The organism is Mesorhizobium intechi (assembly GCF_002879535.1).
In the GTDB taxonomy this organism is placed as follows: Bacteria; Pseudomonadota; Alphaproteobacteria; order Rhizobiales; family Rhizobiaceae; genus Mesorhizobium; species Mesorhizobium intechi.
In genome coordinates, this window is the sequence record NZ_PNOT02000388.1 from 1 (window position 1) to 49,917 (window position 49,917).

Genomic DNA, 49,917 nt, shown 5'->3' on the forward strand with positions numbered 1-49,917 from the left:
CCTACCAGCTGGTGCGCTCGCTGCAGCTGGTCCAGGACCGCATCGCCGCCGGCGATCACGCCGCCATGCCGATGCAGTCCAAGCTGCTCGAGATGATCGATACCCGGTTGCGCGAAGCGGATGCGGAGGACTTCAAGGACCCCAGGAATTTTCGAGCACTCCTGGTCTACGGCATGAGCGGCGGCAATCCGGTGACCGTCGAGGCGGCGGTTTCTCGCGCCAAGTCCGTGGATGCCCAAGATCTCTCAATCGCCAAGGGCGTCATAAACTATCTGGTTGGCCGGCCCGCCGGAGCGATCGAAGTCTTGAGGCCCATCGATCCTATGACGCTGCCCAGCGACCTCGGCGCTTTTCTTGCCTTGGTCAAAGGATCGCTGATGGCGACGGATGACCCGGTGATGGCGCTCACATTGCTCGATGAGGCAAAGCTGCTCAGCCCCGGCACGCTGGTCGAGGAAGCGGCCCTGCGGCGTTCGGTCGGCATCGCCGTGGCCAGGGGCGATGCCGCACGATTCGCGCGTGCTTCCACCCAATATGTCGAGCGCTATCTCTATTCGCCCTATGCCAGCCAGTTCGCCGATTCCTTCGTCTCCGGCGTCATCGCGCTGCATATGTCGATAAGCCACGACAAGCTCGCCGACATCACCTCGATGATGGATCCCGAGCGCGAGAAGGTAATCTATCTGCGCATCGCCCGCCGCGCCGCCATCGACGGCCTCAGCGAATTGTCGGCCTTCGCCTCCGCGCGGGCCGAGCAGGGCCGCGACGGCAACACCAATCAGGGCGATCCGCGCGCCGAGCTTTACTCGAGCCTGTCCACGGTGACTTCCGGTACGATTGAGGATGTCCGCATCAAGCTCGGCAAGATCGATCGCAGCAAACTGTCTGACGGTGACCGTGCCCTGCTCGACGCCGCTCAGGCGATCGCCGGTGAGGTGGTTGCCCCGCCTGCTTCCCTTCCGGCCGCGACTCCGGCCTCTGCACCACTTGCACCGCAGCCCAAGTCTAAGGCCGCCACGCAGACCGCCGACGAGTCCGGATTGCCGCCCGTCGAGGGTGCCGTCTCCGAACAGCCCGCCACCTCGCCATCCCAGCCATCGCCGCCATCCGGCGGGGCCGCGGCCGTAACGAGCGCGTCGCCGCCTTCAGCCGATTCGGCGACGGTCCTGCCGGCATCGGCGCCGGCGGCTTCTGCAACTCCCGACACCACCGATCCAACCGACGCCGCCATGATGAAAACCCGTCGACAGCTCGACCTGATAGACCAGATGCTTGGAGCCGCCCCGAAATGACAGCCCGCCTCGGCCCGGCCCTGCCAGGATTTACCGCCGCGCGCACGGCGGAGCAGCCGGCCGCCCCCGGCAAGAAGGATGATGCTGGCTTCGGCAAGATGGTGCATGGCGCCGCAGGCCATGCGGAAAAGCAGCCGACGACCGAGGTAGGCGGGCGCGATCCGCGCTGGAGCAAGCTTGCCGCCGGCTTGGCGGCACAGGTAGGGGAGGACGAGCCGACGCCGGCAGGCAGGGTGAGGACCACCTCCACCGGATCGACGGCAGCGAAATCCATGAAGGACGGCAAGGGCGTTGAGGCGGACAAGGACGCCGATACCGAAACGCCGGCGACCGACGCCGGTGCAACGCCGCTCGACGATCATCTGCCTTTGCTGATGGCGTTGCATGACCTGCGCCATTTCTCGACATCGGCCAAGTCAGCCGACGCAAGCGGGGCCGGACAGGAACCGGCGCTCGATGGGCAGCTCCTCTCGAAAGCCTATCGGGCGACATCCGTCGCCGGGCACGACGACCTAGAACCGATGCCGAAGCCCGAGCGGGTCTCACTCGTGCACGGGCCGTTGAAGAACCTCGACGGCCAATCGGGCCGCGACGCGAGCGCCGGCACCGGCGCGCCGCGGCGTGACAATGCAATCGCGGCTGGCCCCCTGCCCGAGACGACAACCGCCGATGTGCCGGGCGTCGAACAGAAGCAGGCGGCGCCGCAACTGAAGTCCATCGCCGCCGTCCAGTCCTCGTTGCGGTCGGAGCCGGGAAAACAGCTCCCGGGCCAGGCGCGCGTCGACGTGGTTTCCGAGCGCAGCTTCCCCGCCCCGCCGCAGGCGCCGATGAGCCAGGCAGCCCTCAACGTAATCAACGCCGTAGCGGCCGATGTTGGTCCGCAACATGCGTTTTCGACCGGCTCCGCGACCACCCAGATGGTCGGTTCTGTTGCCGTTCCGACACATGTGTTGAAGATCGAACTTCACCCGGCGGAGCTGGGCATGGTTACCGCCCATCTTCGCCTCTCGGGAGAACAACTCTCGATTGAATTGAAGCCCGAAACACACGACGCCTATCGCCGGCTTTCCAGCGACAGCGAGGCAATCGTAAAGTCGCTGCGCGGGCTGGGCTTCGAGGTTGATAAGGTCACCATCATGCAACCTTCAGTAGCAGTTCCAGCTGCGGTCCGGACGGATGCGACCGCCCCGCTCACCGCCACGCCTGGCCGCGACCAGTCCGCCTTTCAGACCGGAAACTCCAGTGGCGGCAACGGCGGAGCTGGCGGTCAGCAACCGGGCCAGCAGTCCGCAAGGGGTAATCATGATGACGCGCAAGCCCACGGCCGCGCCGCTTCGCCATCTCGCGAGCGCGCTGGCGGCGATATGTTTATCTAGCCTCGCAACCAGCGCCCTCGCCGCCACCAACCCCTGCGAGCCCGAGATCCTGCGCGCTGCCGATCGCTATGGCGTGCCTGCCGGCATCCTCTATGCCGTCGGCTTGACCGAGACGGGCAAGAAAGGCAGTCTTCAGCCTAATGCATTGAATGTAGAAGGAAAAGCGATCTTTCCAAGGAGCCGGGCCGAAGCGCTTGCCACCTTCGCCAATGCCCAGCGCGAGGGCAAGACGCTGATCGATCTCGGCTGCATGCAGATCAACCACCACTATCATTCCTCGCACTTCCGCAGCGTCGAGGATATGCTCGACCCGCGCCAGAACGTCGACTATGCCGCGCGTTTCCTGGCCAGTCTACATGCCCGCCACGAGACCTGGTCGATGGCCGTCGCCCGCTACCATGCAGGCCCCGACAACGACCCGGCGCAGAAGGTCTATGTCTGCAGGGTGATCGCCAATATGGTTGCCACCGGTTTCGGCAAATGGACAACCAACGCCCGCGCCTTCTGCAACCCTTAAGCGTATTTTCTGCTCCTGATGCACCTGTAGTGCTGCTCAGGGCTTGCCGTTTTGACTTACCCAGAGCTTCCCCCCGTAAGCATATCTGGCTGCTCGCTAATGCAACCGGCACGATCCGGACTCCCAAGAAACTAGTTACAAGAAATGACGGTTGTTCAGGATTCCCGCCAACGGTTAGGCCTTTCCCCACGGGGCAAATGTGCTGATTCGGAGGCGGGGCCGATGATCGTGATCGTTGACGAGCGAGAGCTCGTAACTGAGGGATACAATTCACTTTTTGATCGCGAGGGCGTCGCCTGCGCGGGCTTCGCTCCAGGCGAATTCGGCGAGTGGGTCAACTCGGCCGCCGACACCGACCTGCGATCGGTGCGGGCCTTCCTGATCGGCGACTGCCGCGAGGGCGCCATCTCTCCGCGCCAGATCCGCGACCGCACCGGCGCACCGGTCATTGCGCTGAGCGAGCAGCATTCACTGGAAAACACGCTGCGGTTGTTCGAGAGCGGCGTCGACGACGTCATCCGCAAGCCCGTCCATATCAGAGAGATCCTGGCCCGCATCACCGCCATCCGCCGGCGCGCCCATGAGGATGTCGCCTACACCGAGATCGGCGCGATGCGCATCTTCATGGACGGCCGAGACCCCGAGATCGACGGCCAGCCGCTGCCCCTGCCGCGCCGCGAACGCCGCATCCTCGAATATCTGGCGAGCAACCGCGGCCGACGCGTCACCAAGACCCAGGTCTTCAACGCCATCTACGGAATCTTCGACGAAGAGGTCGAGGAGAACGTGGTGGAGAGCCACATCAGCAAATTGCGCAAGAAGCTGCGCGAGAAGCTGGGCACCGACCCGATCGATTCCAAACGCTTCCTCGGCTACCGGCTTGTCTTCTGATGCCGCGCCGCGCCAGCCTCGCGCAAGACAGGACGCGTAGCCTCGCCGCCAGTGGCATGGATATTGCGGAGACATCTCGATGAGCCTCTACGGAATGATGCGGACCGGCGTTTCCGGCATGAACGCCCAGGCCAACCGCCTGTCGACAACCGCCGACAACATCGCGAATTCCGACACCACCGGCTACAAGCGGTCCTCGGCCGAATTCTCGACCCTGATCATGCCGTCGACGGGGGGCGCCTACAATTCCGGTGGCGTCACCACGACGATCCGGCAGGCGGTGAGCGATCCGGGCGTGCTGCAGTATACGACTTCCGTCTCCGACCTTGCCGTCAGCGGTGATGGTTTCTTCGTCGTCCAGGATCCGAGCGGCACGCCTTTCCTGACCCGCGCAGGCGCCTTCGTTCCCGACGCACAGGGCAGGCTGGTCAACGCGGCCGGCTTCCAGTTGATGGCTTACAGCTACGCCAATGGCACGCCGGCGGCGACTGTGAACGGCTTCGAAGGCTTGGAGCCGGTCGTCATCTCCGACCAGGGATTGACGGCAACGCCGAGCACCCTGGGCACTTTCAGCGGCAATCTGCCGGCAGGCGCGACACCGGTCGTCGCCGCCAACCTGCCCGGCGCCAACGCCACCACCGCGCAGTACACCAATAAATCGTCGATGGTCGCCTATGACAACCTCGGCAACAAGAAGCTGCTCGACGTCTATTTCACCAATACGGGTACCGGCACCTGGCAGGTCGCGGTTTTCGATCAGTCGACGGCGACGCCTGGAACATCGTTCCCCTACACTGGCGGCGCGCTCGGCACGGCCAACCTGACATTCGACACCACGACCGGCAAGCTCACCGGCACGCCCACCAGCGTTTCATTTACCGTGCCCAACGGCGCCAGCCTCAATCTCGACCTGTCCAAGCTTACGCAGCTCGGCACAGGCTTCACGGTTTCCGACGCCCAGGTCAACGGCAACGCGCCCAGCACCATCGACAAGGTCCAGATCAGCAAGGACGGCACCATCTACGCCCAGTACAAGGACGGTTCCACCAAGCCGCTCTACAAGATCCCACTGGCCGACGTGCAAAGCCCGGACCAACTCAAGGCCCTGCCCGGCAACGTTTATGCGCAAGGCACCGATTCCGGCGCGATCCGCGTCGGCTTTGCCAATGAAGGCAAGGCCGGTTCGATCATCTCCGGCGCGCTCGAGAATTCCAACGTCGATATCGCCGAGGAACTGACCGACATGATCGCGGCGCAGCGCAGCTACACGGCCAATTCGAAAGTCTTCCAGACCGGTTCCGACCTGATGGACGTCCTTGTCAACCTGAAGAGATAAACCGGGCACGGCCCGTGAAAGACCAGCATGTCGTTATCTTCCGCATTGAGCATCGCCCAATCGGCGCTTATGAGTACCGCGCGTCAGACCAGCGTTGTCACGCGCAACGTCTCGGACGCCTCCAATCCGGACTATGCGCGCCGCATCGCCGTCGTCACCAGCACGGCGCCCGGCGCGCGTTCGGTTGATATCCAGCGCGTCGCCAACGACCTGCTCTTCCGGCAGAATCTCAGTGCCTTGTCGGCTTATAGCGGCCAGAACGCTCTCTACAGCGGCATGGATCAGCTGAACGTTTCGGTCAATGGCGTCGACAATGCGTCCTCGCCCTCGACCGCCATCGCCAATCTGCAGCAGGCGCTGCAGCTCTACGCCACCTCGCCGTCCAACCAGAATCTCGGCTCCAGCGTCATCGACGCGGCCAAGCAGGTCGTGCGCTCCCTGAATGAAGGCTCCAAGGCCATTCAGGATTTCCGCACCCAGACCGACGGCCAGATCGACACGGCGGTCAAGGACCTCAACTCGCTGCTCGGCCAGTTCCAGGACGCCAACCAGGCGGTCATATCCGGAACCCGTTCCGGCACCGATGTTTCCGATGCGCTCGACCAGCGCGACGCGCTGCTGAAGAAGATCGCGGACTATGTTCCGATATCGACCTTCACGCGCGGCGACAACGACATGGTCATCACCACGGGTGACGGCACCACGCTGTTCGAGACGATACCGCGCACGGTGAGCTTCACGCCGGCCGCCGGCTATGCCGCCGGCGCCCCCGGGAACACCATCTACATCGACAATGTGCCGGTCTCGGCGGGAAGCGGCGGCAACACCACCGCCAGCGGCAAGCTCGCCGGCCTGCTGCAGTTGCGCGACGGCGTCGCCTCGACCATGCAGGGCCAGCTCGACGAGACCGCGCGCGGCCTGATCACGGCCTTTGCCGAAACCGCGCCGTCGATGCCCAACGCGGCCGGCCTGTTCACCTGGTCCGGCGCGCCGGCGGTGCCGGCCGCGGGCACGCTGGTCAATGGCCTGGCCGGCACGATCAGGATAAATGCGGCGATGGATCCGAGCGCCGGCGGCAGTCCGACATTGCTGCGCGACGGCGGCGCAAACGGTGCGGCCTATGTCGCCAACACCAGCGGCGGCGCTTCCTATTCCAGCCTCCTGGTTGCCTATGGCGACCGGCTCGACCAGCCGATGACGTTCGACCCCGCCGCGGGCATTTCGGCGACATCAAGCGTTTCCGACTACGCTGCCAATTCGATCGGCTGGCTGCAGGGCATGCGCCAGCAGGCTTCGACCGCAGCCGACGCGAAGGAAGCGCTGGCACAGCGCAGCTCCGAGGCGCTATCCAATGCGACGGGCGTCAATGTCGATCAGGAAATGTCGCTGATGCTCGACCTCGAACATACCTATCAGGCATCGGCCCGGATGATGAAGACCGTCGACGACATGATGACGGCCCTGTTGAACGCGGTGTGATAATCCATGACTTCAGTCTCTTCGGCTGCCCTCACCAATGCCATGCGCTATCAACAGATGCGCATGCAGGCCGACCTCGTCAAAGCCACGAAAGAATCCTCGACCGGCAGGGTCGCCGATGTCGGACTGGCATTGGGCGGACGCACCGCCCAGTCCGTCACCTTCTCGCGCGACCTCGACCGGCTGAACGTGATCGTTGATTCCAACGGGCTGGTCACCGCGAGGCTTGCGTCGACGCAGACGTCGCTCGGCCAGCTCTCCGGGGTGGCGCAGACCTTCCTGTCCGCCCTGACCACCGCGTCGTCGGGCGACAACTCCAACAGCCTGACCCAGTCGACCGGCCAGACGACACTCCAGCAGCTGACCTCGATCCTCAACACCAGCGTCAACGGCGAATATTTGTTTGCCGGCACCAACACGGACGTGAAACCGATCAACGATTTCACGGCCACCGGCTCGGCGGCCAAGGCCGCCTTCGACGCCTCCTTCGTGGCCAAGTTCGGCTTCACCCCAAACGATCCCGCCGCAGCCAATATCACCGCCGCCCAGATGGACGATTTCATCACCAACGACGTCGCGCCGCAGTTCCTCGGCGCGGGCTGGCAGACCAACATGTCCAACGCCACCGACCAGCAGATCGTCAGCCGCATCGCGCTCAACGAAACCACCGAAACCTCGACCAGTGCCAACAGCGACGGCATCAGGAAGCTCGCCATGGCCGCGGCGATGGTCTCTAGCCTGATGTCCAGCAACATCAGCCGGGCGGCGAAGGACAGCATCGTCACCCACTCGCAGACACTGGTCGGCGAGGCGCTGAGCGGCATCGCCCAGGTCCAGTCGGAGACCGGCATCGTGCAGAAGCGCGTCTCCGATGCCAGCGACCGCATGAAGACGCAGATCGATCTGTTCGAACGCCATATCCTCGACCTCGAAGCCGTCGACCCGGCCACGGCCGCCACCAGAGTCGCGGATCTGACACAGCATATCGAGACGTCCTTCGCCCTGACGGCGCGTCTGCAGCAACTCAGCCTGTTGAATTACCTGACCTGACAACTTCCAGCGGAACGGTAGAGCCGACGATGTACCAATTCTCCTACGCCGACGTCCAGAGCACCTCCGTCTCCGACGCCAAGGACCGTGAGCGCGAACTCCTGACCCGCTCGATCAACATGCTGTCGGCGGCCGCCACGGCCGGGCAGGATTCGATGGAGGCGATCGAGGCGCTGAATTTCACCAACCGCGTCTGGACAATCTTCGTCGAGGATCTTGGCTCCAGCGACAATGCACTTCCCAAGGAATTGCGCGCCAACCTGATTTCCATCGGCCTTTGGCTGCTGCGCGAGGCGGAGGATATCCGCCAGGGCCGCACCAACAATTTCGAGGGGCTGATCGAAGTGTCCCAGATCATACGCGACGGCATTCAATGACCAACACGCTGAAGATATCGCTGAAGCCCAATGAGAAGATCTACATCAACGGCGCGGTCATCCGCGTCGACCGCAAGGTCACAATCGAACTGATGAACGACGTGCAGTTCCTGCTCGAAGGCCATGTGATCCAGGCCGACCAGGCGTCGACGCCGCTCAGGCAGCTTTATTTCATCGTGCAGGTCATGCTGATCAACCCGGCCGGCGCTGATGACGCCCGCGAAATGTTCCGCCGTTCGCTGCCGTTGCTCATCGCGAGTTTCGAGGACGCCGAGATCTGCAGCGCACTGAAGCAAATCGACCGTATGGTCGGCGAGGATCATATTTACGAGGCATTGAAGGCGATCCGTTCGCTCTATCCTCTCGAACGCCGCGCCCTTGGCGGCAATGACGATGTTCTGGGCGCACCGCGCCCGCTGGCCGTGGGAGCAAGCTACTGATGACCGTGGACATGACGACGACGATACCTGTTGGCGCCAATTCGACCACCACGTCGACCTCCAAGACGGCGGTCGACTACCAGTCGTTCCTGAAGCTTCTGATCGCCGAGATGAAGAACCAGGATCCGACCAAGCCGATGGATTCGACGCAATACGTCGCCCAGCTCGCCACCTTTTCGCAGGTCGAGCAATCCGTGCAGACCAACACCAAGCTCGACCAGATCATGCAGTCCTCCGCGCTGTCGCAGGCCGATGCGATCATCGGCCGCTCGATCACGTCGGCTGACGGAAAGACGACCGGCATAGTGGCTTCGGTGACGCTCGCCAGCAGGGGACTGATCGCGGTGCTGCAAGATGGCACCACGGTCCCCGTCGGCCCAGGCGTGTCGATCAAGCCGGCAAGCTAGGCCAGCCGCCCGCATGAACGAGGCCGACGCCCTCGACATCGTCCAGTACGCGGTGTGGACGGTGCTGACCGCGTCCGCTCCGGTGGTGCTGGTCGCCATGGCGGTCGGCATCGGCATCGCCCTCATCCAGGCGCTGACGCAGATCCAGGAAATCACCCTGACCTTCGTGCCGAAGATCGTCGCCATCATGCTGGTGGTGGCGCTCACCGGCCCGTTCATTGGCGGCCAGATATCGGCCTTCACCAACGTCATCTTTCAGCGCATCCAGAACGGGTTCTGAAGAAAGCCGCCGAAAACCGCTTCAGAACGTGATGGCTCGAAAAAGCCGGCTCCGGCTATCGGCCGAATTCACCGCGGGCATGCAAGGCGTGCTGCGCGCAGACGAGCCCGGCCCGCCGCAAGCAAAGCTGGCCCTCCTCTATCCCCTTGTTGGACCATGATCTTCCGCGCATGACGTTCGCCCTTTGCGGCACAATGCCATAGTTTCGGCAAACGATGCGGAGAAACCGCAAGGATCAGCACGCTCTGGCAGGAACCCATCCATGATCGACGAGAAACCGGACAGCGAAGGCGTTTCGGCGCTGGCGCCGTTCCGGCATGGCATTTTCCGCGCCGTCTGGTCGGCAAGTCTCGTTTCCAATTTCGGTGGCCTGATCCAGGGCGTCGGCGCCGCCTGGATGATGACCACGATCGCCACCTCGCCCTATCAGGTCGCGCTGGTCCAGGCCTCGACGACCTTGCCGATCATGCTGTTCGCGCTTGTCGCCGGCGCCATTGCCGACAGCTTCGACCGGCGCAAGGTGATGCTGGTGGCGCAGACCTTCATGCTGGTCGTTTCGGTGCTTCTGACGGTGTTCACCTGGTATGGCCTCATCACGCCCTGGACGCTGCTTGCCTTCACCTTCCTGATCGACAGCGGCACGGCACTCAACAGCCCATCCTGGCAGGCCTCCGTCGGCGACATGGTTCCCCGCAACAAGGTGCCCGCGGCCGTTGCGCTGAACTCCATGGGCTTCAACCTGACGCGCAGCGTCGGTCCGGCGATCGGCGGCATCGTCGTCGCGGCCGCCGGCGCCGCGGCCGCCTTCGCGGCGAACGCGGTGAGCTATATCGGCCTCATCATCGTAATGGCCCGCTGGAAGCCGGACGTGCCGGTATCGACCTTGCCGCGCGAGTCGCTGGGTGCAGCCATGGGTGCAGGCTTGCGCTATGTCTCCATGTCGCCCAATATCGGCAAGGTGCTGGTCAGGGGCGCTGCCTTCGGCTTTAGCGCCGGCGCGGTCCTGGCGCTCTTGCCGCTGGTCGCGCGCGACGTCGTCAGGGGCGATGCCTTGACCTACGGCATCATGCTGGGCTCCTTCGGCATCGGCGCCGTCGGCGGCGCGCTGATCAGCGTGCGGCTGCGGCAGTTGCTTTCCAGCGAGACGATGGTGCGCTGTGCCTTCGCCGGCTTCGCCGTCTGCGCCTTCAATGCGGCGCTCAGCCATCACGCCTGGCAGACGTCAATCGGCCTGCTGGTCGGCGGCGCCTGCTGGGTGATCGCGCTCTCGCACTTCAACGTCACCGTGCAGATGGCGACGCCGCGCTGGGTGGTCGGCCGGGTTCTGTCAGTCTACCAGACCGCGACCTTCGGCGGCATCGCGCTGGGCAGCTGGATCTGGGGTGTCGTCGCCGATGCGCACGGCGCCGAGACGGCGTTGATTGCCGCCGCCATCGCCATGCTGGCCGGCGGCGCCATCGGCCTTGTCCTGCCGTTGCCGCAACAGCAGGTGCTGAACCTCGACCCGCTCAACCGCTTCAAGGAGCCGCATCTCGCCCTCGACCTGAAGCCGCGCAGCGGTCCCATCGCCATCATGATCGAATACGTCATCCGGCACGAGGACGAGGCGGAATTCCTCGCCACCATGGCCGAACGCGGCCGCATCCGCCGCCGCGACGGCGCCCGCAACTGGACACTGGCGCGCGATCTCGAAAATCCCTCGGTGTGGATCGAGCACTACCACACGCCGACCTGGCTCGAATATGTGCGCCACAATGGCCGCATCACCCATGCCGACGCCATGGTCGGCGAGCGCTTGCGGGCGCTGCACAGCGGCGACGAGCCGCCGCGCGTGCGCCGCGTCATCGAGCGTCCGACCACCGCCGGCACGGCATTGGTGATGGCCAAGGGCCCGATCGAGCACTGACCCTGTCTGGCTGGCATCAGTCGATCAGCCCGCCGACTGGATCATGTAGAGCTTGCGTGTGGTCTCTCGGATGCGCCATTCGCCCTTCCATCCCCGTGGCAGCACGAGAAGGTCGCCTGGTCCCAGTTCGCGCGCCTCGCCGTCGGCGCGGCTCACCTCGACCCACCCCGAAATGATATGGCATATCTCCGATGACCCCGTGCGGTCGGCGGTGAAGCGGCCGGGCGTGCATTCCCAGATACCAATGTCGACGGTCCCGTCCGGCGATTGGAAAAGCGAGCGCGCCGCCTCGACCTGATTTCCCTCGATGGAGGTCGGCTTGGGTGAGAACGCCCCGATGTCGGCGTTGGCGAGATCGTGGAAGGTCGAAAGGTCGATCAAACTGGTCTCCATCATCAGTGGCCGGTGATGCTGTCGGCGAGCGCGGCCAATCTCGACGTATGCGCAAGCCCGGCGGCTTCGCGCCCGTCGGCGACGCGATAGAGCTGGTACATCGAATGCACGCCGAGCCAGCGGAACGGCTCCGGCTCCCATCGCCTGACCTTGCGGTTGACCCAGGGCAGCTTCGTGAGTTCCGTCTCCTGGCCGAGAATCAGGTCGGCAAGCGTGCGGCCGGAAAGATTGGAGCTCGACACGCCAAGCCCGACATAGCCGCCGGCCCAGCCGATGCGGGTCGCGGGATCGAGGCCGACAGTCGTGCACCAGTCGCGCGGCACGCCGAGCACGCCGCACCAGGCATGCTCGATGCGGCAGTTCGCCGTCTGCGGCAACAGCGTCGTCAGGATCTGGTGCAACTGGTCGATCGTGGCCTGCTGCGTCTGCCCGTTGACGTCGGTGCGCGAGCCATAGCGGTAGGGAACGCCGCGCCCGCCCATGGTGATGCGCCCCTCGCGCGTGCGCTGGGCATAGCAATAGGCGTGGGCGGCGTTGCCGAGAAGCTCGTGGCCCTCCCAGCCGATCTGGCGCCAAAGCTCCGGCGACAGCGGCTCGGTGACGATCTGCGCGCTGTTGAGCGCCAGCCAGGTCCGTTCCTCGCCGGGAATGCCGGCAGTGAATCCCTCTGTCGCGCGGATGATCGTTTCCGCCCGCACCGTGCCGCGATTCGTCGTCACGCTGCCCTTGGCAATGGCCGTCACCGTCGTCTGCTCGTAGATCGGCACACCCAGCCGCTCGACGGCGGCGGCAAGCCCGCGCACCAGCTTGGCCGGCTGCACCCGTGCCTGGCCGTGGACAACGAAACCGCCCATGACATTGCGGATGTTGATGCGCGCCCGCGTCGCCGCTTGATCCAGCATCTCGACGCGGGTCGGGTCGACATCCCAGGCCCGTATCGTTTCGCACTCCTCGCGCGCGCGTTCGAGCTGCGCCGGGTTGGTGGCCACCGTCAGATTGTCGACCCGGCGGATATCGGCATCGATCCCTTCCTCGCTCGCCACCCGGATCACCTCGTCGACGCAGCCCGCCATGGCCGCCTGCATGGCGCTGACACCTTGCCGGGTCGAGGTCCTGAGATATTTTTCGCGCGACCAGGAAAATCCACCCGACAGCCAGCCGCCATTGCGGCCCGAAGCGCCGAAGCCGGCAAATTCGCGCTCGATCAGAGCGATGCGCAGCGAGGGCCTCGCCTTCTTCAGATAATAGGCGGTCCACAGGCCGGTATAGCCGGCGCCGACGATCGCGACATCGGCCTCGGTATCGCCAGGCAACGGTGGCCGGGGCGCGGGAACCCCTCCCAGATCCGCATACCAGAACGATATGTCGCCATTGCGCTTGGCTTGCATGGGATGACTTTCGAATTGACTGGATCAGGTTAGCGTCGCGTCGGCCGAGCTGTCGTCGGCCAGAAGCTTGGCGTCGGCACCGTCGAAGCAGAGTTCCACCTTGTCGCCAAGGCCGAAACTGTCGCCGGTCAGCGGCGAGCGCACGATCGCCATGGAGCCGTCGGCGAGCCTGACTTCGTATTTCGATCCCGAGCCGAGATAGATGGCTTCCGCGATCGTCCCCGGCAGCCGGTTGGTGGTGCCTGCCGCGTCCTGGCCGGGCCGGCGGATGGCGAGCTTTTCGGGGCGCAGCAACATGACCGGGTTGGCTTCGCCGGCGATCCGGCGCGGCGCCGTCACCGTCGCGCCGGCAATGCGCAGCGCCGTGCTCAAGCGACCGGCTTATCCTGCGCGAACGCTCCGGTTGCCAGCATACCAAGCGCCATCACGGCGCCGAGATACAAGGCCTTCGTTTTCTGCATGATTGTCATTCTCCCATTGATGTCCGCATTGGATTGGATCTACCTGGCCGCGAGCGGTTTCCAGGCCGTGTATTGATCGAGTTCGGCGCGCACCGAGGTCGGCGGCGCGATGATCCACATCACTTCGGCTCGGCCACTGCCGATGTTCTCTGAGCGATGCGGTGTCGAGGTCGTGTATTCGATGCTGTCGCCCTCCTCGAGCACGTGGCGCGCCTCGCCAAGCGAGACCTCGACGACCCCGCGCAGCACGACGAGCATCTCGTGCGCGTCCCCATGGGTGTAGCGATCAGGCCCGGTCGAGCCGCCAATGTCGAATTCCCCGACATACACCTCCATGTCGCCCAGTGGCGGGCGCGACAGCAGCATCTTGCGGCAGCCGTCGCTGGGCGGCAGGCTCGGCCGCTCGCTTCGCCTCAGAACGCCATGATTTTGTGCGGTGCTTTCCTCGAACAGCATGGCGACGCTGACGCCGAGCGCTGAAGCCATCTGGTTGAGCGAGGCGGTGCTGGCTCCTGTCAGGCCGCGTTCGAGCTGGCTGATGAAACTGGCGCTCGTCCCGGTTGCTTCCGCAAGCTCGCGCAGGGATAGCCTGCGGGCGAGGCGAAGGCTCTTGATGCGCATGCCCAGCACTTGGTGGGCATGCGTCGCGGCCGGTGCGTCGCGCGTCTTTACCGAAACCTTGTCGGACCCCTTGATCATGCCGTCTCCTCACCGCACTTAACAGGCTGTACAGTACCACTGTACATGTGGCAAGCCGTGAATGGGCGCCAGCACTGCGCAACTCGCTGGGCCAGCCGGCAAGTCGGAAGGGTCACGTGAGCAAGCCGCCGATTGACGAGGGGACGCGTGGCGAGAAGTCTTATCCCTCGCCCGAGAGGTCCCGGCGTGCCTTTTCGAGTTCCTCCGCATAGCGCCGCATCAGATGGCCCTCGGTCAGCAGACCGAGCACGATGTGGTCGGTGAAATCCTCGACGACGGCCAGTTCCTCAGCGCCGGCGCGCTGGAACGTCTCGGCGGCGGTCTGCACGTTCATGCTTGGCACCAGGACGGCATCCTTGTACTGGGCGAGATCGCGCACCGGGACCTCGCCGCCGGCGGGATCGCTGTGCAGTTCGGCCACGATCAGCACGCCGACATACTGATCGCCCGGGTCGACGGCGATGACGCGTTGGGCCGAACCGAGCGGAATTTGCTCGCGGAAGGCGGCAAGCGTCGTCGCGGCATCGATGGTCTTGATGTCCTTGCGCATCATTGAGCCGACGGTGAGGCTGCGCATCCAGCCGACATCGTGGGCGCTGCGGATCGTCTCGCCGCGCAGATGGAAGCGCCATGTCGAGAATGAATAACCGAAGGTCTCGCGCACCAGGATCGCCGCCATGATCGAGGCGGCCAGAACCACCCCGGTGAGCGTCAGGTCGCGGGTTGATTCCAGCGCCAGGAAGGTCATCGTCAACGGCCCGCCGACGACACCGACGGCAAGCGACGTCATGCCGACGACGGCGGCAACCGAAGGGTCGATGCCGGTCGCCGGCGAGACCAGCGCCATCACACCGGCAAACGCCTTGCCGAGCAGGGCGCCTAGAAACAGCGAAGCGAAGAAGAGGCCACCGCGAAAGCCGGACCCCAGCGAGATCGCGGATGCCGCAAGCTTCAGGACGAAGACGCTGGCCACCACGGCCAGCCCATAGTTCATGGCGAATTCGCGATGCAGGGCGCCATGGCCGCTGGACAGGACCTGCGGCGTGATCAATCCCAAAAGGCCGACGACGACGCCGCCGATGAGGGGGCGCAGCGAGGTATCGACCGACATCCTGTTGAAACCGCGCTCGATCAGCGTCACCAACTGCATGATGGCGATCGAGGCCGCGCCGCCCAGCAGTCCGAGCAGCAGGAACGGCACATACTGGCTCGGGGTCAGTTGCGGCAGCCCTGAAAGCTCGAGCGGAAACGGCACGCCCCCGAACATTTCCGCCGTCAGCGAGGCGGAGATCGCGGCCGTCATGACAGGCGCGACATTGGCGACCGAGTAGATGCCGATGACCAGTTCGAAGCCATAGAAAGCGCCGGTCAGCGGCGCGTCGAATGCGGCGGCTATGGCCCCGGCCGCCCCGCAGCCGACGAGGATGCGGACGTCGTTCCGGCGCAGCTTGAACACCCGCGCCAAACGCGACGCCACGCCGGAGCCAACCTGCGTATATCCTGCCTCCAGACCAACCGACGCACCGAAACCGCTGGAGATCATAGTCTGGCAGACGATGATGAAGGTATCGGTCAGCGACATGCGACCGCCATAGAGCGCGTTGGCCTCGATCGGATCGACAGGTGTCCGGAATCTGCGCTTTCTCAGCCAGATTACACTCAAGCCGAGCAGGATGCCGCCAATTGCCGGGATCAGTGCCTGCATCGGATTCGCGAGCGAGAACATGCCGGAAAGCCGGCCACCGGGCTGAACGCCGAACAACAGCCCGTGCAAGTCCTGCACGATCTGGCTCATTGCCGTGACCAGTATGCCCGCCATGACGCCGACGACGCCTGCCAGCATGACGACGGCGATGCCGCGCGCTTCCAGCAGGGGAATTGACCTCAGAAGCACCGCGCGCAGCCGGCGGGCATAGACTTGTGGTTGGTTTCTGGAAAGCACTCGGGCGGCTCGCCGATATCAAAAAGGCAGACCCGCCTGATACGCCGGGCGGCACGGCATGACAACCACAATGGCGACATCAAAGGCGCCATTATGGCCGCAAACCCCGGCTGGTGAGGTCTTCCCACCTCTAATCGAGAGGCAATCGGTTCTGTCGTCAGTCCGGTATGGTCAACGCCCCGCAACCATCGTCGGCGATGAACGTTGCCAGCAATTCGGCTGGCTTGGTGGCACTGGCATTCTCGGCGAAGAGATGGACCGTGCCGGGCGGCTCGAACCAGGTCTGCCCCGGGCCATAGGTACCGGCGGGACCACCTTCCAGCTGCGACCGCAGCGTGCCTTTCAGGACGAAGGCGCTCACCGAGCCCGGATGCCGGTGGCGAGGCGTGAAACCGTTTGGCGGAAATGCCACGATCACCGTGGTGATCGACTTGCCCGGCACGTTGGGCAGCTTTTCGCAGGAAATCGGCGTGACGACCGTCTTCGGCCGTGCTCCGGCAGCGCCGTCCGCATCGGCGTTCGCCATGTGCGTGTGCATGGCATCCGGCATGGTGCCGATGAAGTCCAGGCCTGCCCACTTTGCCGCCAGCGCGAACAGGACCCCGACAGCGCTGAGGGCGATGAGGGATTGGCCGGTGCGCAAGCGAGCTTGATTGCCGATCATGTCGATGTCTCCGAATTCAGGCAGGCAAGCGGAAGTCCGCGCGCCAACCCAGTTCCTCGACCGCCTTCTGCGTCGAGACGGCCTGGTTGGGCTCCGCCACGTTGAAGATGCCGGGCGCGCCCTTGTCGAGCGCGAGCAGTGCGGCATGGGCGGCGGCATCGACATGCAATGGCGACGCGCCGGCGGCGGCATGGGTTCCCGTCCCCGGCCCATAGAGCTGGCCGTATCGCAGAACGACACCCGCGAATGGGGCGTCGAGAACGGCCCTTTCCAAGGCGATGACGCCACTGACGCTGATGCCGCGAGTGCCACTCGCGCCGCCATCCAGCGGGTCGGCTTCGCCATGCGGCTCCGGGCCTGGCGCATAGGCCCAGGCGATGCTTTGCGCCACCATGCGCCGGACACCGGACGCAACGGCGGCCGCGACCAGATTGCGCGTGCCTTCGTCGCGGATGCGGGCATTGCGCACGACCGCCTCGCCCATCCGGCTCGGATCCAGCCCTGGCGGCAGGTCGGTCAGCTGATGGACGACGATATCAGGCTTGGCGGCAAGCATCGCGAGCAACAATGTCTCGGCATCGAAGACGTCCACGACCACCGGCTCGGCCCCGAGGGCGCGCAATGTCGCGGCCTTGTCAGCGTTACGCGTGGTGCCCGTCACCTGATGGCCCGCGGCCAGAAGTTGCGGGATCAGCCGCTGGCCTATGGCGCCGGAGGCACCGGCGAGAAAGATTCGATGACCCATCGCCATGGGCTCCTTGTTGTCATAATATCAGCGCACGAACAACATATAAGAGCTCTTACATTATGCGCAAGCCAAATCCGCATGCGTCGATACCCGCCCCCGGCGAAGGCAAACGCGGCGAGGAAGGCTATCTCGGCTACCTGCTTCGACAGGCGGCCGGCGCGCATCGGCTCAGAATGGACCGGGCGCTGGGCGATCTCGGCGTGACGCAGCCGCAATTTGCCACGCTGACCATGCTTGCCGCCTACCCCGGCGTCTCCAACGCCGACCTGGCCCGGCTGGCGCTGCTCACCCCGCAAACGCTCAGCGTCATCGTCGCCAATCTCCAGCGGGCCGGCTCGCTGGTGCGCAAGCCGCATGCAGTTCACGGCCGCATCCAGCACATCGATCTGAGCGACAGCGGCCGCGCACTGCTGAAAAAATGCCGCGAGCGCGTGCAGGCGATCGAGAACGAGCTGACGCAGGGGCTGTCGGAAGCGGAAGAACGCGCCGTCAGGCGCTGGCTGGTCGGCGTCGCCACGGCCGCTTCGTCCAAGTCCTGATTGTCTGCCGGTTGCTGTCCAGTCGAGCAGCGGTCGATCAGGTGGGCATGCGCTCGCCGGCTTCATACAGCACGAGATTGCGCTCGCCGATGCCAAGCGCCGGCCAGCTCGCCCGCCACTCGGCAAGATGCGGCGCACGGAAATGCGCATCGAGTGCCGCTCTGTCGCGCCACACCTCGGTGACCCGGATCAGCCCCGCATCGAGCACGTCGCGCGCATAGGAATATTCGAGGCAGCCATCCTCGGCGCGGCTGGCTAAAACCATGCCCTCCATGGCCGGCCTTGCCTCCTCCAGCTTTCCGGCGGGCAAGCGGATCGTACCGATGATGAGGAGCATGGATTCCCTTCCTTCGCGACATCAGGTCAAGCCACTCTCCCACCCTCGCGCAAGCTTGGCCAGCTACCCTCGCCGGGCTGTCCAGCGCGGCAGTCTATGGTTCGAGGACTTATATGGCGATCAGCGAAAGCATCCAGCCCGGCGCGGTGGCCAAGAATGGCCGCGACATCTTCTTCGCGATCGGCATCGTCATCATCCTGGCCGTGCTGTTCCTACCGATCCCGGCCTTCCTCATCGACATCGGCCTCGCCTTCTCGATCGCGCTTTCGGTGCTGATCCTGATGGTGGCGCTGTGGATCCAGCGGCCGCTGGATTTCTCCTCATTTCCGACCGTGCTGCTGATCGCCACGATGCTGCGGCTATCGCTCAACATCGCCACCACGCGCATGATCCTGTCGCATGGCAATGAGGGCACGCACGCCGCCGGCTATGTCATCGCCGGCTTCTCCAAGCTCGTGATGGCCAGCGACTTCGTCATCGGCCTCATCGTCTTCATGATCCTGATCGTGGTGAACTTCATCGTCATCACCAAGGGTGCCACGCGTATCGCCGAAGTCGGCGCCCGCTTCACCCTCGACGCCATCCCCGGCAAGCAGATGTCGATCGACGCCGACCTTTCCGCCGGCATGATCGACGACAAGACCGCGCAGTTGCGCCGCCGCGAACTGGAGGAAGAAAGCTCGTTCTTCGGCTCGATGGATGGCGCCTCGAAGTTCGTGCGCGGCGACGCCATCGCCGGGCTCATCATCACCGCCATCAACATCGTAGGCGGCATCGCCATCGGCTACATCAGGCACGGCATGGGCATGGGCCAGGCCGCCGATGTGTTCATCAAGCTGTCGGTCGGCGACGGTCTGGTCACTCAGATCCCGGCGCTGATCGTTTCGCTCGCCGCCGGCCTGCTGGTTTCCAAGGGCGGCACCCGCGGCTCGACCAACCAGGCCGTTTTCGGCCAGCTCGGCGCCCATCCGCGCGCGCTCTATGTGGCGGCGGCGCTGCTGGTGCTGCTCGGCCTGATGCCAGGCCTGCCGCTGTTCCCCTTCTTTGCGCTGGCCGGCGGCATGGCCGGCCTCGGCTACATAATCCCGATGCGTGCCAATCGCGTCCTCGCCGAGGCGGAGGCGCAGAAGACCCAGGAAAAGGCGACCAAGGCCGAGGAAGAGAAGAACTCGGTAAAGGCCTCGCTTGCCACCGCCGAGATCGAACTGCTGATCGGCAAGCAGCTGTCGACCCGGCTGCTCGTGTCACATCAGGAGCTGGTCTTCCGCATGGCCAAGATGCGCAAGAAATTCGCCCAGCAATACGGATTCGTCGTGCCGGAAGTGCGTGTCGCCGATGATTTCGCCATCCCGCCGAAGAGCTATCAGATCAAGGTGCACGGCACGGTGGTCGCCGAATATTCGATGCGTGTCGGCGAGATCATGGTTCTGCTCGGCAGCCGCGAAGTACCCGATATCCCGGGCGAAGAGATCCGCGAGCCGGCGTTCGGCATGCGTGCCTATTCCGTCATGGAGACTTTTGCCGAGGATCTGAAGCGGGAGAACTACACCTTCGCCGACAACATGTCGGTGCTTCTGACCCATCTCTCGGAAGTCATCCGCAACAACCTACCGCAGCTTCTGTCCTACAAGGACATGAAGGCGCTGCTCGAGCGCCAGGACCAGGAATACCGCAAGCTGGCCGACGAGATCTGCACCACGCACATCTCCTATCCCGGCCTGCAGGCGGTGCTGAAGCTGCTGCTCGCCGAGCGCGTCTCGATCCGCAATCTGCACCTGATCATCGAGGCCATCGCCGAGATCGCGCCGCATGTGCGCCGTACCGAGCAGATCGTCGAGCACGTCCGCATCCGCATGGCCCAGCAGATCTGCGGCGATCTTTCGGAAGGCGGCGTGCTCAAGGTGCTGCGGCTCGGCAACCGCTGGGATCTCGCCTTCCACCAGAGCCTCAAGCGCGACGCCAAGGGAGAGGTGCGCGAATTCGACATCGATCCGCGCCAGCTCGAGGAATTCGGCCAGGACGCCACCAAGGCGATCAAGAAATTCCTCGAGGCCGGCGAGCGCTTCGTTCTCGTCACCGCGCCGGACGCCCGCCCCTATGTGCGCATGATCATCGAGCGGCTGTTCACCACGCTGCCGGTGCTCTCCCATGTCGAAATCGCCAAGGGCGTCGAGATCAGGGTGCTCGGGACCATATCGTGAGCGTTCTCTCGCAGAGCGTCGTCATCGCGGCGTTCCTCGCCTTCTGCCGCATCGGCGCCTGCTTCATGCTGATGCCGGGCCTGTCCAGCGCCCGCGTGCCGGTGCAGGTCAGGCTGTTCGTGGCGGTCGCCGCCACCGGTGGCCTGCTTGCCTTCCTTTGGGACCGCATCATTCCCTTCGTCGATCCGCGCCCGCAGATCCTGGTGCCGATGATCATCTCGGAACTCCTGGTTGGTGGGCTGATCGGCGCCATGACCAGGCTCTACATGGAGGCATTGCGCTTCATGGGCTCGGCCATCGCCATGCTGATCGGCTATGGCGGCTCGGGCGGGCCGGCGATCGAGGAGCCGGAACCGCAGGCCGCCCTTGCCGCCATCATCTCGTTCTCGGCGCTGTTGATGTTGTTCGTCTTCGACTTCGACCACGAAATCGTCCGCGCTTTGGTGGCGTCCTACACGGTCGCGCCGGTCAACGTCTTCTTTAACCCGCAGGCCGCCCTCGTCGACATCACTGACACCGTGTCGGACACCTTCTTCCTGGTCATCCGCCTCGGCAGCCCGTTCGTCGCCTATGCCATTCTGGTCAATCTGACGATCGGCTTCGTCAACAAGCTGACCCCGCAGATCCCGATCTATTTCATCTCCCAGCCCTTCGTCATCGCCGGCGGCATGATCATCTTCTATTTCGCCATCGGCACCATGTTGTCGCTGTTCGTCGACGGGTTCGTCGACTTGACTTTGGCGAGGTGAGATGAGCACGCGCAAGGATCGTCTGCGGAAACTGGTCAAGGTGCAGGAGCAGCTGAAGGCGCTGCACGAGACCCGCCACGCCACCTTTCTCGCCGCGGCACAGGCGGCGGAGACCGAGGCCAAGGAATTGATCGGCCATTTCGACCAGGACAATTCGCTCTCCGGCCTGTTCCCCGATCTCTATCACCGCCGCATCGCCCAGGCGGTGGTGCGCCAGGAGAAGAGCCTGGAAAGCGCCAGGCAGGAGGCCGGCCTCATCGCCACGGCAAATGCCCGCACCAACATGGTCGAGCGCGCCTACAAGGACGTGCGCAACCGCGACGAACGCGAGAGCGCCGACCGCGAACGGCTGGATCTGATCGCGCAGAAGCGGAACGAGGAATAGCTGCGGGCATTTGGGTCAAGCATGTTTCTCAGAGCCCATCGGTTTCTATTTCTGAGCGCTTCTTACCGCTGCCCGGAACTTTTCAACCGTGGTGAGAGCCTTGTTCACCCCATCGCTCGCGTAGTAGCTTTCGCCCGCCTTGACGTTTCTGAACTGGCCTTTGGTAGCAATGGGCACCGGCATGGAGGCCCATTCCTTGGCGAGGTTTAGTGCGAATTGATCCTCTGACATGTTGCCACTGAGGAAGGCGCCGAGGCCTCGCTGCTTCATCAGCGCTATTGCCAACCTGTCCTGGTTGCCTGAAGAGAAAATGTCGGCGGGCCCGATGGCGCCATTGGTTATCAGGCCTTTCAGGGTGTTTCTGACGATCTGATACTTGCCGCAGGCGGACGAGATCCTGTTCTGAGCGACCAACTGGTCCTGGAAGATCAAGATGTCCCGTAGGGTCATGCTTACCAATGCAGGATTGTTGGTGTTTCTGGAATGAGCAAAGTAGGCATTGTAATTGTCGCCGCTCTCGAACTGGCCGATGAAATCGAGCAACGTGTTGAACTGTCCAGCGTCAGCGGCTCCCATGGCAGCGTCACTGGCATTGTTATCGGCGGCCTTCTGCGCGCTCTGCCAGCGGATGACGATTATTTTCGAGCGATCAAACTTGGTTAAAGTCACGCGGTCGCTCTGGTTACCGCCGAGCAACTCGACCTGCGCGTTGTCGGAGCCCAGATAGCGTGAAAAGAAGCCGACATGGCTCGCGCTGGACGAATTCTTGTCCGGCGAAAGCACCACGATCGCGCCCCGCGGCGGATTGGGATCACCGAGCTGGATGCTCTCGTTGCCGAAGGATTGCCAACTGCCCGCGCTTAGCGGATTTCCCCTGATCGTCTTGAGAAGAACGGGACTGGCGGTTTTCACGCAGAATCCGGCAAAGGCGCCGCACCATGGCGGTATGGCAGCCCCATCGCGAAGGGGTTGGCCAATCGACTGGAAGTACCCCCGAATGCGGGTCTGCGCGGCCGGTGTTGTCTCGTCACCCAAAGGTTCCCAAGCCACCCGCTCGGCGTCAGCAACCGCAAACCATGACGCCACACCATCAGCCTTTGGCAGATCCTCCGGAGCCTGCTGCTGGATCAATGCGAACGCCTTGGCGAAAGCAGCTCCCAACAGGTTCTGGACATTGACGATCGCCCCGTCGACCGTTTCGATGACACCCGAATCCCAGTCTTTCAGCACATTGTCTCGTGTCTTGAGATACGCTTGCACATCCGCATCACTGAACGATTGCCTGAGAACGGCGTCAACCGCGGTCCCGCCCTGGCCGGCAAGTTTCAGGGTTCGAAAACTCGTGGCTGTCGGCAAGCCGAACATGTGAACCAGCAGAACATCGATATAGGCAGGAATGTAGGGTCCAGCGACGGTTTGCGTATCCCTTATGCCGGCCGCCGCATCGTTCTGTGTGATTGCGGCTGACATGTCGGACATCGCCTTGCGGGCGAGAAATGCCGCCCCGGCAATTTGATCGAGGCCAATATCGCGACTGGCCGCTGAGTAGTCGGCTGCTATCGGGTCTGCCAGGAATGTCGCCCATTCCGTGGTGGTTAGTTGGAAAGGCCCGGTTCCGTCTCCGGGGGGTGTCTTGGGTCCGATGTTGCCAAGTTTGTTCTTCGTCTCGATGAGAACCCAAGCTATCAGGTAGTCTGCCGCCACGAAGAACGGACTATTTTTACCTTGACCGTTGATCCAGAACTCCGCGTCGATACATGCATTGATGAACGACCAGACACCAAATTCGATGCGCGGCGGGGCTTCCGCTTCTTTGAGCAACGGGGTTCCATCGCCGTTGACAAGCTTCATCCAACCAAGCCGCGGCACCAGCAATTGCGAGAGGACAGAGAGTTGTACCCACTGGTTGTCGGGACTGGCCGCAATCTGCGTTCCGATTTCACCATTAACCACCATCGGCCCGTCATCGCTGTCGACGCTCGGTTCCTGCTTCATGAAAACAGTCTGCAAAACCTCTTGGAACATGTGATTGCCTCGTGCTTTGCTAACCCGAAAATCGCACTGTCAATTTCAATGGATCGACTTAACAAGTTTGAGTTCTATCGCCACTTCTGGGGTCAACTGATCAATAAAAATTCCTCCTGGTCCGGCGTTTGAACCATTCAATTCTTTGTATTTTCTCAGGTTTTTCCGCATATTATCTACACCATCCCCTTCCGTGAATTGCGATCCCAGAGAGTCTTTGAGACTCTTGCTTAGAGACGCCATTGAGACATCATTGAACAATACGCGCTCAAGGTAATTCCTTGATCCGTTTGGGCATGGAGTCTCGGAGGCAGCCAACAGGAGACGAAGGTAGGTTGGAGAAATCTTCACGTCGGCATTTTGCCAGTTTTGGGCATCGAGGCCGGCCTTTTGAGAGGCAATGAACAACTGCAATGCCGCCCTCGTCTGATCCCCGTAAACCCCGTCAGCCTTTGGCATTCCGGCAGCCGCTGTCGACGGGAAGCAGAGAGCCTTTTGGATGTGGACGGCTCGATCATTGGTTATCGGACTGCCAGACGTGTTTATGGCTTCCCATCCCGGCGCGGGCGTTCGTGACCGAGCACGACCCTTGTCCACCTTGGAGTCACCGCCCAGCGGCGCGGAACTCGACACTCTGTCGAACGTGATCGGCGACGTTCCTATGTCGCCATCGGTTCGTTGGGCAGTGGTTAGTACCGCATTGGCTTCCATCTCGATCGCAAATGGCATGCATACGCGCAGATAGGTTCGCAGCGCATGAAGCGCCTCCGGCTTGTTCCAGATCGTCGTGCGGTAGATTTCCTGTTTGATGTCCTGCTGACGGCGAAAGACCAGCGACTTCACTGTCGTCGCGTCGAGAGCCTCCAGCAAGGTCTTGTTGGTATTGCGGAAAGTGTTCTCCGCCAGGCCAAACGCGGCCGCAACGATTTTTATCGAAGGCACCGATGAAGAGGTCGCGTCAAGAACTGACGCTGCAAAGCTACCGGTATCCGAAATCTGGGCGATGAACGAATCGCCGGTTTTAGCTTTGTAGTAGAGCCCATCCAAGAAAGAATCGCAGCGTTGATCGATATCGTACAGCCCCATATCAACGAAGTTCTTCCAGTCGTTTGTCGTCCTGATGGCGCATTGCCCGCCCGATGCCAGTCCTGCTTGAGTGCAAATGTTATCTGTGTAAGCGTCGAGCAGGACAGTGTTGGCAACAGTCTGCTTTGAATAAAGATCGGGTCCGACAGCACCGGCATAACGACGGAAGCCGTCCTCAGGCATGCAACCGGCGATAGTCGTGCAGAGCACGGCGGCGCAAAGAAAGCGGGAGAAATCGCCAAATATTGGCAAAAGCATTTTCTTTCCTCGCAAGACGAATTTAGACTTTTGAAAGAGGTCTCCCAAATACCTCGCCAGTTGAGGCAGTTGGAATCTTTCCCTTCACTCCATCTGACGGATGTCTGTCACGGTCCTACCGGTAGTGAAGCGATGGCCCCATGCCGAGCCCGTAGGAGACCAGATCCTTCAGTCTGAAGCCTGCCCCGCCCACAGGCTTCCACAAAGGATCGAGCGACAGGTAGGACCTGCCGTCGCCGAACAGCAATCCGAGGAAGACCTCCGCCACAATCCTCCCGCCCACCGGTCCAAGCTGCGGCGTGGGACGTGTGCCGCCCCCTGTGATCGGGATAGGCATGTTGGTCTTGTTTGCTGCCGCTTCGGCAAGGACATAGGTCCAAAGTGGGCAGTTGGCGGCGAAGGCCTTGCCGTCGCCGCCCTTGGCTGTGACGGCATCGATTATCGGGCCTACGACATCACCATTCTCGGGAGCGTCCACCGCCTTGCCGATAATGATGTCGTCGTCGGCCAGCGGCACTATGCTCATGGCACGTGCAACGCTCTGGCCGGAGGGCAGGCCAAGAAGCCAGCCCCGCAAGAGATTGCGCTCGCCCAGGGAGGCCGGCGGGTCGCCCGCCACGGCTTTCGGCAGATCGTGCAGGAAACCGACGAGGGATGTGTCGATCCTGTAGGCAAATTGCAGCCGACGCACGTTGGCAGGATCTCCAGTCTCGGGAGCCGATCCACCCGCGCGCTTGTCAATGTCGATAAATCGACCCCAGTCCAGAGCGCGACCCGGTTTCATCGTCTGGAAGCCGGTAAGCGCCTCCTCATGCGGCTGGCCGGCGCGTGGGAAGATCGGCAGCAGCTTGTCGTCGTTCAGCCGATAGCCGGGCCTTACCATCGAATGGCCAAGCCTGTAGGCGGCGACCGAAAACTCAACTGGCATGAACGGGAGGTTGCGCCAGTGATAGTACCGCAATCGCTTTTGATCGAAGCGGCCGTCCGTCTTGAGTGCGTCAAGGATTGGCGGCGAAACGATCCTGGAGAGGAAGTCGTTCACGACGACATACTGGTAATGGAAGCGGACGAGTTGCTGGACCGCTTCAAAATCCAGGCCCGGATTGTCATCGACCATCCGGTTGTGCACGTTGAGCATCAGCCCTTGCAGCTGCGACACCAGGCTGTTTTCATCGTTGCGGGGGTCGCCGATGATTGCTCGTCCGGCGAAGCGCGGCAGATCGTGTCCGGGCCGGCCGCCCGTTCCCGTCATCGCATCGCCGTGGCGGAAGCGGCCTTCCTTTGTGTACATGTAGGGCTGGTCGGCCGGACCCCGGCCATAGACATTGTCCAAGTTGAAGCTCGGCGTGCGGAAATCCACCAGCCCATCGGGATCGAGCGATTTGCGCAAGGTGCTGACGGGATCGAATGTGATGTCGTGATCAACGAACTGGCCAAAATAGGTATAGAGCGCAGGAATCCCGCTTTCCTCGGCATCGAGCCCATCTTTCGGCTCGTCAATCTCAGCAGACATGGCGGCGCCGAGCGCCTTGAGGTTGCGTCGGTTGTCCTGGTCGTTTGCCCCGAACGTTGCGGGTGCAAGATTTCGGAACATGCGGCCGAAGCGGCCTTCGAACAACGGCGATCGTGTTGCATCAATGCCACGGGGCGGGGTGCCATGCGCTGCCATTTTGATCTCCTGTCTTGTCGAATTTCTTGATCCGAGGATGAAGAAGCCAATTCGCGCTTCTGAGTGGGCCGCGAGGCACAGACCGGCCCCGTCCGGTCATGGCCCCGCGGCGCCGCTCTCGGGAGGAAACCCGGAATGGGCCTTGTGCCGAAGAAGCCACTTGGCCCTCCCCAGTGGGCCGCGGGGCACAGACCGGCCCCATCCGGTCATGGCCCCGCGGCACCGCTCCCGGGAGGAAATGAATTGGCGCCGATCTTCCATCGTCTCGATCGGTCCGGGTCGGGTCGTTCGGCTCCGGGGCGGTCGAGATGACGTCTGGGAACAAGCATTAGACCAGCTAGCGTGAAATCAGCGTGAGATGACGGCCACCTTCGGCTCTCGCGTTTTCGAGAGTTCGCCTTGCCTGCCTGCGACGCTTGTTGACCCGACCAAAATCGTAAGGCGAAAGTGTCAGCCAGGAGTGAGAGGGCTTTCTTCAACAGCGAGGACGATGAATTGGCCGCCGCTAATGCGTTTGAACTGGCAGCGCGATTTTGTTCAAAGCCGCAAGATTTGGCACCTGACCAGGCTGCGATGGCACGCGGGTTGCTCGGTGCGCTCGGCTACCTTGACTCTGGCGATACAGATCTCGGCTCGATGGCGACAAATAACCGCCAGGGACTGCTCTCAGCCGCGGCCAATTTTGGCAATCTGTTTCGGTTGCACGCCCGCCATGCACCGGGGCTGCACTTCTTTGGTGCGCAGGTACACCGCCGTTGGGGAGATTCGGCCTCACCCACGTCTGCCAGCTTCAGCGGTGTCGGCCTCAACCCGGGGCAAGCATTCGAGGCCTGCATCGGCGAGGGCATCGAATATCATAGCGAATGGCAAGTGCCGCACGGGACGATGAACCGCACGATAGTAGATGGTGTCGATGATTGGCAGGACGCTCGGCTGGCTGAACACCTTGACGATTTCCGCGTGCAATCCGGTTTCGGTGAAAGTGACCGATGGGTGCCCGTGCGCCGGCTGGACGACGGTCGGCAGGGCTATTTGCCCGAGACGCTTTTCATTCGCGGCGCAAACCGAAGCGGCTGGGTAACCAGTTGCGGATGCGCCGCGGGGGTGACCCACGAGGCTGCCCTGACCTCGGCGTTGCTGGAAGCTATCGAGCGCGATGCGGCTGCCGCCTGGTGGCGCAGCAGGCGCGGCGGCCGGTTGATCGGACTGGAAGCGCTTGCTGGCGCGGGCGTGCTCGATCTGCTTGCGCGGATAAGGCAGGAGAAGCTCGGCAGATGCACCCAGTTTCTCGACATATCGGGTGAGTTTCCCGCGCCTGTAATCGCGGCGCTATCCTTCGACGCGTATGGTCGCGGCCTGGCAGTCGGGCTGGCTTGCAGGCTGGACGCGGGCAACGCCCTGAAGGCGGCGCTGCTGGAAATGTGCCAGATGGAACTGGCTCTCGATCTGGCGGCTATGAAACGCGCAGAACAGGGAGTTGAAGGACTCGACGAGGTCGACCGCCCGCGGGCGGAGCGCCCCGAGACGCCTGGCGCAATCGACACGGACCTCGTCTCGCGCCTGTCCAGCAGCGTGCTGATGCACAAAAATGATGAAAAGGGCTTGAATTTCGTATCCTTGGTTGGCGAAATGCTTAAGGAGCAATACCGCATATACACAGCAGATCTGACCACGCCGATGTTTGACATTCCCGTCGCCAAAGTCTTCGTCCCAGGGCTGCAGCCATTTCCGTCGCCGTTCCAGTCGCGTCGGCTTCGTTCCTTGATTGACCAAGCCGGCCCGAGCGGCCGCGCCGATCTTATGTAGACGGAGGCAACTGCGGGACAACGATGATCGGGCACAACTCCCCAACGAGGACTGCGCCGCTGATCAGCGTCACGACGCTTGACAAGGTAGCGCTGAGCCAATTTGGGCGAGACATCGCCGTGAGAAACCGCAAATCGCGCGCCGTCCTTGCCTATCTTGCATTGAGCCCTCATGGCTTTGAAACCCGAGAGCGCATCTGCGGCTTGCTCTGGAGTGAATCGGACGAGGCACGAGCGAGGGCCTCGCTTAGGCAAACCGTAGTCGATCTCAAGACCTGCCTGGCGGAAGCCGAAGGGGTCTTCCTCGGAGACCGGCTCAACGTGACGCTGAAGCAGTCGCTCGTCACAGTGGATGTGAGTGAGATTAGGCACGATCTGAAAGCTGGAAGGATTTCGCCCGTCCTTCTGGAGAGGCAGCGTGTCGCCGAAAGCTTTCTCAATGGCCTGGACGACATCGACCCCTCGTTTCGGAATTGGGTCCTCGTCCAGCGGCAATGCCTTCAGGATGAATTTATCTCATGTCTCGAAGCGATGGCCAAGGCCGCGGCAAACTGGCCAGCGCTAAAGCGAGCCGGACAAGCCCTGCTCAATCTCGATCCGACCAACGAGATCGGGTGCCGGGCAGTCATGGAAGCGTCGGCTCGGATGGGCGACCAAGCGACGGCCTTGAGGGCCTATAACAGTTTGTGGGACCTGCTCGACACAGAGTTCGACAGCGAACCTTCAGCCGCCACGCAGGCACTGATCAGTGACATCAAGCTCGGTACGATCGAGGCCTCGGACAGGGGGGCGGTGACCGCAATCGCCGCCGAGGCGTTCGGGTCCCAAGCGCAACGGCTGCAAGAGCCCGCCGCCGGCGTGCTGCTGTTCGTGCGGGAGTTCGAATTGGTGAGCGGTTCCGTCCGCGCGCGGAACGCCGTGCAGATCTTCCGCAGTGAACTGGTCGCGTCCCTGGTGCGATTCCGCGACTGGGCGGTAATGGAGTGGGAAGGGCATCCCCCCCGCTTCACCGAGAATGCCTATTGCATCGAGGCGACCGGATTTATCGACGGGCCGACATTGCGTCTCAGCATGACGCTTAAGCAGCTTGCATCGGGGCGCTACATCTGGAGCGAGCAGTTTGTCATCGAAAACAGCCAGTGGTACCAGACCCAGCAGAGGCTCATCCGCCGCATCGCCGTCGCGCTGGGTGTCAGCATGTCGTCCGAACGGCTGGTTCAGATCGCCAGCATCCCGGACCTGTCGCTGGAGCAGTTCGACCGCTGGCTGAGGGCGCAGGAACTGACTTTCAGTGGCGCCCCGAGTCGGAGGAGAGGGCTGAGGCCCTGTTCCGATCCATCATCGCGGAGTCACCACGATTCGCTGCCGCCTACGCCGGGTTGGCCGGCATCATCAATTCACGGCATCTGATCTTCCCCGGCATCGGCCGGCGACGCGAACGCCACGCCGAAGCGCTGACATTTGCCAAGCAGGCCACCCAGATCGATCCGATCGATTCCCGAAGCCAACTGCATCTGGCGTGGTCCTACGCCATGAACGGCATGCCGCAGCAGGCGGCCATCAGCTTTCTGCTGGCCTGCGAACTCAATGGCAACGATCCCTGGACCTTGGTCTCCGCTTCTCTCGGGCTTGCCTATTGCGATGATCGCGAGAACGCGCGGCGTATAGCCACTCTGGCGTTGCAGACCGGACTCGGCGTTTCACGCCTGCAATGGAGCTATCAGGCGGGCGTGCGGTTCCTGCTAGGCGACTATGCCGGTTGCGTCGAAGCGGCCGATCGCGCCGTCGATAGTGTGTCGTACATCGGAGGCTGGAAGGCTGCGGCGCTCGCCTTGCTCGGCAATGAACAAGCAGCGCACGAAGAGGCCGACCGATTTTTGGCGCAGCTGAAGACGACGTGGTTTGGACATGAGTCACCGGAGCCGGGCAACGTCGGCACATGGCTCATGGACAGCTTTCCGATCTACAGTCCTGACGCCCTCGAGGCGCTTCGCCGAGGGCTAGCCGGGGCCGGCATTGTCGTCAGCCATACGCCTTTGCCAGAGCCCGTTCTATCGACAGCCCCGAATGGTGTAGTCCGCGATGCGTGAGTAGAAGAAACTGTCGCGGTTGAACGGCACCTTTTCGAGAATGGCATCGAAGTAGAATTCCGGAATGCCGTAGTCGGCCATGCCACCTTGTTCGGTCTGGAGCTTCTTTTGCGATTGCGTCACTTGATTGTTGGGCGGCAACCGCAGGAAGAAGACGTGGTCGTATCCCTGAACGATCTGGATTTCCTTATAGCGGTCCGGCACGACGACGAGGCCATCGAGTTGGGCCTTGAACTCGGCCAGGTCGCGCGGACGCGTGCTGGGATCCTGTGCCCATTGCACCACCTTGCGGCCGGTCGCCTCGAAGTTAAGGGTTCGGATCGGTTCGGGAAAGGCGTCCAAATTGTCGACGGGGTCAGCCATGTTCAAGCTCCAGGAGTTGTAGGCGGGGTGATAAACCGGGGCCAGGCGTCGCCCAGATTGAGCGCGCTGGCGACGAAAAGGATCAGCTCGGCCATTGTTCGCGGAATGCCCGTGGGAAACAGTCTGCCGACGAGGTCTTGCGTAGTTGGGTCGTCCTCGATCATGGCGCGCGAGGCCGCGAATCTTGCCATGAAGACATCCCCTACAATCACCGATCCGATGGTACCGAAACACAGCCCCTCCTGTTCGATCGCGGCTTCCAACAACAGCCAGAAAAGCAACGGCGGATTTTCTGCCAGTTCCGTCGCCTCGGCCGCGGTGAACGCAACGGCCGATCCTTGAAGCCAGGATCGAATGGCCTGGTGCCGTTTCCCGGCATCGCCGAGCAACGGCGCGGTCGCGAGAGCGGCCTGAGGCAATTGTTCGATCAAGGCATCGAGCCTGAGCAGGCCGCCGATGGTTCCTCGGACCAAATCGCTGAACAAAAGTCCCGACGCATTCGGATCGGGTAGTGCGGCCCTGTCTGCTTCGCTCAACAGCCCCGCTGTGGCGGGGTCAAGCGGCTTTGAGTCGGGGCCGACGCACAGGATCGGCATGCTGTAGGCGCTCAGCAGCACGTCGTTGACCGTCGGTCCGATACACCGACTGAACTGCGGCGTCGAGCCGGCGATCTGGAAGAAATGCGACCAATCGGCGATCCAGTGTTCGGAGACCGGGAATCTATGCGGGCGCGACGAGGAGCGGTTGAGCAACACGTTCTCCAGCCCTTCGCCTTCCGGATGCTGGTCATTGAAGACGTAGGAAAGCCTGACCATGGAATGGCCCAAGCGGTATGCCGCGTGGGAAAACTCAATCGGGATGCCTTGCGGCATGTCGACCAGCGGCCTGAACCCGTTCGCGTTGTAGAGGTCCCATATCGGCTTGGCGATGAGGCGCGGCAGCAAATCATTTTGCAGCACATTCCGGTAGATCGCCGTCGTGACGCGGCGGGTCCGGTCGAAAAGATACGCACCTGCCGGCAGTTCGACGTCCTTTTCAGGTATTCCGCTGCTGCTCAGCGCGCCGGCCACGGCATTGTGCAGGTGCAGGAAAAGCGCCGTCATCTGCGCAATGTTGGCGTTGTCGTCGCTGCGCTGGTCAGCGACAAGGACATCTGTCCGACCACGTTCGAACCCGTCGCTCAGGTCGGCCTGTTGAAAGCGTGGCAAGTCGCGCATCGCAAAGGGACAGGCGCCCGCGGGCGTCGTCATGGCGACCGTTGATGGCGGTGCCATCGGGCCGGTACGCATGAGCGACCTGGCGACTTCACCAGGCTTGGCCACAACATACAGACCAGGGTTCGAAAACGGTCCGCCGCCGTAAAGCACGTCGAGCAGGAGCGCCTCCTCGCGTTCGTTGCGGCGCTCTGCCTCGCGTGCAGCCAACAAGGGACTGAGCGAGGAATTGCGGATAATGTCGTGTGCGGCGAACTGCGCGAGATAGGTGTATCCTGCCGGAATCCGCTCGTTGGTTCTATTGCCCTCGCCGGCGGATGCCACACTCATCCTGCGCAGCAGCTTGGCAAACAGGCACTGAGTGGTCCAAGGCGTTTCCAGGCCATGATAGAGCTTGGCTTCATCCGCGCCGGCAACATTGCCGAAGTTGCGAAACTGCACCTGGTGCGGATCGACGCTGCCGGCGATGCCTTGAACACCGCCCGATACGGCCAGCCCGGCGGTAGTCGTGCCGCGATGAGCGTTCATTCCGGTTCTCCCCGTCCCTTGGACCGTATTCCATACGTGTCGTGAAACCAGCGTGAAATGCTACCAACTTCGCAGCGCGCGAGGAAAGTTGACGGCCCAAAATCTGCCGGCCAGCAATGCGCCGCATGGTCGCCGTCCGCCGATCCCTGCTAAGCTTGGAAGCTGCCGTACTGTATCTTTGAGTGGCGGCATAAACAAAGTGCTTCGTGCCCGCTGGTAACCTTGGCCTCGAATCCACGCTTCGCTAGAGTCCGCAATATGCTGAACGCCATTCACCACGTCGCGCTCATCTGCACCGACTATGATCGGTCGCGACGATTCTACGTCGAACTCCTCGGCCTCGAACTGATCCGGGAGGTCTATCGGGAGGAGCGACAGTCATGGAAGGCCGATCTGCGGATCGGGTCGGTCCAGCTGGAATTGTTCTCCTTCCCCGCCCCAGCGACGAGGCCGTCCTATCCAGAGGCGACAGGCCTTAGGCATCTGGCATTTGCCGTGGCCAATCTTGATCCCGCAGTCCTGCGCCTGGAAGCCGCCGGCGTCGCCGTTGAGCCAATCCGCATCGACCCATATACGGATCAACGGTTTACCTTCTTCAGCGACCCAGATGGATTGCCGCTGGAACTCTACGAAGTCCCATAAGGAACGCCGTGCTTTCCCACCAGGCTGATCGCGCCTGAATGGCTGGTTCCGGACGCAAGCGGAGCCGTCATTTCCAGCGAGCGGAAGCGGCCTGCCCGCGCCGTTGCATTGGCGCCGCCTCGGGTCGAAAATGCCCCAATGGCAGCAGTCCTATTTCCCAAACTCATGACACCAAGGCTCGTGCTTCGGGCGCCCAGCGAAGGGGATATCCCGGCATGGTTTGCGCGCGCGACGGATGTCGAATCCGCCTCCCTTGCCGGTGATCCAATTCCCAGCGACATAAGCGCGGGCGAGCGATGGTTGGCTCGCTCGCGTCAGCGGTTCGCCGACAGCAAGGCGATCCAGTGGTCCATGGACCAAACGGGAGTATCGGACGCGATCGGGACGATAACCCTGTCCTTTGGCACAGCCGACGCCAAGGCAGCCGCATTGGGATTTGTGCTGGCACGCGCGCATTGGGGGCGCGGACTGGGCAGCGAGGCGGCGCGCGAAGTCGTGCGCTACGCCTTTGAAACCCTGGCGCTTGAACAGGTGACGGCCGAGGCGGCGGCGCGCAATTTCGCGTCGCTGCGGATATTGGCGAAGCTCGGCTTCAGGCATGTCGAGAGCTTCGTCGATGAGTCCGATGGCGAGCGCTGCGAGCGTTTCGCGCTCGACGCAGACATCGGATCGTCACTGTTGACGAGCAACGCGACGCCAGACCGGTAGAGCAATTCCAGGAAAAGTGTGAGCGGTTTCCGTCCGGAATTGCGTCAAAACAAAGAGTTAGAGCGGCTCGCCGTTTCCATGAAACGGTGAAACGCTCTAGGTCCCGTGCTTGTTCAGATCAATTGCAGTTATCAGCAGCCTTAAGCGCCTCGGCACGAGAAGGTTCGTGCAAATCCGCTATCCGGCGAACAGCAGCATAGAACCTTGGATAATCGCCGGAACACAAATCGAACAGATGAAGAAACGCCGGAACCTGTTCACCGTAGACGGCGGTCGCGGCGAGCTTTGCATTGTTGATCGGCGCATCGAACCAGGCATCGTATCCCCGGTATCCGGCCCAGCTTTTGTCGCGCATCTGTCGGTAGCGCATCCGCAGCCTGTCGATCGTGGCTGCCTTGGCAGCCGCCATCTGCTGCGGGATGCGGGGACTTCCATAGACCTGCCGCAACTCATCCCGCGTTTTCGCGATCAGTCCGAGAAAATCCGCCTGGCGCTTGCGGGTCGTCTCGTAGCGGCGCAAGCCGGCACGATTGCCGGTAGCGCGGAGCCATTTCCTCACACCGCTGGTTTCGACGGCGACCGCGAAAGCCTCGTTGAACGCGGAGTCGTCGTTCACATAGATTTTCTGATGCGCCAGCTCATGAAAGACAAGGCTGGCGATGTAGGTGTCGTCCTGACGTAGCATGGTGCTGAGCAGCGGATCGCTGAACCAGCCCAGCGTGGAGTAGGCGGTGACACCTGACACATAAACGTCCAGTCCCTGCCGCTGCAGTTGGGCGGCGCTTTCAGCCGCTGATTTCCGGGAAAAGTAACCCCGGTACGGAACGCAGCCGAAGACCGGAAAGCACCATGTTATCGGCGTAAGCGAGAATTGCGGCGCGGCAAAAACGGCAAGGGTCACATCGGCCCGGCCGATGTCGACATAACTGCGATAGCTGCTGTTGTCGGGAAGCGCCAGTTCTTCCGTGGCAAAGCGGCGGATCGCGCTGGCCGAGGTCAATCTGGCGCGCAATGTCTTGGGCGTCGAGGGATCACGGATGAGTCTTCCGACATTTTTCCGCGCGGCCATGATCTGCAGGTGGCCCTCCACCGACTGCGCGTAATAGGAAATGCTGGTGCAGCCGGCCAGGCCGGACGCCACAATCGCAGCGGCAAGCATTCGAAGAACACGCTTCACTGTTTGCCCACCGCTTGCCCATCTCCCATGCAGCAAATGTCTCGATCTCCGTTCTCAAACAGGCACACCAATTCCCGTCAAGACCTCCAGGGGACAGCGGGCCGGACTTTCGACGTCGGCAGGTTGGCGATGCGGCCGTTCGCCTGCGGCACGCCGTGTCCCCTGGGTCAACTTGCGGGCTGCCGGCGTCATTCGAGAACGCGCGGCGGATGCCCGCTTCCGACCCGAAGCTGACACCTCATCCCCAGCCAGCGTTCCGGCCCTCCCCTCGCGCAAGCCTGCCACAAGCTTGTTGAGGCATGGTCCGGCCAAGGAAAACCGGTAAAGGCGGACTTTCTTGGCGATTTCTCCACCCAGCGACATCATTATGGATGTCGCCCGAGCTGCCGATCCGATGGATATCGAGGCTGCCCGTGCCGCGCTGACCAGGCGCGCGGGTGGCGCCGCCGGTGCCTTTTCGGTCGACGCCCCCGCTTCGCTAGATACCGCCGCGTCCGTCGATGCCGGCTCGATCCTGTCGCGCGCCACGGCTGACAAGGCGGCGGCGACCGCCGATCCGGCCAAGAAATTCAAGAAGTTCGAGGCGATGGTCCTGCAGACCTTCATCCAGAATATGCTGCCCAAGGACACCGAGGGCGTCTACGGCACGGGTCTGGCCGGCGACATGTGGAAGTCTCAGCTCGCCGAGCGCGTCGCCGACGTCATGGCCGAGCGCGGCGGCATCGGCATCGCCAAGTCGCTGCTTGCCGACCACTATATGGACGGCAAGCGCAAGGTGCCGATCGGCCCGGTTTCAAGCGGGCCGGAAAAGACCGAGATCGATCAGCAGACCCGTCTGTCCACCTCGCTCGTCCAGGAATTGCAGCGCAAGGCCGCCAGGTCGATGACCGGCGACGAGACAACCATAAAAACAGACATCAAGATCTAGACTGGGAAACACCATGGCCGATTCTTCCGAATTCACTGCCAACCTGCCGGCGCGCACCACAGCGCCGGAGGCTCCGATCCCCTTCGCGCGGCCCGGAAACCTTGCCGCCATCATCGGCCGCATCGAGGAGGTGGTCGAGGAAGAGACCGCCGGCATCCGCAGCGATACCGGCTATGATCTCAAGGCGTCGAACGCCCGCAAGAGCCGCTATCTCTACGAGCTGACCCGCGCCATGAAGGGCGGCAGCGAAGTCGAGTTCCTCGACCAGCACCGCGAGGGCCTGACCCGGCTTCGCCAGAAACTGGCGAAGAACGAGGCGGCGATCCTGGCGCATCTGAGCGCGGTCAACGAGGTCGCCAGCCTTCTGCGCAACGCCATCCAGCACGCCGAAACCGACGGCACCTACTCCGCCGGCGAGTTCGGCCGGATGAAAGGTTAGAGCGCGATGATGTCGGGCTCTGAATGATCAAGATCATCGCCATCGCGGTCTGGGTCTGCGCCGCCACGCTCGGCGCCGTCTTCTATTCGTTCCAGGCGGCCGGCGAACGCGGCGTCGGGGAGAAGCCCAAGCCGATGCTGGGCGGGCTGGATTACGTCAAGACCGACGTCATTTCGGTGCCGCTGATCCGCGATTCCAAGATCGGCGGCTATTTCCTGGCCAAGCTCGTCTACACCGTCGAACCGGAGCAGATAAAGAAATTGTCGATACCGGCCGAAGCGCTCATTACCGACCAAGTCTACAGCTACCTCTACGCCAATCCCCAGATCGACTTCAGCAAGAAGGCGACGATCGACCTCGATGCCTTTCGCACCGCCATCCGCGACAGCATCAACAGCCGCGTCGGCGCGAACCTGGTGCATGAGGTTCTGATCGATCAGGTCAATTTCCTGAGCAAGGACGAGATCCGCGACAACTGGCTACGCCGCCGGCAGGAGTCCGACACCGCGGCGGCCGGGACCGCCAAGCCTGCCGAAGCGGAAGCGCCGCCGGCCCACTGACCGCTGGCACCCCGACAGGTTACCTGATGCGGCGATAGGAACCAGCCTCCAGGATTTGCGTTGACGTAAACGTCAACCAGAAGCTATATGCGGCAGCGACCGTGATCGACAGAAATGGCGCATGGATTTCGGCCAGACCGAAATGCCCTGCGCGACAGGTGCAACCAGACAGGGAGAACAGCGTGAGCGTTCAGGAGATTGCCGAGAAGATCAAGGCGCGCGTGGCCAGCAGCGGGTTTGATCGTTCCGTGAAGTTCGACACCGGCGGCGACGGCGTCATCGTCATCGACGGCGCGACCGTCTCGAACACCGATGCCCCTACCGACTGCACCATCAAGCTCTCGCTCGACGATCTCGATTCGCTGATCGCCGGCGATCTGAACCCGACCATGGCGTTCATGACCGGCAAGATCAAAGTCGAAGGCGACATGACGGTGGCCATGGCGCTCAGCCAGTTGATCGGCTGAGCACGCACGATTGCCCGCTGGATCGATGAATCAAAAGCGCCGCCTTTTCAGGCGGCGTTTGTTTGAGGAATAGCGGGATCGATGCCTCAGGCGGCCAGTGTCGGCGCTTGGGCCTTCAGTTTGCGACCGCAAGCCTTCAGCGTGCCGTGCACGCCGTCGAGCGCGCCATCCACAAGTTCCAGCGCCAGCAGGCGATGCCGCTCATAGGGGCCTGGCATCGCCAGCCGACCCGTCTTGTCGGCCGAGAAACCGAAGCGTCCGTAATAGGGCGCATCGCCGACCAGCAGGATCGCCGCGTGACCGAGACGCGCCGCCTCGGCCACGGCGAGGCGCATCAGCGCCGAGCCGATGCCGGCATTCTTGAGCGACGGATCGACGGCGAGCGGGCCAAGCAGCAATGCTGCCGGGCCGCCCTCGCCCAGCCTGACATCCCACAGCCGCACCGTGCCGGCGACGCCGCCCGACGCGTCGCGCGCGACGAAGGCCAGGCCTTCCGAGGGCCGGCGGCCACGCCGCAGCTTCTCCGACGATTTTTTCCGCCGCATCGGCCCCATGGCACGATCGAGCAAGGCTTCGCGTGCCGCGACGTCGGCGACGGTTTCGGCGACCATGGAGAAGGTCGGCGCATGACCTACGATTTCAACTGACATTTCCATTTCCGCAATCCCTGGCAAGCGGAGATCTGTTCCACAAGCGAACCCTGGCGGGTGGCAAGCGCCCACCTGGGATGATCTGATCGGTTCTCAGCGCATTTTCAGGGCGAAGTGGTATCCGGTTCGCCGTCCGAAAATGCGCCAATAAGAACCGTCAGATCACATAGGATCGGAGAGGCTCGAAGCCGTTGAAGGCGACCGCCGAGTAGGTGGTCGTGTAGGCACCGGTGCCTTCGATCAGCACCTCGTCGCCGATCGTCAGCGACAGAGGCAGCGGATACGGCGTCTTCTCGTACATCACGTCGGCCGAATCGCAGGTCGGGCCGGCGAGCACGCAAGGCGCGGTCTCCGAGCCGTCATGGCGAGTGACGAGGGGATAGCGGATCGCCTCGTCCATCGTCTCGGCCAGGCCGCCAAACTTGCCGATGTCGAGGAACACCCAGCGCACATTGTCATTGTCGGCCTTCTTCGAGATCAGCACGACTTCCGACTTGATGACGCCGGCATTACCGACCATGCCACGGCCCGGCTCGATGATGGTTTCGGGAATGGCATTGCCGAAATGCTTGCGCAGCGCCGAGAAGATCGCATTGCCATAGGCTTGGGCCGCCGGCACATCACGCAGATAGCGTGTCGGGAAACCGCCGCCCATGTTGACCATCTTCAAGACGATGCCTTCCTCGGCCAGCGTCGCGAACACCTTCTTGGCGTCGGCCAGCGCACGGTCCCAGGCGGTCAGGTCGGTCTGCTGCGAGCCGACGTGGAACGACACGCCATAGGCTTCCAGGCCGAGGCCCTTGGCATGGCGCAGGACGTCGACGGCCATGTCAGGCACGCAGCCGAACTTGCGCGACAGCGGCCACTCCGCGCCTTCGCCGTCGGTCAGCACGCGGCAGAACACGCGCGCGCCGGGAGCGACGCGGGCGACCTTCTCGACCTCCTCGACGCAGTCGACCGCGAACAGCCGGATGCCGAGCTGGTAGGCGCGTGCGATGTCACGCTCCTTCTTGATGGTGTTGCCGAAGGAGATGCGGTCCGCGGGCGCACCCGCGTCCATCGCCATCTCGACTTCGGCAACGGAAGCGGTGTCGAAGGACGAGCCCATCGCAGCAAGGAGGCGCAGGATTTCCGGCGCCGGGTTTGCTTTCACCGCATAGTAGATCTTGGAATCGGGCAGCGCCTTCTCGAAGGCGCGGAAATTGTCGCGTACGACATCGAGGTCGACGACGAGGCAAGGGCCGGACGGACGTCGGGTGGCGAGGAAATCGAGGATGCGCTGCGTAGCCATCGGGCTTCTCCAAACACGCCTTTCGGCGCGCACAAGGGTGCGGACGCGGGCTGTCGGCCTCGCGAACACGCGGTGGACAAAGGCGGGACGGAAGATCCATGGAACCAGCCGGTGGAGACCCCGGAGCCATGAAACGCCGTCTCGCGGCGATGAACCTCGGCCTTGCCCGGCTTCGGTCCGCTTTGTCTGCCTTGGCTTGGATTGGGAGAACCCCGTTCCGCACTGCCGGCAATGAAGGTGTGCCTCTTCAGTAACCCCGGTCTTTGGACAACCGGCAGAGAACCAGAAAGGCCCGCACCGTCGTTGCTTCAAGGTGTCCTCGGTCTGGCGGTTGGCCGCTAAACCGACTGGAGGGGTTGGCTCCAGTTACCTTACCGATTTCCCTCACCATTCGAGGATCGGCGGACACCCACAGGCACGTGCGACTTTGGGCAAGCGCGATATAGGGGCGAACGATTTCACAATCAATAAAAATCGCATCGCAGGTTGTAAAATTTCCGGCATCGAACAATGTAGGTGCAACCGTATCCGGATATCGAACGATGACAGGCACGCACGGCCCCTACAACGCCTTCCTCGATCTTCCCCAGATGCCGGTGGCGCATGCTGAATCCGGCCCGCTCGCCGGCCTGCGGCTGGCTGTCAAGGACATTTACGACGTTGCCGGCTACCGTACAGGCTGTGGCAATCCCAGGAAATTCGTCGAAAGCGATGCCGCCTCGCGCACGGCGCCGGCCGTGCGGGCGATTCTGGATGCCGGGGCGCGCTTCGTCGGCAAGACGCAGACCGACGAACTGGCCTTTGCGCTGTTCGGCCAGAACGCGCATTTTCCGTTTCCGGTGAACCCTGCCGCGCCTGACCGCGTCACCGGCGGCTCGTCGTCCGGATCGGCAGCGGCGGTGGCTGGCAGGCTGGCCGACATCGCCACCGGCTCCGACACCGGCGGCTCGATCCGCGCGCCGGCGAGTTTTTGCGGCCTCATCGGGCTGCGCACCACGCATGGCCGTATCGCGCTTGATGGCACCATGCAGCTGGCGCCGAGCTTCGACACGTTCGGCTGGTTCGCCGACGACATCGAGACCTACGAGACAACAGGCAGGCTGCTGCTTGGCCGCGACCCGCACCAGCATTCGCTGGACCGCCCGATATCGCTCACCTGGCTGGACGAGATGGTCGATCACCCGGCGCTTGCCGAATATGCCGGGATGAAGGTGCTGGCGGGTGCGGTTTTCGGTACGCCGGCGACCTCGACCTCGAGCTTCAGCTCTTCCCCTGATGAACTCTACTGGTGCTTTCGTCGGCTGCAGGCCAGGGAAGCCTGGGGCGTGCATGGCGAATGGATCACCAGCGGCGAGCGCGACCTTGGTCCCGGCGTCGAGGCGCGTTTCGGCTTCGGCCGGGCCGTCGATGACCGCACGGCGCAGGCCGAACAAGTGCGCCGGCTGACCTTCCGGAGCGAGCTCAGCGCCCTGCTCGGCAAGGACGGCTTCCTTGTCCTGCCGACGGTGCCGGGTCCCGCCCCCTATGTCGACTCGACGCCGGAGCAGTTCCAGTCCTATCGCGAGCGCGCCCTGCATCTTCTGTGCTTCGCCGGCCTCTCCGGCTTCCCACAGATCACCGTGCCCATCGGCTCGGTCGCCGGTGCACCGTTCGGCCTTTCGCTGCTTGGCCCTTCCGGCAGCGACATTGCCCTGATACGGCTCGGCCGAAAACTTCTCGCGCAGCACAAAAGGCCTGAACCATGGACACACTGACCCGCATGCGCGCCTTCATCGACGTCGTCGAGGCCGAGGGCTTTTCGGCGGCGGCGCGCAAGATCGGCCGCTCCAAGGCGCTGCTGTCGAAATATGTGCGCGAGCTGGAGGATGAACTCGGCGCGCTGCTGCTGAACCGCACGACGCGCCAGTTCTCGATGACGGAGGCCGGCCATACCTATTACCGGCGCGCCTCGGAGATCGTGCGCGAAGTCGACAGCCTGGCGGATGCCGTGCGCGAATCCTCCGGCGACGTGCGCGGCAGGATCAAGGTGTCGGCACCGCGCACCTTTGCCGACGCGCCGATCGGCCAATCGCTGATCGACTTCGCCAAGCAGCACCCGGACATCGTGCTCGACATCCAGCTCGACGACCGCTTCGTCGACCTCGTCGAGGAAGGTTTCGATCTCGCCGTACGCATCTCGCGCCTGGAGAATTCGTCGCTGATCGCGAGACGGCTGGCGCCGTTTTCGATAAAACTCTGCGCTTCTCCGGAACTGATCGCCAAGCATGGCATGCCGACGCGGCCGCAGGATCTCGGCCATATGCCATGCATCGTCGACACCAATGGCCGCGGGCTGAACAACTGGCCGTTCAAGGGCGACAACAACGATCAGCTGAGCGTCGCCGTGTCTGGTCCGATCGAGGTCAACAGCCCGATGGCGGCCCGCGCCGCCGCCGTGTCGGGACTCGGATTTTGCGTCCTGCCGGATTTCATCGCCGGACCCGATCTTGCCAGCGGCCGGCTGGTGACGGTGCTCGACGACCGCATCCTGTCCGGCGGCGGCATCTTCGCCGTCTACCCGCACCGCCGCTATCTGCCGGCCAAGGTCCGTGTTTTCGTCGACTTCCTGGTGCAGTGGTTCAGGACGCGTGAGGTCGCTTGACCGGCCTTCGTCGCGTCGCGGTCCCATTTTCGCCCGCTTTCTGGTAACTCTCGATATCTCTCCGAGGCCGATGGAATCGCGACCGAGAATGCATCTGAAACGGCACGCAATCATGCTGGCTTCGGCCTTGGCGGCGACCTTTGCCGCGACGGGACCGGCCTACGTCCATCCGCACGTCTTCGCCGAGGCGCGCCTGGACGTCATCTTGTCCCCGGATCACCAAAGTGTGAAAGCGCTACGTCATCTCTGGCGCTTCGACGACCTGTTTTCGAGTACGGTGATGATGGAGTTCGACAAGAACTCCGACCTGAAGCTTGACGACAAGGAGCTGAAGGATGTCGCCGACACCGTTCATGCCTCGCTCGCCGAATTCAACTATTTCCAGCTCGTTACGCAGAACGGCAAGGACGTGGCGATGGTGCCGCCCCCACACCTGATGGCCAATTTCGAAAACGACCAGCTGATCATCCTGTTCGAGTCCGAACCCAAGGAGCCGATCAAGCTGACCGGCACGATCGACATCGGCGTGTACGATCCGACCTTCTACACGGCGATCGACTTCACCGAGGATTCCAACATCACCGTTGCAGGCCTGCCGTCGAATTGCACCAGCAAGGTGATCCGTCCGGACCCTGACGAAGCCATCAAGGAAAACCAGAAGACCCTGACGGATGCCTTCTTCAACGACCCGACAGGCACCGACATGAGCAAGATCTTTGCCACCAAGCTCGAACTGACCTGTCAACCAGAAGGATGAAGCCGGTGACGAAACCGTCCCTGCGTTTGGCATTCGGCCTGTTGGCCCTCACCTTTGCCGCGATGCATTTCGCCAACGCCGCTCACGCCCAGTCCTCCCTCGGCATCGGCGTCAATGACGGCATGGCGCCCACCACCGGTCCGTTCGCCCACATCCTGATGTGGATCAACCTGCGGCAACAGGAATTCTACCGCGCGCTGGCGACGGCCATGAAGGCGATGCGCCAGGACAACAGCAAGCTCTGGGTGCTCATCGGCCTGTCCTTCGCCTATGGCATTTTCCATGCCGCCGGCCCCGGCCACGGCAAGGCGGTGATCTCGTCCTACATGGTGGCCAATGAAGTGGCGCTGCGGCGCGGCATCGTGTTGTCCTTCGTCTCGGCACTGCTCCAGGGTCTGACGGCGATCGCGGTCATGCTGCTTGCCTATTTCGTCCTGCGCGGCACCACCATCTCGATGACCGACGCGGCTTGGTTCATGGAGATCATGAGCTTTGCCCTCGTCACCCTGTTCGGTGCCTGGCTGCTGTGGCGCAAGCTCGGCCCGTCCATCCTGCGCCTGTTCGGCAGGGCGCCCGCCTACAGCCTGTCGGCGGCGCACGCCGGCCATTCGCATGCCGGTCACGCGCACGCTGGGCATTCTCACGCGGGTCATTCCCACGCCGGCCATTCGCATGCCGCGCACAGCCATTCGGCGCACGCCCATTCGCACACGCTGCATCGGCATGATGACCACGACCACGGCCATGACCATTCGCGCGACCATCACGACCACGCCGCGCATGACCACCATCACGACCATGGCGCGCACGACCATGCGCATCACGATCACGCGGCGGGCGAGGTCTGCGAAACCTGCGGCCACTCGCATGCGCCCGACCCGGCGCTGCTGTCGGGCGACCGTTTCGACTGGCGCACCGCCTGGTCGGCGGTGGCGGCTGTCGGCATACGCCCCTGCTCCGGCGCGCTGATCGTTTTGAGCTTCGCGCTCCTCAACGGGCTCTGGCTCGGCGGCCTGCTGTCGGTGCTGGCAATGTCGCTGGGCACCGCGATCACCGTCTCGGCGCTGGCAACGCTTGCCGTGACCGCCAAGAACTGGGCGGTGTACTTCGCTGGCGACGGCCGCATGGGCAACCGCATCCACTCGATCGTCGAGATCGGCGGCGCGGCTTTCGTCTTTCTGTTCGGGTTGTTGCTGCTGTCGGCGAGCCTGACAGGCAGCGTTTGACCGCAAGGAGCACCCGAAGGTGCGTCGAGATTCAGGTCAGGCCGGCCTCACCTGAATATCAATACACTTTGCCGCCCAGTTCATCCTCGATGTGGGCGCGGATGATCTCGTCAAAACTCTTCTCGGCGCTGAAGCCGAGCTCCCGTGACCGCTTTGCCTCGAAACGGGTCGGCCAGCCCTTGACGATCGCCCAGATTGTCGCGTCCGGCACCTCGCGGATCAGGCCTGCCGTCTTCGTTCCGGCGATACGTTCCAGCGCCTCGATCTGCTCGCCGACGGTGACGGCCACGCCGGGCATCGTCAGATTGCGGCGCGGCCCGACGGCACCGCCGTCTATCTCCGCCGCATGGATCAGGAAATTCACCGCCGAACGCGGGCTGGCATGGGTATGCACGACCGTGCGCGGCACCGGCAGGATCGCCTCTTGCCCGCTCAAGGGCTCGCGGATGATGCCGGAGAAGAAGCCCGAGGCCGCCTTGTTCGGCTTGCCGGGCCGCACGCAGATGGTGGGCAGCCGGATGCCGATTCCGTCGAAGAAGCCGCGCCTGGAATAGTCGGCGAGCAGCGCCTCGCTCATCTGCTTCTGCGTGCCGTAGGAGGTCAGCGGCGTCGGATGGAAGTCATCGGGAATGACATCCGGGAACGGTGCGCCGAACACGGCGATCGACGAGGTGAAGACCACGCGCGGCGCAAAACCCGCCAGCCGGATGGCGTCGAACAGCGCTCGCGTGCCGTCGAGATTGACGCGGTAGCCAAGTTCAAAATTCGCTTCCGCCTCGCCCGACACGATGCCAGCGAGGTGGAAGACCACATCGGGGCGCGAGGCGACCAGGCTTTCGACCGCGCCGGCTTCCGCAAGGTCGCCGGTATGGATATTGATGGTGACGCCCTCCATGGCCGGAGCCTGCGGCGGCACGATGTCGTGCAGATCGAGCGCGGTGATCTTTTCGGTCCGCAGCGTGCCGTCCTTGGCCAGCCGGGCGATGAGTTTGCGGCCGACCATGCCCGCGGCGCCGGTGATCAGAATGCGCATGTCAAAATTCCCTTACTTGCCCTTATTTTTGCGCTGGCTGCGTGCGCGCAGCCAGAACACGAGGAAGAACGCCAGCACGAAGACAATGCCGAATATACCGGCGAGCACGGTCGAAAGGCTGCCGAGTGCCAGCATCACCGTTGGCAGGTAGAAGGCGGCAATGCCGAACAGCAGCATGATCCACAGCGCTGCGATCGCAGCATTCCTGGTGTCGCGGTCCATCATGCAGCACCGGGGCAGCGCGCATTCGACAAGCTGGCTTTCAAAGCTGTGGAACTCCTGAGGCGGGGCCGGTTATCGACCGGGCTTAGTGATGGTGGCTACGATGCGCGGGGCCAGCGTGCTCATGCTCATGATCGTGGTCGTCGGCGCATTGGCCGAATTCCGGTTCCACGGTTGCATGGCTGATGCCGTGCTCGCTGGCAAGCCGCTTCTTGACGGCGCTGACCGCCCTGTGCGCATCGACGCCCTCATCAAGGCAGGCATGGAGCGTCGCCATGTTGCTTGATCCATCGATCGACCAGACATGCATATGATGTACTTCGCGTACGCCTTGGATCGTGGTTTCCAGGTCCCTTGCGATGAGATCGCGGTCGAGGGTTGGCGGGACGCCCTCGAGCAGCACATGGGCGGCGGCGCGCATCAGCGACCAGGCCGTCGACAGGATCAGCAGCGAGACCAGCACGGACAGGATCGGGTCGATCGGCGTCCAGCCGGTCGCCAGGATGACGATGGCTGCCACGATCGCGGCCGCCGATCCGAGCAGATCACCCAGCACGTGCAGTATGGCGCCGCGCATGTTGAGGCTCTCACGGTCGCCGCCATGCAGCACCAGGAAGGAGCCAATATTGACCAGCAGGCCCAGGATCGCCACCACCAGCATCGGTCCGCCCAGCACCGGCGCCGGTGTGAGCAGGCGCTGCCAGGCCTCGTAGACGATCCACAGCGCGATGACGAAAATGGCGATGCCGTTGGTATAGGCGACCAGTGTCTTGACCCTGCCGAAGCCATAGGTCAGCTGGCCGGTAGCCGGCCGCCCGGCAAGATGGAAGGCATACCAGGCAAGGCCGAGCGCGATGGCGTCGGCCAGCATGTGCCCGGCATCGGCCAGCAGCGCCAGCGAGCCGGTGAAGAGGCCGCCAAGCGCTTCCGCCACCATGAAGCCCGCCGTCAGGCAGGCGGCGATCAGCACACGTTTCTTGTCGGTAGAGCCATGCACATGGCCGGCGCCACCGTGATCATGGCCGCTATGGTCGTGGGAATGCGCCAATGGCAGCTCCTGTCATGCGCCCAAGCCGGACTTAAGCGCCAAATTCCGCGCGACAATCCTCGAGCCGTCGCTTCTGCTGTCCGTCGGCGTCGAAATTGGCCGGGTCGAGCCACGCTACATAGGCTTTGCGCAGGGCCGGCCATTCCTTGTCGATAATCGAATACCATGCGGTATCGCGGTTTTCACCCTTGACGATGAGGTGCTGGCGGAAAATGCCTTCGAACTTGAAGCCGAACCGTTCCGCGGCCCGCTTCGACGGCTCGTTGCGATTGTTGCACTTCCATTCGTAGCGGCGGTAGCCGAGTTCCTCGAAGACGTATTTCATGAACAGGAACTGCGCTTCCGTCGCGCCCGGCTTGCGCGAGATCAGCGGCCCCCAATAGATGTTGCCGATCTCGATAACGCCGTAAGCGGGATCGATGCGCATCAGCGTCTGGCGTCCGGCGACCTTGCCGCTGGCCTTGTCTATGACCGCAAAGAACAGCGGGTCTTCGCTCGCCTCGACCTTGTCCAGCCAGGGTTGGAAGGCGGCGCGGGTTTCCGGCGGATAGTCGGGCAGCCAGGCGAAGCGGCTGTCGACATCGGACACGGAAGACGCTTCATAGAGCCCGTCACCGTGCTTTGCCGCGCTCAGCGGTTCGAGCCTGACATAGCGGCCGTCGATCGCCTTGCGCTCGGGTCGTGGACGCGGCTGCCAATCTTTGAGATTTTCCGACACCGAAGACTCCAATCCGTTTGACTTTTGCGGGCCGAAGCTCACAAAAACGCAACCCCACAGTAAGAACCACACGGACGGGAAAAATGCTCCACACGATTTCGGCCTTCGACCGTCTCGGCGAGGAAAATGCCTTCGCGGTGCTGGCGCGGGCGACCGCATTGGCCCAACAGGGTCGAGACATCGTCAATCTCGGCATCGGCCAGCCCGACTTCAAGACGCCGCAGCACATCGTCGAGGCAGCCATCAAGGCGCTGCGCGACGGCCACCACGGCTACACGCCCGCCAACGGGCTTCTGGCGACGCGCGAGGCGGTGGTGCGGCGCACGCTGACCACCACCGGCGTCGAGGTCTCGCCCGAAACGGTGATGATCCTGCCCGGCGGCAAACCGACCATGTTCGCCGCCATCCTGATGTTCGGCGAACCCGGCGCCGAGATCCTCTATCCCGATCCCGGCTTTCCCATCTACCGCTCCATGATCGAATTCACCGGCGCAGCGCCCGTTCCCGTGCCGATGCGCGAGGAAAACGGCTTTGCCTTTTCGGCCGAGGAAACGCTGGCACTGATCACCTCCAAGACCAGGCTGTTGATCCTCAACTCGCCGGCCAACCCGACCGGCGGCGTCACGCCGCGCGCCGAGATAGAGAAGCTGGTCAAGGGGCTTGAGAAACATCCCGATGTCGCCATCCTCTCCGACGAGATCTACGACGTGATGACCTATGACGGCGAGACGCATTGCTCGCTGCTCGGCTATCCTGAAATCCGCGACCGGCTGATCGTGCTCAATGGCTGGTCCAAGACCTGGGCGATGACCGGCTGGCGCATGGGCTGGTCGATCTGGCCGAACGGCGACAAGGGCGCCCACCTCTACGACAAGGTGCGCAAGCTGGCGGTCAATTGCTGGTCCTGCGTCAACGCGCCGAGCCAGTACGCCGGCATCGCGGCCATCGACGGCCCGCAAGACGACGTAGACACGATGATGCGTGCCTTCGACCGCCGCAGGAAGGTCGTGGTCGAAGGGCTGAATGCCTTGCCCAACATTTCCTGCATCACGCCGAAGGGCGCGTTCTACGCCTTCCCCAATGTCTCGAAGACCGGCTGGAAGGCAAAGAAGCTCGCATCCGCGCTGCTCGATGACGCCGGCGTGGCGCTGATCGGCGGCCCCGATTTCGGCATTCTCGGCGAAGGCTATGTCAGGCTCTCCTACGCCAACTCCGAGGAGAACATCCTGCGCGCGTTGGACCGGATCGGGGCCTTCCTCGCCAAGTGAGCTTCGACGAAGGCCGGAGCCCTTTCCCAAATAGTGCGCGGTCGGCCGACATGTCGGTGTCATGATCCGTCGGCAGGCTCGCGGCCAAGACTGTGCGTGCAGGTCGGGAGCGGCTACCGTCCAACGATCAGGATCGGAGTGAGGTTCCTCAGATGTTTTATGCAATCCTTGCCTATCACGTGGAAGATGCGATCAAGGCGCTGACGCCGCAGGAAGATGCGGCGCTGATGGCCGACCTGCTTGAGATCAACACACGGCTTCGTGTGGAAGGCACACTTGGACCGTCGGCGCGTCTGGGGGCGACGCAGGATGCCTTCACCCTGCGCGGCCCGGGCGACGGCGTGGTTATCGACGGCCCTTTTGCCGAGACCAAGGAACAATTGCTCGGCCTCTATGTCGTCGACTGTGCCACGCGGGACGAGACCGTCGCGATCGCGCGCGACCTCCGTCGTGTCAATCCGACCGCCGTCTACGAGATCAGGCCCATTCTGCTTTTCACGCCCGGCGCGCCGCTGGCGGGCAAATGAGCCGGCGGCGGAGGCCCTGCCGGCGTCCGCCGCTCACCCGCGCCCGACGAACGGCATCTTGGTCGCCATCACGGTCATGAACAGTACGTTCGCCTCGAGCGGCAGGCTGGCCATGTGCACGACGGCATCGGCAACATGCTGGACATCCATCACCGCTTCGGCGGCGATCGAGCCATTGGCCTGCGGTACCCCGACGGTCATCGGCTGCGCCATGTCAGTCAGCGCGTTGCCGATGTCGATCTGGCCGCAGGCGATGTCGTAGGGACGGCCGTCGAGCGCCAGCGTCTTGGTCAGCCCCGTAATGGCATGCTTGGTCGCCGTATAGGGCACCGAGCCCGGCCGCGGCGCGTAGGCCGACACCGAGCCGTTGTTGATGATGCGGCCGCCCATCGGCCGCTGCTTGCGCATGGCACCGAAGGCGGCGCGGGCGCACAGGAACGAACCGGTGAGGTTGACGCCGACAATATCGTTCCACACCTCGACCGGGATCTCGTCGATCGGCGTCGACTTGTAACCCATGCCGGCATTGTTGAAGAGCAGGTCGACGCGGCCAAAGGCTTCCGCCACCGTCTCGAACAGATCGTCGACTTCACCGGCCTTGCTGATGTCGCAGGCGACCGCCAATGCCTTGGCCTCGGTTCGGCCGGCTTCGACGATCGCGGCATCCAGCACCGCCTTGCGGCGGCCGCAGAACACCGTGTTCCAGCCGGCCTTGAGCAG

General features: G+C 63.2%; 52 protein-coding genes. 31 read left to right on the plus strand and 21 right to left on the minus strand.

Going from position 1 to position 49,917, the window contains the following annotated elements:
- From C1D09_RS32335 to C1D09_RS32390, 12 genes are all read left to right on the plus strand, one after another.
- Nucleotides 1-1,292, plus strand: a 1,292-nt coding sequence (locus C1D09_RS32335) for a chemotaxis protein MotC (protein ID WP_143977976.1), incomplete at its 5' end; no start/stop codon positions are given.
- A 272-nt stretch (nt 1,293-1,564) separates the two neighbouring features.
- Nucleotides 1,565-2,668, plus strand: a complete 1,104-nt coding sequence (fliK, locus tag C1D09_RS32340) for a flagellar hook-length control protein FliK (protein WP_246135963.1) — start codon at nt 1,565-1,567, stop codon at nt 2,666-2,668.
- On the plus strand, nt 2,598-3,185 hold the full coding sequence (locus C1D09_RS32345) for a transglycosylase SLT domain-containing protein (RefSeq protein ID WP_167514838.1): 588 nt from the start codon (nt 2,598-2,600) through the stop codon (nt 3,183-3,185). Before fliK ends, C1D09_RS32345 begins: the two co-directional genes overlap by 71 nt.
- Before the next feature lie 222 nt (nt 3,186-3,407).
- Complete coding sequence (locus C1D09_RS32350; protein WP_019860967.1) at nt 3,408-4,076, plus strand: response regulator transcription factor; 669 nt, start codon at nt 3,408-3,410, stop codon at nt 4,074-4,076.
- Nucleotides 4,077-4,155: 79 nt separating this feature from the next.
- Nucleotides 4,156-5,412: a flagellar hook protein FlgE gene (locus tag C1D09_RS32355; RefSeq protein WP_143977978.1), complete on the plus strand. Its 1,257-nt coding sequence runs from the start codon at nt 4,156-4,158 to the stop codon at nt 5,410-5,412.
- Nucleotides 5,413-5,439: 27 nt separating this feature from the next.
- Nucleotides 5,440-6,891, plus strand: a complete 1,452-nt coding sequence (flgK, locus tag C1D09_RS32360) for a flagellar hook-associated protein FlgK (RefSeq protein WP_143977979.1) — start codon at nt 5,440-5,442, stop codon at nt 6,889-6,891.
- A 6-nt stretch (nt 6,892-6,897) separates the two neighbouring features.
- The gene (locus C1D09_RS32365; protein WP_143977980.1) at nt 6,898-7,941 is read left to right on the plus strand and encodes a flagellar hook-associated family protein; all 1,044 of its coding nucleotides are present in this window, start codon (nt 6,898-6,900) and stop codon (nt 7,939-7,941) included.
- A gap of 29 nt (nt 7,942-7,970) precedes the next feature.
- Nucleotides 7,971-8,318 (plus strand): flagellar biosynthesis regulator FlaF, encoded by a 348-nt coding sequence (gene flaF / locus C1D09_RS32370; RefSeq protein WP_143977981.1) that lies wholly within the window; start codon nt 7,971-7,973, stop codon nt 8,316-8,318.
- Nucleotides 8,315-8,758: a flagellar biosynthesis repressor FlbT gene (gene flbT, locus C1D09_RS32375; RefSeq protein WP_143977982.1), complete on the plus strand. Its 444-nt coding sequence runs from the start codon at nt 8,315-8,317 to the stop codon at nt 8,756-8,758. Before flaF ends, flbT begins: the two co-directional genes overlap by 4 nt.
- Nucleotides 8,758-9,165, plus strand: a complete 408-nt coding sequence (gene flgD, locus C1D09_RS32380; protein ID WP_143977983.1) for a flagellar hook assembly protein FlgD — start codon at nt 8,758-8,760, stop codon at nt 9,163-9,165. The genes flbT and flgD overlap by 1 nt, the downstream gene beginning before the upstream one ends.
- Before the next feature lie 13 nt (nt 9,166-9,178).
- Nucleotides 9,179-9,445 (plus strand): flagellar biosynthesis protein FliQ, encoded by a 267-nt coding sequence (gene fliQ, locus C1D09_RS32385; protein WP_010911298.1) that lies wholly within the window; start codon nt 9,179-9,181, stop codon nt 9,443-9,445.
- A gap of 262 nt (nt 9,446-9,707) precedes the next feature.
- Nucleotides 9,708-11,351 (plus strand): MFS transporter, encoded by a 1,644-nt coding sequence (locus C1D09_RS32390; protein ID WP_143977984.1) that lies wholly within the window; start codon nt 9,708-9,710, stop codon nt 11,349-11,351.
- Between the two features lie 24 nt (nt 11,352-11,375).
- On the opposite strand, the gene C1D09_RS32395 is transcribed toward C1D09_RS32390, so the two are convergent.
- From C1D09_RS32395 to C1D09_RS32425, 7 genes are all read right to left on the minus strand, one after another.
- A complete protein-coding gene (locus C1D09_RS32395) occupies nt 11,376-11,744 on the minus strand; it encodes a cupin domain-containing protein (RefSeq protein ID WP_143978017.1) in 369 nt (122 codons plus the stop codon).
- A gap of 2 nt (nt 11,745-11,746) precedes the next feature.
- Nucleotides 11,747-13,132, minus strand: a complete 1,386-nt coding sequence (locus C1D09_RS32400) for an NAD(P)/FAD-dependent oxidoreductase (RefSeq protein WP_143977985.1) — start codon at nt 13,130-13,132, stop codon at nt 11,747-11,749.
- 24 nt (nt 13,133-13,156) lie between these two features.
- A complete protein-coding gene (locus C1D09_RS32405) occupies nt 13,157-13,504 on the minus strand; it encodes a TOBE domain-containing protein (protein ID WP_246135964.1) in 348 nt (115 codons plus the stop codon).
- A 128-nt stretch (nt 13,505-13,632) separates the two neighbouring features.
- Nucleotides 13,633-14,292, minus strand: a complete 660-nt coding sequence (locus C1D09_RS32410) for a helix-turn-helix domain-containing protein (RefSeq protein WP_143977986.1) — start codon at nt 14,290-14,292, stop codon at nt 13,633-13,635.
- Nucleotides 14,293-14,452: 160 nt separating this feature from the next.
- On the minus strand, nt 14,453-16,234 hold the full coding sequence (locus C1D09_RS32415) for a chloride channel protein (RefSeq protein WP_143977987.1): 1,782 nt from the start codon (nt 16,232-16,234) through the stop codon (nt 14,453-14,455).
- Nucleotides 16,235-16,391: 157 nt separating this feature from the next.
- Nucleotides 16,392-16,898: a cupin domain-containing protein gene (locus C1D09_RS32420; protein WP_143977988.1), complete on the minus strand. Its 507-nt coding sequence runs from the start codon at nt 16,896-16,898 to the stop codon at nt 16,392-16,394.
- A 16-nt stretch (nt 16,899-16,914) separates the two neighbouring features.
- Entirely contained in the window at nt 16,915-17,643 is a 729-nt protein-coding gene (locus C1D09_RS32425) for an NAD-dependent epimerase/dehydratase family protein (protein ID WP_143977989.1), read from the minus strand.
- A 62-nt stretch (nt 17,644-17,705) separates the two neighbouring features.
- Here C1D09_RS32425 and C1D09_RS32430 point away from each other — a divergent pair, with 62 nt between their 5' ends.
- On the plus strand, nt 17,706-18,185 hold the full coding sequence (locus C1D09_RS32430; protein ID WP_143977990.1) for a MarR family winged helix-turn-helix transcriptional regulator: 480 nt from the start codon (nt 17,706-17,708) through the stop codon (nt 18,183-18,185).
- 37 nt (nt 18,186-18,222) lie between these two features.
- Here C1D09_RS32430 and C1D09_RS32435 read toward each other — a convergent pair whose 3' ends face one another.
- Nucleotides 18,223-18,522 (minus strand): putative quinol monooxygenase, encoded by a 300-nt coding sequence (locus C1D09_RS32435; RefSeq protein ID WP_143977991.1) that lies wholly within the window; start codon nt 18,520-18,522, stop codon nt 18,223-18,225.
- Nucleotides 18,523-18,635: 113 nt separating this feature from the next.
- Between C1D09_RS32435 and flhA the strand changes: the two genes are divergently transcribed.
- From flhA to C1D09_RS32450, 3 genes are read left to right on the plus strand one after another with little or no spacing between them, the layout of a single operon-like run.
- Nucleotides 18,636-20,723 (plus strand): flagellar biosynthesis protein FlhA, encoded by a 2,088-nt coding sequence (gene flhA / locus C1D09_RS32440; RefSeq protein ID WP_143977992.1) that lies wholly within the window; start codon nt 18,636-18,638, stop codon nt 20,721-20,723.
- Nucleotides 20,720-21,472, plus strand: coding sequence for a flagellar biosynthetic protein FliR (fliR, locus tag C1D09_RS32445; RefSeq protein WP_038649353.1), 753 nt, complete (start codon nt 20,720-20,722; stop codon nt 21,470-21,472). The genes flhA and fliR overlap by 4 nt, the downstream gene beginning before the upstream one ends.
- A gap of 1 nt (nt 21,473) precedes the next feature.
- Nucleotides 21,474-21,857 carry a hypothetical protein gene (locus C1D09_RS32450; RefSeq protein ID WP_143977993.1) on the plus strand — a complete coding sequence of 128 codons (384 nt, stop codon included), beginning with the start codon at nt 21,474-21,476 and terminating at the stop codon, nt 21,855-21,857.
- A gap of 45 nt (nt 21,858-21,902) precedes the next feature.
- On the opposite strand, the gene C1D09_RS32455 is transcribed toward C1D09_RS32450, so the two are convergent.
- The 3 genes from C1D09_RS32455 to C1D09_RS32465 all read right to left on the minus strand — a co-directional run bounded on the left by C1D09_RS32455 (nt 21,903) and on the right by C1D09_RS32465 (nt 26,895).
- Nucleotides 21,903-23,882: a hypothetical protein gene (locus C1D09_RS32455; protein ID WP_167514839.1), complete on the minus strand. Its 1,980-nt coding sequence runs from the start codon at nt 23,880-23,882 to the stop codon at nt 21,903-21,905.
- Nucleotides 23,883-23,927: 45 nt separating this feature from the next.
- Nucleotides 23,928-25,226 carry a hypothetical protein gene (locus C1D09_RS32460; RefSeq protein WP_143977995.1) on the minus strand — a complete coding sequence of 433 codons (1,299 nt, stop codon included), beginning with the start codon at nt 25,224-25,226 and terminating at the stop codon, nt 23,928-23,930.
- 115 nt (nt 25,227-25,341) lie between these two features.
- A complete protein-coding gene (locus C1D09_RS32465) occupies nt 25,342-26,895 on the minus strand; it encodes a peroxidase family protein (protein WP_167514840.1) in 1,554 nt (517 codons plus the stop codon).
- 495 nt (nt 26,896-27,390) lie between these two features.
- Here C1D09_RS32465 and C1D09_RS32470 point away from each other — a divergent pair, with 495 nt between their 5' ends.
- The 3 genes from C1D09_RS32470 to C1D09_RS34020 are packed head-to-tail and all read left to right on the plus strand — an operon-like array spanning nt 27,391 to nt 30,790.
- Nucleotides 27,391-28,701: a YcaO-like family protein gene (locus tag C1D09_RS32470; protein WP_246135965.1), complete on the plus strand. Its 1,311-nt coding sequence runs from the start codon at nt 27,391-27,393 to the stop codon at nt 28,699-28,701.
- A gap of 23 nt (nt 28,702-28,724) precedes the next feature.
- The gene (locus C1D09_RS32475) at nt 28,725-30,110 is read left to right on the plus strand and encodes a BTAD domain-containing putative transcriptional regulator (protein ID WP_246135966.1); all 1,386 of its coding nucleotides are present in this window, start codon (nt 28,725-28,727) and stop codon (nt 30,108-30,110) included.
- Nucleotides 30,080-30,790, plus strand: coding sequence for a tetratricopeptide repeat protein (locus C1D09_RS34020; protein ID WP_246135967.1), 711 nt, complete (start codon nt 30,080-30,082; stop codon nt 30,788-30,790). Before C1D09_RS32475 ends, C1D09_RS34020 begins: the two co-directional genes overlap by 31 nt.
- On the opposite strand, the gene C1D09_RS32480 is transcribed toward C1D09_RS34020, so the two are convergent.
- Both C1D09_RS32480 and C1D09_RS32485 read right to left on the minus strand, forming a co-directional pair.
- Nucleotides 30,752-31,153 carry a hypothetical protein gene (locus tag C1D09_RS32480; protein ID WP_143977996.1) on the minus strand — a complete coding sequence of 134 codons (402 nt, stop codon included), beginning with the start codon at nt 31,151-31,153 and terminating at the stop codon, nt 30,752-30,754. The two genes, C1D09_RS34020 and C1D09_RS32480, sit on opposite strands and share 39 nt — an antisense overlap.
- Nucleotides 31,154-31,155: 2 nt before the next feature.
- A complete protein-coding gene (locus tag C1D09_RS32485) occupies nt 31,156-32,895 on the minus strand; it encodes a peroxidase family protein (RefSeq protein ID WP_143977997.1) in 1,740 nt (579 codons plus the stop codon).
- 258 nt (nt 32,896-33,153) lie between these two features.
- Between C1D09_RS32485 and gloA2 the strand changes: the two genes are divergently transcribed.
- Together gloA2 and C1D09_RS32495 are read left to right on the plus strand one after the other, a co-directional pair.
- Complete coding sequence (gloA2, locus tag C1D09_RS32490) at nt 33,154-33,537, plus strand: SMU1112c/YaeR family gloxylase I-like metalloprotein (protein ID WP_143977998.1); 384 nt, start codon at nt 33,154-33,156, stop codon at nt 33,535-33,537.
- A 180-nt stretch (nt 33,538-33,717) separates the two neighbouring features.
- Nucleotides 33,718-34,245 carry a GNAT family N-acetyltransferase gene (locus C1D09_RS32495; protein ID WP_246135968.1) on the plus strand — a complete coding sequence of 176 codons (528 nt, stop codon included), beginning with the start codon at nt 33,718-33,720 and terminating at the stop codon, nt 34,243-34,245.
- 118 nt (nt 34,246-34,363) lie between these two features.
- On the opposite strand, the gene C1D09_RS32500 is transcribed toward C1D09_RS32495, so the two are convergent.
- Nucleotides 34,364-35,404: an aminopeptidase gene (locus C1D09_RS32500; protein WP_143978021.1), complete on the minus strand. Its 1,041-nt coding sequence runs from the start codon at nt 35,402-35,404 to the stop codon at nt 34,364-34,366.
- 355 nt (nt 35,405-35,759) lie between these two features.
- Here C1D09_RS32500 and C1D09_RS32505 point away from each other — a divergent pair, with 355 nt between their 5' ends.
- From C1D09_RS32505 to C1D09_RS32520, 4 genes are all read left to right on the plus strand, one after another.
- Nucleotides 35,760-36,350: a rod-binding protein gene (locus tag C1D09_RS32505; protein WP_167514841.1), complete on the plus strand. Its 591-nt coding sequence runs from the start codon at nt 35,760-35,762 to the stop codon at nt 36,348-36,350.
- Between the two features lie 13 nt (nt 36,351-36,363).
- Entirely contained in the window at nt 36,364-36,789 is a 426-nt protein-coding gene (locus C1D09_RS32510) for a hypothetical protein (RefSeq protein ID WP_143978000.1), read from the plus strand.
- 23 nt (nt 36,790-36,812) lie between these two features.
- Nucleotides 36,813-37,349, plus strand: coding sequence for a hypothetical protein (locus C1D09_RS32515; RefSeq protein ID WP_143978001.1), 537 nt, complete (start codon nt 36,813-36,815; stop codon nt 37,347-37,349).
- 182 nt (nt 37,350-37,531) lie between these two features.
- Nucleotides 37,532-37,816, plus strand: a complete 285-nt coding sequence (locus C1D09_RS32520) for an SCP2 sterol-binding domain-containing protein (RefSeq protein ID WP_143978002.1) — start codon at nt 37,532-37,534, stop codon at nt 37,814-37,816.
- A gap of 86 nt (nt 37,817-37,902) precedes the next feature.
- On the opposite strand, the gene C1D09_RS32525 is transcribed toward C1D09_RS32520, so the two are convergent.
- Nucleotides 37,903-38,472 carry a GNAT family N-acetyltransferase gene (locus tag C1D09_RS32525; RefSeq protein ID WP_143978003.1) on the minus strand — a complete coding sequence of 190 codons (570 nt, stop codon included), beginning with the start codon at nt 38,470-38,472 and terminating at the stop codon, nt 37,903-37,905.
- Between the two features lie 151 nt (nt 38,473-38,623).
- Nucleotides 38,624-39,757 (minus strand): ornithine/lysine decarboxylase, encoded by a 1,134-nt coding sequence (gene odc2, locus C1D09_RS32530; protein ID WP_143978004.1) that lies wholly within the window; start codon nt 39,755-39,757, stop codon nt 38,624-38,626.
- Nucleotides 39,758-40,299: 542 nt separating this feature from the next.
- On the opposite strand from odc2, the gene C1D09_RS32535 reads away from it, so the two are divergent.
- The 4 genes from C1D09_RS32535 to C1D09_RS32550 all read left to right on the plus strand — a co-directional run bounded on the left by C1D09_RS32535 (nt 40,300) and on the right by C1D09_RS32550 (nt 44,381).
- The gene (locus C1D09_RS32535) at nt 40,300-41,511 is read left to right on the plus strand and encodes an amidase (RefSeq protein WP_143978005.1); all 1,212 of its coding nucleotides are present in this window, start codon (nt 40,300-40,302) and stop codon (nt 41,509-41,511) included.
- Complete coding sequence (locus C1D09_RS32540; protein ID WP_143978006.1) at nt 41,499-42,398, plus strand: LysR family transcriptional regulator; 900 nt, start codon at nt 41,499-41,501, stop codon at nt 42,396-42,398. The genes C1D09_RS32535 and C1D09_RS32540 overlap by 13 nt, the downstream gene beginning before the upstream one ends.
- An 88-nt stretch (nt 42,399-42,486) precedes the next feature.
- A complete protein-coding gene (locus C1D09_RS32545) occupies nt 42,487-43,155 on the plus strand; it encodes a DUF1007 family protein (protein ID WP_143978007.1) in 669 nt (222 codons plus the stop codon).
- Nucleotides 43,152-44,381, plus strand: coding sequence for a nickel/cobalt transporter (locus C1D09_RS32550; protein WP_143978008.1), 1,230 nt, complete (start codon nt 43,152-43,154; stop codon nt 44,379-44,381). Before C1D09_RS32545 ends, C1D09_RS32550 begins: the two co-directional genes overlap by 4 nt.
- A 58-nt stretch (nt 44,382-44,439) precedes the next feature.
- Here C1D09_RS32550 and denD read toward each other — a convergent pair whose 3' ends face one another.
- From denD to C1D09_RS32570, 4 genes are all read right to left on the minus strand, one after another.
- On the minus strand, nt 44,440-45,414 hold the full coding sequence (gene denD / locus C1D09_RS32555; RefSeq protein WP_143978009.1) for a D-erythronate dehydrogenase: 975 nt from the start codon (nt 45,412-45,414) through the stop codon (nt 44,440-44,442).
- Between the two features lie 12 nt (nt 45,415-45,426).
- Complete coding sequence (locus C1D09_RS32560) at nt 45,427-45,639, minus strand: hypothetical protein (RefSeq protein ID WP_143978010.1); 213 nt, start codon at nt 45,637-45,639, stop codon at nt 45,427-45,429.
- An 82-nt stretch (nt 45,640-45,721) separates the two neighbouring features.
- On the minus strand, nt 45,722-46,684 hold the full coding sequence (locus C1D09_RS32565; RefSeq protein WP_143978011.1) for a cation diffusion facilitator family transporter: 963 nt from the start codon (nt 46,682-46,684) through the stop codon (nt 45,722-45,724).
- A 31-nt stretch (nt 46,685-46,715) separates the two neighbouring features.
- Nucleotides 46,716-47,402 (minus strand): GNAT family N-acetyltransferase, encoded by a 687-nt coding sequence (locus C1D09_RS32570; protein WP_143978012.1) that lies wholly within the window; start codon nt 47,400-47,402, stop codon nt 46,716-46,718.
- A gap of 83 nt (nt 47,403-47,485) precedes the next feature.
- Here C1D09_RS32570 and C1D09_RS32575 point away from each other — a divergent pair, with 83 nt between their 5' ends.
- Both C1D09_RS32575 and C1D09_RS32580 read left to right on the plus strand, forming a co-directional pair.
- Entirely contained in the window at nt 47,486-48,670 is a 1,185-nt protein-coding gene (locus tag C1D09_RS32575; protein WP_143978013.1) for a pyridoxal phosphate-dependent aminotransferase, read from the plus strand.
- Nucleotides 48,671-48,822: 152 nt separating this feature from the next.
- Complete coding sequence (locus C1D09_RS32580) at nt 48,823-49,197, plus strand: YciI family protein (protein ID WP_143978014.1); 375 nt, start codon at nt 48,823-48,825, stop codon at nt 49,195-49,197.
- Between the two features lie 33 nt (nt 49,198-49,230).
- Here C1D09_RS32580 and C1D09_RS32585 read toward each other — a convergent pair.
- The coding region (locus tag C1D09_RS32585; RefSeq protein ID WP_143978015.1) for an SDR family oxidoreductase at nt 49,231-49,917 on the minus strand (687 nt) is incomplete at its 5' end.

Coding starts and splice junctions, on each gene's coding strand:
- flbT (WP_143977982.1), top strand. CDS start 8,315: ATGACCAACACGCTGAAGATATCGCTGAAGCCCAATGAGAAGATCTAC.
- C1D09_RS32425 (WP_143977989.1), bottom strand. CDS start 17,643: ATGGGTCATCGAATCTTTCTCGCCGGTGCCTCCGGCGCCATAGGCCAG.
- C1D09_RS32410 (WP_143977986.1), bottom strand. CDS start 14,292: ATGATCAAGGGGTCCGACAAGGTTTCGGTAAAGACGCGCGACGCACCG.
- C1D09_RS32540 (WP_143978006.1), top strand. CDS start 41,499: ATGGACACACTGACCCGCATGCGCGCCTTCATCGACGTCGTCGAGGCC.
- fliK (WP_246135963.1), top strand. CDS start 1,565: ATGAAGGACGGCAAGGGCGTTGAGGCGGACAAGGACGCCGATACCGAA.
- C1D09_RS32400 (WP_143977985.1), bottom strand. CDS start 13,132: ATGCAAGCCAAGCGCAATGGCGACATATCGTTCTGGTATGCGGATCTG.
- C1D09_RS32450 (WP_143977993.1), top strand. CDS start 21,474: ATGAGCACGCGCAAGGATCGTCTGCGGAAACTGGTCAAGGTGCAGGAG.
- C1D09_RS32365 (WP_143977980.1), top strand. CDS start 6,898: ATGACTTCAGTCTCTTCGGCTGCCCTCACCAATGCCATGCGCTATCAA.
- C1D09_RS32390 (WP_143977984.1), top strand. CDS start 9,708: ATGATCGACGAGAAACCGGACAGCGAAGGCGTTTCGGCGCTGGCGCCG.
- gloA2 (WP_143977998.1), top strand. CDS start 33,154: ATGCTGAACGCCATTCACCACGTCGCGCTCATCTGCACCGACTATGAT.
- C1D09_RS32475 (WP_246135966.1), top strand. CDS start 28,725: ATGATCGGGCACAACTCCCCAACGAGGACTGCGCCGCTGATCAGCGTC.
- C1D09_RS32550 (WP_143978008.1), top strand. CDS start 43,152: ATGAAGCCGGTGACGAAACCGTCCCTGCGTTTGGCATTCGGCCTGTTG.
- C1D09_RS32455 (WP_167514839.1), bottom strand. CDS start 23,882: ATGTTCCAAGAGGTTTTGCAGACTGTTTTCATGAAGCAGGAACCGAGC.
- C1D09_RS32500 (WP_143978021.1), bottom strand. CDS start 35,404: ATGCTTGCCGCTGCGATTGTGGCGTCCGGCCTGGCCGGCTGCACCAGC.
- C1D09_RS32480 (WP_143977996.1), bottom strand. CDS start 31,153: ATGGCTGACCCCGTCGACAATTTGGACGCCTTTCCCGAACCGATCCGA.
- C1D09_RS32510 (WP_143978000.1), top strand. CDS start 36,364: ATGGCCGATTCTTCCGAATTCACTGCCAACCTGCCGGCGCGCACCACA.
- C1D09_RS32515 (WP_143978001.1), top strand. CDS start 36,813: ATGATCAAGATCATCGCCATCGCGGTCTGGGTCTGCGCCGCCACGCTC.
- C1D09_RS32560 (WP_143978010.1), bottom strand. CDS start 45,639: ATGATGGACCGCGACACCAGGAATGCTGCGATCGCAGCGCTGTGGATC.
- C1D09_RS32575 (WP_143978013.1), top strand. CDS start 47,486: ATGCTCCACACGATTTCGGCCTTCGACCGTCTCGGCGAGGAAAATGCC.
- odc2 (WP_143978004.1), bottom strand. CDS start 39,757: ATGGCTACGCAGCGCATCCTCGATTTCCTCGCCACCCGACGTCCGTCC.
- C1D09_RS32395 (WP_143978017.1), bottom strand. CDS start 11,744: ATGGAGACCAGTTTGATCGACCTTTCGACCTTCCACGATCTCGCCAAC.
- C1D09_RS32345 (WP_167514838.1), top strand. CDS start 2,598: ATGACGCGCAAGCCCACGGCCGCGCCGCTTCGCCATCTCGCGAGCGCG.
- denD (WP_143978009.1), bottom strand. CDS start 45,414: ATGCGCATTCTGATCACCGGCGCCGCGGGCATGGTCGGCCGCAAACTC.
- C1D09_RS32430 (WP_143977990.1), top strand. CDS start 17,706: ATGCGCAAGCCAAATCCGCATGCGTCGATACCCGCCCCCGGCGAAGGC.
- flgD (WP_143977983.1), top strand. CDS start 8,758: ATGACCGTGGACATGACGACGACGATACCTGTTGGCGCCAATTCGACC.
- C1D09_RS32485 (WP_143977997.1), bottom strand. CDS start 32,895: ATGAACGCTCATCGCGGCACGACTACCGCCGGGCTGGCCGTATCGGGC.
- fliQ (WP_010911298.1), top strand. CDS start 9,179: ATGAACGAGGCCGACGCCCTCGACATCGTCCAGTACGCGGTGTGGACG.
- flhA (WP_143977992.1), top strand. CDS start 18,636: ATGGCGATCAGCGAAAGCATCCAGCCCGGCGCGGTGGCCAAGAATGGC.
- C1D09_RS32545 (WP_143978007.1), top strand. CDS start 42,487: ATGCATCTGAAACGGCACGCAATCATGCTGGCTTCGGCCTTGGCGGCG.
- C1D09_RS32465 (WP_167514840.1), bottom strand. CDS start 26,895: ATGGCAGCGCATGGCACCCCGCCCCGTGGCATTGATGCAACACGATCG.
- flaF (WP_143977981.1), top strand. CDS start 7,971: ATGTACCAATTCTCCTACGCCGACGTCCAGAGCACCTCCGTCTCCGAC.
- C1D09_RS32420 (WP_143977988.1), bottom strand. CDS start 16,898: ATGATCGGCAATCAAGCTCGCTTGCGCACCGGCCAATCCCTCATCGCC.
- C1D09_RS32580 (WP_143978014.1), top strand. CDS start 48,823: ATGTTTTATGCAATCCTTGCCTATCACGTGGAAGATGCGATCAAGGCG.
- C1D09_RS32435 (WP_143977991.1), bottom strand. CDS start 18,522: ATGCTCCTCATCATCGGTACGATCCGCTTGCCCGCCGGAAAGCTGGAG.
- C1D09_RS32355 (WP_143977978.1), top strand. CDS start 4,156: ATGAGCCTCTACGGAATGATGCGGACCGGCGTTTCCGGCATGAACGCC.
- C1D09_RS32350 (WP_019860967.1), top strand. CDS start 3,408: ATGATCGTGATCGTTGACGAGCGAGAGCTCGTAACTGAGGGATACAAT.
- flgK (WP_143977979.1), top strand. CDS start 5,440: ATGTCGTTATCTTCCGCATTGAGCATCGCCCAATCGGCGCTTATGAGT.
- C1D09_RS32535 (WP_143978005.1), top strand. CDS start 40,300: ATGACAGGCACGCACGGCCCCTACAACGCCTTCCTCGATCTTCCCCAG.
- C1D09_RS32460 (WP_143977995.1), bottom strand. CDS start 25,226: ATGCTTTTGCCAATATTTGGCGATTTCTCCCGCTTTCTTTGCGCCGCC.
- C1D09_RS32525 (WP_143978003.1), bottom strand. CDS start 38,472: ATGGAAATGTCAGTTGAAATCGTAGGTCATGCGCCGACCTTCTCCATG.